Source organism: Streptomyces sp. NPDC026589 (assembly GCF_040638385.1).
GTDB lineage: Bacteria > Actinomycetota > Actinomycetes > Streptomycetales > Streptomycetaceae > Streptomyces.
The window spans coordinates 1-54,519 of sequence record NZ_JBEZYG010000011.1; the positions used below are offsets into that span (position 1 = coordinate 1).

The 54,519-nt window shown below is 71.9% G+C and carries 58 protein-coding genes and 1 pseudogene; 35 read left to right on the top strand and 24 right to left on the bottom strand.

Annotation, left to right across the window (positions count from 1 at the left end; all coding sequences use genetic code 11):
- The first annotated feature begins 401 nt into the window (after positions 1 to 401).
- The 9 genes from AB0F29_RS19795 (at position 402) to AB0F29_RS19835 (ending at position 10,194) form a co-directional block, all read left to right on the top strand.
- Positions 402 to 1,901, top strand: a complete 1,500-nt coding sequence (locus AB0F29_RS19795; RefSeq protein ID WP_361873706.1) for a DHA2 family efflux MFS transporter permease subunit — start codon at positions 402 to 404, stop codon at positions 1,899 to 1,901.
- 87 nt (positions 1,902 to 1,988) lie between these two features.
- Positions 1,989 to 2,402, top strand: coding sequence for a DUF3151 domain-containing protein (locus tag AB0F29_RS19800; RefSeq protein ID WP_361873708.1), 414 nt, complete (start codon positions 1,989 to 1,991; stop codon positions 2,400 to 2,402).
- Positions 2,403 to 2,555: 153 nt separating this feature from the next.
- Complete coding sequence (locus AB0F29_RS19805; RefSeq protein ID WP_018961808.1) at positions 2,556 to 3,404, top strand: tryptophan 2,3-dioxygenase family protein; 849 nt, start codon at positions 2,556 to 2,558, stop codon at positions 3,402 to 3,404.
- A complete protein-coding gene (gene kynU / locus AB0F29_RS19810) occupies positions 3,397 to 4,683 on the top strand; it encodes a kynureninase (protein WP_361873711.1) in 1,287 nt (428 codons plus the stop codon). Before AB0F29_RS19805 ends, kynU begins: the two co-directional genes overlap by 8 nt.
- 122 nt (positions 4,684 to 4,805) lie before the next feature.
- Positions 4,806 to 5,711 (top strand): alpha/beta hydrolase, encoded by a 906-nt coding sequence (locus tag AB0F29_RS19815; RefSeq protein ID WP_361873712.1) that lies wholly within the window; start codon positions 4,806 to 4,808, stop codon positions 5,709 to 5,711.
- Positions 5,712 to 5,817: 106 nt separating this feature from the next.
- Entirely contained in the window at positions 5,818 to 6,645 is an 828-nt protein-coding gene (locus AB0F29_RS19820) for an NAD(P)H-binding protein (RefSeq protein ID WP_361873713.1), read from the top strand.
- Positions 6,646 to 6,786: 141 nt separating this feature from the next.
- Positions 6,787 to 8,142, top strand: a complete 1,356-nt coding sequence (locus AB0F29_RS19825; protein ID WP_361873715.1) for a histidine kinase — start codon at positions 6,787 to 6,789, stop codon at positions 8,140 to 8,142.
- The gene (locus AB0F29_RS19830) at positions 8,139 to 8,807 is read left to right on the top strand and encodes a response regulator transcription factor (protein ID WP_018961803.1); all 669 of its coding nucleotides are present in this window, start codon (positions 8,139 to 8,141) and stop codon (positions 8,805 to 8,807) included. Before AB0F29_RS19825 ends, AB0F29_RS19830 begins: the two co-directional genes overlap by 4 nt.
- Positions 8,808 to 8,988: 181 nt before the next feature.
- The gene (locus AB0F29_RS19835) at positions 8,989 to 10,194 is read left to right on the top strand and encodes a cytochrome P450 (RefSeq protein ID WP_361873717.1); all 1,206 of its coding nucleotides are present in this window, start codon (positions 8,989 to 8,991) and stop codon (positions 10,192 to 10,194) included.
- 20 nt (positions 10,195 to 10,214) lie between these two features.
- On the opposite strand, the gene AB0F29_RS19840 is transcribed toward AB0F29_RS19835, so the two are convergent.
- The 3 genes from AB0F29_RS19840 to AB0F29_RS19850 form a co-directional block, all read right to left on the bottom strand.
- A complete protein-coding gene (locus tag AB0F29_RS19840; protein WP_361873719.1) occupies positions 10,215 to 10,556 on the bottom strand; it encodes a hypothetical protein in 342 nt (113 codons plus the stop codon).
- A 134-nt stretch (positions 10,557 to 10,690) separates the two neighbouring features.
- Entirely contained in the window at positions 10,691 to 10,963 is a 273-nt protein-coding gene (locus tag AB0F29_RS19845) for a DUF1876 domain-containing protein (protein WP_018961800.1), read from the bottom strand.
- A 33-nt stretch (positions 10,964 to 10,996) separates the two neighbouring features.
- Positions 10,997 to 11,878 carry a diacylglycerol kinase gene (locus tag AB0F29_RS19850; protein WP_361873721.1) on the bottom strand — a complete coding sequence of 294 codons (882 nt, stop codon included), beginning with the start codon at positions 11,876 to 11,878 and terminating at the stop codon, positions 10,997 to 10,999.
- Positions 11,879 to 12,064: 186 nt separating this feature from the next.
- On the opposite strand from AB0F29_RS19850, the gene AB0F29_RS19855 reads away from it, so the two are divergent.
- Complete coding sequence (locus AB0F29_RS19855; protein ID WP_026291188.1) at positions 12,065 to 13,348, top strand: adenylosuccinate synthase; 1,284 nt, start codon at positions 12,065 to 12,067, stop codon at positions 13,346 to 13,348.
- Between the two features lie 101 nt (positions 13,349 to 13,449).
- Here the strand turns inward: AB0F29_RS19855 and AB0F29_RS19860 are convergent, their stop codons facing one another.
- Complete coding sequence (locus tag AB0F29_RS19860) at positions 13,450 to 14,910, bottom strand: MFS transporter (RefSeq protein ID WP_361873722.1); 1,461 nt, start codon at positions 14,908 to 14,910, stop codon at positions 13,450 to 13,452.
- Between the two features lie 533 nt (positions 14,911 to 15,443).
- Between AB0F29_RS19860 and AB0F29_RS19865 the strand changes: the two genes are divergently transcribed.
- From AB0F29_RS19865 to AB0F29_RS19880, 4 genes are all read left to right on the top strand, one after another.
- Complete coding sequence (locus AB0F29_RS19865) at positions 15,444 to 16,097, top strand: helix-turn-helix domain-containing protein (protein ID WP_361873724.1); 654 nt, start codon at positions 15,444 to 15,446, stop codon at positions 16,095 to 16,097.
- A gap of 373 nt (positions 16,098 to 16,470) precedes the next feature.
- Positions 16,471 to 17,919 carry an MFS transporter gene (locus AB0F29_RS19870; RefSeq protein WP_361873726.1) on the top strand — a complete coding sequence of 483 codons (1,449 nt, stop codon included), beginning with the start codon at positions 16,471 to 16,473 and terminating at the stop codon, positions 17,917 to 17,919.
- Positions 17,920 to 18,068: 149 nt separating this feature from the next.
- A complete protein-coding gene (locus AB0F29_RS19875; protein WP_361874089.1) occupies positions 18,069 to 18,953 on the top strand; it encodes a glycoside hydrolase family 19 protein in 885 nt (294 codons plus the stop codon).
- Positions 18,954 to 19,367: 414 nt separating this feature from the next.
- A complete protein-coding gene (locus AB0F29_RS19880) occupies positions 19,368 to 20,249 on the top strand; it encodes a glycoside hydrolase family 19 protein (RefSeq protein ID WP_361873728.1) in 882 nt (293 codons plus the stop codon).
- Positions 20,250 to 20,365: 116 nt separating this feature from the next.
- Here AB0F29_RS19880 and AB0F29_RS19885 read toward each other — a convergent pair whose 3' ends face one another.
- Positions 20,366 to 21,103 (bottom strand): hypothetical protein, encoded by a 738-nt coding sequence (locus tag AB0F29_RS19885; RefSeq protein WP_361873729.1) that lies wholly within the window; start codon positions 21,101 to 21,103, stop codon positions 20,366 to 20,368.
- Between the two features lie 89 nt (positions 21,104 to 21,192).
- Positions 21,193 to 22,317, bottom strand: a complete 1,125-nt coding sequence (gene dnaN, locus AB0F29_RS19890) for a DNA polymerase III subunit beta (RefSeq protein WP_361873731.1) — start codon at positions 22,315 to 22,317, stop codon at positions 21,193 to 21,195.
- A gap of 397 nt (positions 22,318 to 22,714) precedes the next feature.
- Between dnaN and AB0F29_RS19895 the strand changes: the two genes are divergently transcribed.
- Positions 22,715 to 24,175: a helix-turn-helix domain-containing protein gene (locus tag AB0F29_RS19895; RefSeq protein ID WP_361874091.1), complete on the top strand. Its 1,461-nt coding sequence runs from the start codon at positions 22,715 to 22,717 to the stop codon at positions 24,173 to 24,175.
- A 30-nt stretch (positions 24,176 to 24,205) separates the two neighbouring features.
- Here the strand turns inward: AB0F29_RS19895 and AB0F29_RS19900 are convergent, their stop codons facing one another.
- Together AB0F29_RS19900 and AB0F29_RS19905 are read right to left on the bottom strand one after the other, a co-directional pair.
- Positions 24,206 to 24,724 carry a DUF1203 domain-containing protein gene (locus tag AB0F29_RS19900; protein WP_361873733.1) on the bottom strand — a complete coding sequence of 173 codons (519 nt, stop codon included), beginning with the start codon at positions 24,722 to 24,724 and terminating at the stop codon, positions 24,206 to 24,208.
- An 87-nt stretch (positions 24,725 to 24,811) separates the two neighbouring features.
- On the bottom strand, positions 24,812 to 25,810 hold the full coding sequence (locus AB0F29_RS19905; RefSeq protein ID WP_361873735.1) for a transcriptional regulator: 999 nt from the start codon (positions 25,808 to 25,810) through the stop codon (positions 24,812 to 24,814).
- A gap of 140 nt (positions 25,811 to 25,950) precedes the next feature.
- Between AB0F29_RS19905 and AB0F29_RS19910 the strand changes: the two genes are divergently transcribed.
- Positions 25,951 to 26,331, top strand: a complete 381-nt coding sequence (locus AB0F29_RS19910; protein WP_361873737.1) for a hypothetical protein — start codon at positions 25,951 to 25,953, stop codon at positions 26,329 to 26,331.
- Positions 26,332 to 26,421: 90 nt separating this feature from the next.
- Here AB0F29_RS19910 and AB0F29_RS19915 read toward each other — a convergent pair whose 3' ends face one another.
- Entirely contained in the window at positions 26,422 to 26,658 is a 237-nt protein-coding gene (locus AB0F29_RS19915; protein ID WP_361873739.1) for a DUF397 domain-containing protein, read from the bottom strand.
- Positions 26,655 to 27,491 (bottom strand): helix-turn-helix transcriptional regulator, encoded by an 837-nt coding sequence (locus AB0F29_RS19920; RefSeq protein WP_361873741.1) that lies wholly within the window; start codon positions 27,489 to 27,491, stop codon positions 26,655 to 26,657. The genes AB0F29_RS19915 and AB0F29_RS19920 overlap by 4 nt, the downstream gene beginning before the upstream one ends.
- Positions 27,492 to 27,647: 156 nt before the next feature.
- Here AB0F29_RS19920 and AB0F29_RS19925 point away from each other — a divergent pair, with 156 nt between their 5' ends.
- Entirely contained in the window at positions 27,648 to 28,055 is a 408-nt protein-coding gene (locus tag AB0F29_RS19925; protein ID WP_361873743.1) for a hypothetical protein, read from the top strand.
- Here the strand turns inward: AB0F29_RS19925 and AB0F29_RS19930 are convergent.
- Positions 28,044 to 28,661 (bottom strand): GNAT family N-acetyltransferase, encoded by a 618-nt coding sequence (locus tag AB0F29_RS19930; protein WP_361873745.1) that lies wholly within the window; start codon positions 28,659 to 28,661, stop codon positions 28,044 to 28,046. The two genes, AB0F29_RS19925 and AB0F29_RS19930, sit on opposite strands and share 12 nt — an antisense overlap.
- A gap of 274 nt (positions 28,662 to 28,935) precedes the next feature.
- On the opposite strand from AB0F29_RS19930, the gene AB0F29_RS19935 reads away from it, so the two are divergent.
- The 5 genes and pseudogenes from AB0F29_RS19935 to AB0F29_RS19955 all read left to right on the top strand — a co-directional run bounded on the left by AB0F29_RS19935 (position 28,936) and on the right by AB0F29_RS19955 (position 32,298).
- Positions 28,936 to 29,592 (top strand): DsbA family oxidoreductase, encoded by a 657-nt coding sequence (locus AB0F29_RS19935; RefSeq protein ID WP_361873747.1) that lies wholly within the window; start codon positions 28,936 to 28,938, stop codon positions 29,590 to 29,592.
- A gap of 1 nt (position 29,593) precedes the next feature.
- Positions 29,594 to 30,712 carry an NADH:flavin oxidoreductase gene (locus AB0F29_RS19940; protein ID WP_361873748.1) on the top strand — a complete coding sequence of 373 codons (1,119 nt, stop codon included), beginning with the start codon at positions 29,594 to 29,596 and terminating at the stop codon, positions 30,710 to 30,712.
- Between the two features lie 139 nt (positions 30,713 to 30,851).
- Positions 30,852 to 31,163 (top strand): annotated as a pseudogene (locus tag AB0F29_RS19945) (nucleoside deaminase); the annotation flags it as partial.
- Between the two features lie 269 nt (positions 31,164 to 31,432).
- Positions 31,433 to 31,753, top strand: coding sequence for a multidrug efflux SMR transporter (locus tag AB0F29_RS19950; RefSeq protein WP_018961779.1), 321 nt, complete (start codon positions 31,433 to 31,435; stop codon positions 31,751 to 31,753).
- Between the two features lie 131 nt (positions 31,754 to 31,884).
- Positions 31,885 to 32,298, top strand: coding sequence for a multidrug efflux SMR transporter (locus tag AB0F29_RS19955; RefSeq protein ID WP_361873750.1), 414 nt, complete (start codon positions 31,885 to 31,887; stop codon positions 32,296 to 32,298).
- Positions 32,299 to 32,601: 303 nt separating this feature from the next.
- On the opposite strand, the gene AB0F29_RS19960 is transcribed toward AB0F29_RS19955, so the two are convergent.
- On the bottom strand, positions 32,602 to 33,231 hold the full coding sequence (locus AB0F29_RS19960; RefSeq protein ID WP_361873752.1) for a ScbR family autoregulator-binding transcription factor: 630 nt from the start codon (positions 33,229 to 33,231) through the stop codon (positions 32,602 to 32,604).
- A gap of 111 nt (positions 33,232 to 33,342) precedes the next feature.
- On the opposite strand from AB0F29_RS19960, the gene AB0F29_RS19965 reads away from it, so the two are divergent.
- Entirely contained in the window at positions 33,343 to 33,651 is a 309-nt protein-coding gene (locus tag AB0F29_RS19965; protein ID WP_361874093.1) for an AfsA-related hotdog domain-containing protein, read from the top strand.
- Between the two features lie 117 nt (positions 33,652 to 33,768).
- Here AB0F29_RS19965 and AB0F29_RS19970 read toward each other — a convergent pair whose 3' ends face one another.
- The 5 genes from AB0F29_RS19970 to AB0F29_RS19990 form a co-directional block, all read right to left on the bottom strand.
- Positions 33,769 to 34,212, bottom strand: coding sequence for a MarR family transcriptional regulator (locus AB0F29_RS19970; protein ID WP_007452970.1), 444 nt, complete (start codon positions 34,210 to 34,212; stop codon positions 33,769 to 33,771).
- A gap of 123 nt (positions 34,213 to 34,335) precedes the next feature.
- Positions 34,336 to 35,454: a transposase gene (locus tag AB0F29_RS19975; RefSeq protein ID WP_361873753.1), complete on the bottom strand. Its 1,119-nt coding sequence runs from the start codon at positions 35,452 to 35,454 to the stop codon at positions 34,336 to 34,338.
- 326 nt (positions 35,455 to 35,780) lie between these two features.
- Positions 35,781 to 37,055, bottom strand: a complete 1,275-nt coding sequence (locus AB0F29_RS19980) for a serine hydrolase domain-containing protein (RefSeq protein WP_361873755.1) — start codon at positions 37,053 to 37,055, stop codon at positions 35,781 to 35,783.
- Positions 37,056 to 37,121: 66 nt separating this feature from the next.
- Positions 37,122 to 38,087, bottom strand: coding sequence for an aldo/keto reductase (locus AB0F29_RS19985; RefSeq protein WP_361873757.1), 966 nt, complete (start codon positions 38,085 to 38,087; stop codon positions 37,122 to 37,124).
- A 226-nt stretch (positions 38,088 to 38,313) separates the two neighbouring features.
- The gene (locus tag AB0F29_RS19990) at positions 38,314 to 38,892 is read right to left on the bottom strand and encodes a TetR family transcriptional regulator (protein WP_361873758.1); all 579 of its coding nucleotides are present in this window, start codon (positions 38,890 to 38,892) and stop codon (positions 38,314 to 38,316) included.
- 192 nt (positions 38,893 to 39,084) lie between these two features.
- Here AB0F29_RS19990 and AB0F29_RS19995 point away from each other — a divergent pair, with 192 nt between their 5' ends.
- Positions 39,085 to 40,359, top strand: coding sequence for an MFS transporter (locus AB0F29_RS19995; RefSeq protein WP_361873760.1), 1,275 nt, complete (start codon positions 39,085 to 39,087; stop codon positions 40,357 to 40,359).
- Here AB0F29_RS19995 and AB0F29_RS20000 read toward each other — a convergent pair.
- The 3 genes from AB0F29_RS20000 to AB0F29_RS20010 all read right to left on the bottom strand — a co-directional run bounded on the left by AB0F29_RS20000 (position 40,341) and on the right by AB0F29_RS20010 (position 43,454).
- Entirely contained in the window at positions 40,341 to 42,170 is a 1,830-nt protein-coding gene (locus AB0F29_RS20000; protein ID WP_361873762.1) for a protein kinase, read from the bottom strand. The two genes, AB0F29_RS19995 and AB0F29_RS20000, sit on opposite strands and share 19 nt — an antisense overlap.
- Positions 42,171 to 42,361: 191 nt before the next feature.
- Positions 42,362 to 42,856 (bottom strand): helix-turn-helix domain-containing protein, encoded by a 495-nt coding sequence (locus AB0F29_RS20005; protein WP_361873764.1) that lies wholly within the window; start codon positions 42,854 to 42,856, stop codon positions 42,362 to 42,364.
- Entirely contained in the window at positions 42,849 to 43,454 is a 606-nt protein-coding gene (locus AB0F29_RS20010; RefSeq protein ID WP_361873766.1) for a type 1 glutamine amidotransferase family protein, read from the bottom strand. Before AB0F29_RS20010 ends, AB0F29_RS20005 begins: the two co-directional genes overlap by 8 nt.
- Positions 43,455 to 43,640: 186 nt before the next feature.
- On the opposite strand from AB0F29_RS20010, the gene AB0F29_RS20015 reads away from it, so the two are divergent.
- From AB0F29_RS20015 to AB0F29_RS20025, 3 genes are all read left to right on the top strand, one after another.
- A complete protein-coding gene (locus tag AB0F29_RS20015; RefSeq protein ID WP_361873768.1) occupies positions 43,641 to 45,023 on the top strand; it encodes an aspartate aminotransferase family protein in 1,383 nt (460 codons plus the stop codon).
- Between the two features lie 234 nt (positions 45,024 to 45,257).
- Entirely contained in the window at positions 45,258 to 46,085 is an 828-nt protein-coding gene (locus AB0F29_RS20020) for a GntR family transcriptional regulator (RefSeq protein ID WP_361873769.1), read from the top strand.
- Positions 46,086 to 46,145: 60 nt separating this feature from the next.
- Positions 46,146 to 46,799, top strand: a complete 654-nt coding sequence (locus tag AB0F29_RS20025) for a hypothetical protein (protein ID WP_361873771.1) — start codon at positions 46,146 to 46,148, stop codon at positions 46,797 to 46,799.
- 117 nt (positions 46,800 to 46,916) lie between these two features.
- Here AB0F29_RS20025 and AB0F29_RS20030 read toward each other — a convergent pair whose 3' ends face one another.
- Positions 46,917 to 47,714 (bottom strand): SLATT domain-containing protein, encoded by a 798-nt coding sequence (locus AB0F29_RS20030; protein WP_361873773.1) that lies wholly within the window; start codon positions 47,712 to 47,714, stop codon positions 46,917 to 46,919.
- 369 nt (positions 47,715 to 48,083) lie between these two features.
- Between AB0F29_RS20030 and AB0F29_RS20035 the strand changes: the two genes are divergently transcribed.
- The 3 genes from AB0F29_RS20035 (at position 48,084) to AB0F29_RS20045 (ending at position 49,962) form a co-directional block, all read left to right on the top strand.
- Positions 48,084 to 48,428: a YbaB/EbfC family nucleoid-associated protein gene (locus tag AB0F29_RS20035; protein ID WP_003967515.1), complete on the top strand. Its 345-nt coding sequence runs from the start codon at positions 48,084 to 48,086 to the stop codon at positions 48,426 to 48,428.
- A 131-nt stretch (positions 48,429 to 48,559) separates the two neighbouring features.
- Positions 48,560 to 49,159 (top strand): recombination mediator RecR, encoded by a 600-nt coding sequence (gene recR, locus AB0F29_RS20040; protein ID WP_018961762.1) that lies wholly within the window; start codon positions 48,560 to 48,562, stop codon positions 49,157 to 49,159.
- Between the two features lie 143 nt (positions 49,160 to 49,302).
- On the top strand, positions 49,303 to 49,962 hold the full coding sequence (locus AB0F29_RS20045) for a DUF5063 domain-containing protein (RefSeq protein ID WP_361873775.1): 660 nt from the start codon (positions 49,303 to 49,305) through the stop codon (positions 49,960 to 49,962).
- 32 nt (positions 49,963 to 49,994) lie between these two features.
- Here the strand turns inward: AB0F29_RS20045 and AB0F29_RS20050 are convergent, their stop codons facing one another.
- Positions 49,995 to 50,840, bottom strand: coding sequence for an NAD(P)H-binding protein (locus AB0F29_RS20050; RefSeq protein ID WP_361873777.1), 846 nt, complete (start codon positions 50,838 to 50,840; stop codon positions 49,995 to 49,997).
- A gap of 180 nt (positions 50,841 to 51,020) precedes the next feature.
- Between AB0F29_RS20050 and AB0F29_RS20055 the strand changes: the two genes are divergently transcribed.
- Positions 51,021 to 51,542, top strand: coding sequence for an SgcJ/EcaC family oxidoreductase (locus tag AB0F29_RS20055; RefSeq protein ID WP_361873779.1), 522 nt, complete (start codon positions 51,021 to 51,023; stop codon positions 51,540 to 51,542).
- A 63-nt stretch (positions 51,543 to 51,605) separates the two neighbouring features.
- Here the strand turns inward: AB0F29_RS20055 and AB0F29_RS20060 are convergent, their stop codons facing one another.
- On the bottom strand, positions 51,606 to 51,815 hold the full coding sequence (locus AB0F29_RS20060) for a DUF397 domain-containing protein (protein ID WP_361873780.1): 210 nt from the start codon (positions 51,813 to 51,815) through the stop codon (positions 51,606 to 51,608).
- Entirely contained in the window at positions 51,812 to 52,642 is an 831-nt protein-coding gene (locus AB0F29_RS20065) for a helix-turn-helix transcriptional regulator (RefSeq protein ID WP_361873782.1), read from the bottom strand. The genes AB0F29_RS20060 and AB0F29_RS20065 overlap by 4 nt, the downstream gene beginning before the upstream one ends.
- Before the next feature lie 104 nt (positions 52,643 to 52,746).
- Here AB0F29_RS20065 and AB0F29_RS20070 point away from each other — a divergent pair, with 104 nt between their 5' ends.
- The 4 genes from AB0F29_RS20070 to AB0F29_RS20085 all read left to right on the top strand — a co-directional run bounded on the left by AB0F29_RS20070 (position 52,747) and on the right by AB0F29_RS20085 (position 54,408).
- Positions 52,747 to 53,007: a hypothetical protein gene (locus tag AB0F29_RS20070; protein ID WP_361873784.1), complete on the top strand. Its 261-nt coding sequence runs from the start codon at positions 52,747 to 52,749 to the stop codon at positions 53,005 to 53,007.
- Positions 53,004 to 53,435, top strand: coding sequence for a hypothetical protein (locus AB0F29_RS20075; protein WP_361873785.1), 432 nt, complete (start codon positions 53,004 to 53,006; stop codon positions 53,433 to 53,435). The genes AB0F29_RS20070 and AB0F29_RS20075 overlap by 4 nt, the downstream gene beginning before the upstream one ends.
- Positions 53,436 to 53,446: 11 nt before the next feature.
- Positions 53,447 to 53,884 (top strand): hypothetical protein, encoded by a 438-nt coding sequence (locus AB0F29_RS20080; protein ID WP_361873787.1) that lies wholly within the window; start codon positions 53,447 to 53,449, stop codon positions 53,882 to 53,884.
- An 86-nt stretch (positions 53,885 to 53,970) separates the two neighbouring features.
- Positions 53,971 to 54,408, top strand: coding sequence for a GNAT family N-acetyltransferase (locus AB0F29_RS20085; RefSeq protein ID WP_361873789.1), 438 nt, complete (start codon positions 53,971 to 53,973; stop codon positions 54,406 to 54,408).
- Positions 54,409 to 54,519 lie beyond the last annotated feature (111 nt).

The following is a 54,519-nucleotide window of genomic DNA, read 5'->3' on the forward strand; positions in this document are numbered from 1 at the left end:
GGGGGGGCCCGGGGGGGGGGGGGGGGGGGGGGGGGGGGGGGGGGGGGGGGGGGGGGGGGGGCGGGGGGGGGGGGGGGGGGGGGCCCCCCCCCCCCGGGCCCCCGTTGCGGGGGCTCTGCCCCCGTACCCCCGCTCCTCAATCGCCGGAGGGGCTGGAAATGCGGGCCTCGGTCCCGTACCCCCGCTCCTCAATCGCCGGAGGGGCTGAAATTGTGCCCCGGTCCGTGGTGAGCGGGCCGCAGTCCCGCGCCCCTGCTCCTCAATCGCCGGAGGGGCTGGAAATGCGGGCCTCGGTCCCGCGTCCCCGCTCCTCAATCGCCGGAGAGGCTGGATTTGTGCCCCGGGTCCGTGGGGTGCGGGTCCCGGTGGCAGGGGGCGGGGGCAGCCGGGATGCTGCTCCCATGGCTGCTGCCCCCGCGCCCGGAGAGATCCGGGTCGCCTCGTCCGTCGGGCGGTGGGTCGTTCTGACCACCGTGCTCGGCTCCAGCATGGCGATGCTGGACTCCACGGTCATCAACGTGGCCCTGCCCCGCATCGGCGAGGACCTCGGCACCGACATGGCCGCGCTCCAGTGGACCGTCAACGCGTACATGCTCACGCTCGCCGGGCTGATCCTCCTCGGCGGGGCGCTCGGGGACCGGTACGGGCGGCGGCGGGTGTTCGTGGTGGGGGTCGTGTGGTTCGCGGTGGCTTCGTTGCTCTGCGGGATCGCGCCGAACGCGGGGGTTCTCGTCGCCGCCAGGGCCCTGCAAGGGGTCGGCGGCGCGCTGCTCACTCCGGGGTCCCTCGCGCTCATCCAGGCGAGCTTCCATCCGGACGACCGGGCCCGGGCCGTGGGGCTCTGGTCCGGGTTCGGCGGGGTCGGGGCGGCCGTGGGGCCCTTCGTGGGCGGGTGGCTCGTCGACGGGCCGGGGTGGCGGTGGGTCTTCCTGCTCAATCTGCCGCTCGCCGCCATCTGCGTGCCCGTCGCGCTCCGGCACGTACCGGAGTCGCGGGATCCGGCGGCGCACGGCCGGTTCGACGTGCTGGGGGCCGTCCTCGGCGCGCTGGCGCTCGCCGGGGTGACGTACGCCCTGATCGAGGCGCCGGGGCGGGGCGCGTCGCCGGTGGTGATCGGGTCGGCCCTCGGCGGGGTGGCCCTCGGAGCGGCGTTCGTCCTGGTCGAGCGGCGGCGGGCGGATCCCATGCTGCCGCCGTCGATCTTCCGCTCCCGGCTGTTCACCTCCGTGAACCTGGTGACCTTCTGCGTCTACGCGGCCCTCGGCGGCTTCTTCTTCCTCTCCGCGATCCAGCTCCAGGTGGTGGCCGGGTACTCGGCGCTGGGGGCCGGTACCGCGCTGCTGCCGACCACGGTCCTCATGCTGCTGTTCTCCGCCTGGTCGGGGGAGCTGGGGCGGCGGATCGGACCCCGCATCCCCCTCACGGCGGGGCCGCTGCTGGCCGCCGCCGGGATGCTCCTGATGCTGCGGGTGGGGCCGGGCACCCCGTCCGTCGGTTCGTACGTCAGTGAGGTGCTGCCCGCCGTCCTGGTGCTCGGCGCCGGGCTCGTCGTGGTCGTCGCGCCGCTCACCGCGACCGTCCTGGCCGTCGTGGACGCCGGGCGGGCGGGGCTGGCCAGCGGCATCAACAACGCCGCCGCGCGGGCCGCGGGGCTCATCGCGGTGGCGGCCCTGCCCCTGCTCGCCGGGATGGGACCCGAGGCGTACCGGGACGCGGGCGAGTTCGCCGCGACCTTCCGGCGGGCGATGCCGATGTGCGCCGGGCTGCTGGTGGCGGGCGCGGTCACCGCCTGGTGGACGGTGCGCACCCCGGCCGCCGCCGTCCGCGGTGAGCGGCCCGAATGCGCGGTGCACTGCGGGGTCGTCGCCCCGCCGCTGGAGCCGGAGCGCCGCGAGGGATGACGTACGCCCGCGGGACAGGCCCCGGAGCCCGGGCGGCCGGGTCGGGGCGCGGTGCCGCCGGACCCTCGCGGCAGGCACACTTGAGCCATGTCCATCCACGAGAACCTGCTCGGGGGCCCTGCCCCGACCCACCTCCCCGACGACCCGGAGCCGCGCGAGCTGCTCGCCGCCGGCACCCCGCCCACCGAGGTCGCCGCGAAGTACCCCACCTCATCGCTCGCCTGGGCGCAGCTCGCCGACGAGGCGTTCGAGGGCGGCCGGGTCGTCGAGTCGTACGCGTACGCCCGTACCGGCTACCACCGCGGCCTCGACTCCCTGCGCCGGGCCGGCTGGAAGGGCCACGGCCCCGTCCCGTTCGAGCACGAGCCGAACCGCGGCTTCCTGCGCGCCCTGCACGCCCTGGCGCGGGCCGCCGGGTCGATCGGGGAGACCGAGGAGCACGAGCGCTGCTCGACGTTCCTGCGGGACTCCTCGCCGACCGCCGCCGACATCCTGAGCTGAGCAGACCTCCCCTGAGCCGCTCCCCGCCCAAGCACCTCGGGCGGGGAGCGGCTCAGTAGGGGAGCGGCTTAGTATGCGAGCAGGGGACCGGAGCTCCATCACCTCACGGAAGGGGCGGACCGCTACCCGGAAGCTCGTGTCGAGGAGACAGAAATGTCGACGAATCACCCCGACCCCGAAGCCACCGGTGCGGACACCCCGCACCTGGACTTCGAGGGAACGACTCCGTACGAGGACTATGTCCAGGCGGATGTCCTGACCCACCTCCAGCACCTGTGCTCGGACGATCCCGGCGAGATGGTCTTCCTGGTCACCACCCAGGTCATGGAGCTGTGGTTCACGGTCATCGTCCATGAGTGGGAGACCGCGACCCGCGCCCTGCGCGAGGACCGCATACCCGTCGCGCGCGACGCCCTGAAGCGTTCGCTGCGCGAGCTGGAGGCGCTCAACGACTCCTGGCGGCCGCTGGCCGGACTCACCCCCGCCCAGTTCAACTCCTACCGGGGTTCCCTCGGCGAGGGCTCCGGGTTCCAGTCGGCGATGTACCGGCGGATGGAGTTCCTGCTCGGCGACAAGTCCGCCTCCATGCTGGTGCCGCACCGGGGCGCGCCCCGCGTGTACGCCGAGCTGGAGAAGGCGCTCGGGGAGCCCAGCCTGTACGACGAGACCCTCGCCCTGCTGGCCCGGCGCGGCTACGCGATCCCCGAGGCGGTCACGGGCCGGGACCTGACCAAGCGGTACGAGCCGTCGCCCGAGGTCGAGGCCGTGTGGGCGGAGATCTACGCCTCCGACGACCAGAACGACGAGCTGGTGCGCCTCGGCGAGCTGCTCACCGACGTCGGCGAGCTCGTCTGGCGCTGGCGCAACGACCACCTCGTCGCCACCCGGCGCGCGATGGGCTCCAAGACCGGCACCGGCGGTTCCGCCGGGGTGGCCTGGCTGGAGAAGCGCGCCACGAAGAACGTGTTCCCCGAGCTGTGGACGGCGCGCAGCCATGTCTGAGGCCTCCCGCACCACCCCGCGTACGGACCTCCGGGAGCGGGCGCTCGTCCTCGACGGCGCCGATCCGCTCGCCGCGCGGCGGAAGCTCTTCGCCCTCGACGACGGCGTCTACCTCGACGGCAACTCGCTGGGCGCTCTGCCCGTCCACGTCCCCGCCCGCGTCCAGGACGTCCTCACCCGCCAGTGGGGCGAGCTGCGCATCCGGTCCTGGGACGAGAGCGGCTGGTGGACGGCGCCCGAGCGGATCGGCGACCGGATCGCCCCGCTCGTCGGGGCCGCCGCCGGGCAGATCGTCGTCGGTGACTCGACCAGCGTGAACGTCTTCAAGGCCGTCGTCGCCGCGGGCCGGCTCGCGGGGGAGGGACGCGACGAGATCCTGGTTGACGCGACGACCTTTCCCACGGACGGGTACATCGCCTCGTCCGCGGCCCGGCTCACCGGCCACCGGATCGTGCCCGTCGCGCCCGCCGACGTCCCGGCCGCGCTCGGGCCGCGTACCGCCGCCGTGCTGCTCAACCACGTCGACTACCGCTCCGGCCGGCTGCACGACCTGCCCGGACTGACCGCCGCCGTCCACGCGGCGGGGGCGGTCGTGGTGTGGGACCTCTGCCACAGCGCCGGCGCGCTGCCCGTCGGACTGGACGAGCACGGGGTGGACCTCGCGGTCGGCTGCACCTACAAGTACCTGAACGGAGGCCCCGGTTCGCCCGCGTACCTGTACGTCGCCGAGCGCCACCAGGCCGCCTTCGACTCGCCGCTGCCGGGCTGGAACTCGCACGCCGACCCGTTCGGCATGACCCCCGACTACGCCCCCGCGGACGGTTCCGTACGGGGCCGGGTCGGCACGCCCGACATCGTCTCCATGCTGACGCTGGAGGCGGCGCTGGACGTGTGGGACGGGGTCTCCGTCGACGTGGTCCGGGCCAAGTCCCTCGCCCTGACGGACTTCTTCCTGGAGTGCGTCGAGGCGTACGTCCCGGCGGGCCGGGTCACCTCCGTCACCCCGGCCGTGCACGCCGAACGCGGCAGCCAGGTCGCCCTGCGCTGCGACGGGGCCGAGCCCGTGATGCGCCGGCTGATCGAACGGGGCGTCGTCGGCGATCTGCGGCGGCCGGACGTGCTGCGGTTCGGCTTCACCCCGCTGTACGTGGGGTTCGCCGACGCGGAACGCGCGGCGCGGATTCTCGGCGAGGTGCTCGCCGAGGTGGATGCCGATGTCGTCGCCGATGTCGTCGCCGATGTGGTCGCCGATGTGGTCGCCGACGACACCGTCGGCTGACGGGCCGTCACCGTCTGTTCGGCCGGGCGGGGACGGTGCCGAGTGCTGGTACCGTCCCCGCAGGTCAGCCCAGTTGGGCAAGAACACAGGCACTGGACACAGGCATAGGACGGTTGAGCAGCATGTCGGATTCTGCCGCGCGTGATCGGGACGTCGCCGAGACGGAGTCGGCGCTCGCGCATCCGGAGGTCGCGCCCGACCGGACCGCCGCCTACGGGGACCACCCCGACCAGGTCGTCGACTTCTACGTCCCGCGCGACGGCCGCACCGGCGCCCCGCTCGTCGTCCTCCTGCACGGCGGCGCCTGGCGGACCCCGTACGACCGGGCCCATGTCTCCCCGTTCGCGGACTTCCTGGCCCGCCGGGGCTTCGCCGTGGCGAGCGTGGAGTACCGGCGCGGCGGCGACGACATCCCGCAGCAGCGCGGCGGCGGGGAGAACACCCGGCCGAGCGGCGCCGAGCCGGTCGCGGGGCGCTGGCCGGAGACCTTCGACGACGTGGCCGCCGCGATGGACGCGATGCCCGTGCTGGCCGCCCGCGAGCTGCCCGGGGCCGATGTGCGGCGGATCGTGGTCACCGGGCATTCGGCGGGCGGGCACCTCGCCCTATGGGCGGCGGCGCGGCACGTCCTGCCCGAAGGGTCGCCGTGGCGGCTGCCCGCCCCGCCGCCGCTGCGCGGGGTCGTCGCCCTGGCCCCGATCGCGGACTTCACGGTGGCGGCCGAACTGGGGGTGTGCGGCGGTGCGGTCGCCCAACTCCTGGGCGGGGACGCCGACTTCGAGGGGCGGATGGCGCAGTCCGACCCCGGGGTGCTGCTGCCGACCGGGATCGCCACCGCGATCGTGCAGGGCGTCGAGGACATCGTCGTGCCGCAGGCCGTCTCCGAGGCCTACGTCGACGCGGCGGCCAGGTCCGGCGAGATGGTGGGGCTGACGCTGCTCGGCGGCGTCGGGCACTTCCCGCTGATCGATCCCGCCGCCGACGCCTGCGCCGTCGTGGCCGAGGAGATCACCCAGCTCGCCTGGTGAGCCGGTAGGCCGGGGAGCCGAGTTGCGGACGGAAGGTGTCCGCAAGGGTCTCTACGTTGGTCCTGTTGCCGCTCAGAGGGAGCCGGTACCGACGAAGGGGAACCTCATGACGATCCTGGTGACCGGAGCCACGGGAACGGTCGGCCGCCGCGTGGTCGAGCAGCTGCTGGAGCGCGGCGAGCACGTCCGGGCCCTGACCCGCGACCCGGCGCGGGCGGAGTTCCCGGACGGGGTCGACGTCGTCGCCGGCGACCTCACGGACCCGGGGTCGCTGGGCGCCGCGCTGGACGGGGTGAGCGGGCTGCACCTCATCACCTTCGGCGGCGAGCTCTTCGCCCCGCTGGAGACCGGTGAGGAGATCCTCGCCCTGGCCCGGAAGGCCGGCGTGCGCCGGGTGACCGTGCTGCACGGCGGCGGGGAGACCCCGATGGAGGCGGCGGTGCGGGCGAGCGATTTCGCCTGGGCCGTCGTGATGCCGGTGGAGTTCATGGCGAACGCCCTGGAGTGGGCGCCCGGCATCAGGAGCGAGGGCGTGGTGCGCGAGCCCTTCGTGAGCCGGCTGAGCGCGATGGTCCACGAGGCGGACATCGGGGCGGTGGCGGCGGCGGCCCTCACCGAGGACGGCCACGGCGGCCAGGAGTACCTGATCACCGGTCCGCAGGCGCTGACCGTCGCCGACAAGACGGCGGCCATCGCGGCGGCGCGGGGCGCGGACGTGGAGCTGGTCGAGCTGACCGAGGAGCAGGCGCTGGAGGCCTGGCGGGGCCAGGGCATGCCGGAGGACGTGATCGCGTTCCTGATCGACGTCTACCGGGACACCCCGCCGGAGGGCCGGACCGTGTGCGACACGGTGGAGAAGGTCACCGGGCGGCCGGCCCGGACCTTCGCGCAGTGGGCGCAGGAGCACGCGGACCACTTCCGCGCGGGGGCCTGAGAAGGCTTCCACCAGGAGTTTTCCGACTCCTGGCGCGGTGCGGCGGCGACGGGTGGTCACCCGGGTAGTCCTTGAGAGGGACGCTCCGGAATCCGTAGCGATGGTGACGACCCGCCGTCCGCCGCCGCCTACCGTGGAAGCGTGACCGAGACCCAGACAAAGACCAGCAGCCCGGAGTTCCGGGCAGCCGCAGGGGCGATAGACGGCCTGCGGGAGGACCTCCTGCGCCGAGTGTTCGACTACCGCCCCCTGCCGCCCCTGAACCCCGACGGACGGCTGATCCGGCGGCTGCCCGAGGGGATGCGCAGGCTCGTCGTCTGGACCCCGCACGCCTTGGTGCTGTTCGCCGCCTTCGTCGTGCTGCTGGCCGGGTTCGCGGAGTGGGACTACCGCTTCCTGATGGGCGTGGTGCCCGCGATCCCCGTCGCGATGACCCTGATCCGGCCGGTCGCCGCGTTCTGGGGATCGATGCTGGCGACCGTCTTCTGCGGGGTCCTGGGCGGCGATCTGTGGAATCCGAGCTCCTTCATGGCCCAGGTGGTGGTCATGGTGGTCGTGGCCGCCCGGACCCGGCCCCGTACGGCCGCGTGGATGTGGCTCCTGACCCTGCTGTTCGGGGTGCTGGTGGAGGCCGGAGACCCGTCGATCACCGCGCCCCTGGCGACGCTCTCCGCCTTCGCGCTGCTCGTCGTCGCCGTGGTCCAGATCCGGCGCGACGCCGAGCGCGAGGTCACCGTGCAGCGCACCGTGACCGCCGTCGAGCGGGACCGGCGCACCCTGCTGGAGGAGCGCACCACCATCGCCCGGGAGCTGCATGACGTGGTGGCCCACCACATGTCGGTGGTCGCGATCCAGGCCGAGGCCGCCCCCTACCGGGTCGAGAACCCGCCGCCGGAGCTGGAGCAGGCCTTCGTCACCATCCGGGAGAACGCGGTGGCCGCCCTCACCGAGCTGCGCCGCGTCCTCGGGGTCGTCCGGGCGGAGGACTACGAGGCCCCCGACGCCCCGCAGCCCACCCTCGCCGCGCTCGACGGGCTCCTGGACAACGTCCGCGAGACGGGCCTGGAGACGGAGAAGGTGATCACCGGGGCCGTCCGCGAACTGCCGCAGGGCGTCGAGCTGTCGGCGTACCGGATCGTCCAGGAGGCCCTGAGCAACAGCCTGCGGCACGCGCCGGGCGCCTCCGCCCGGGTCGAGCTCGGCTATGTCCTCGGCGGGCTCGGGCTGCGCGTGGTCAACGGGCCCCCGCGCGGCCTGGTCAAGCCCTCGCCGGGGGCCGGGCACGGAATCACCGGGATGCGGGAGCGGGTCGCGATGCTGAACGGCGAGATGACGGCCGGGGCGACGGAGGACGGCGGATACGAGATCGCCGTGTTCCTCCCCGTACCGCTGTCGGACGGGCCGGAGCCACGGGAGACGGCCAGCGGCACGGCGGACACGGCGGGCGCGACGGGCGACGCGGACACGGTCGTCGTCGAACGGGGTGGCGGCGCATGAGCGACACCGACATCCGGGTCCTGATCGTCGACGACCAGATGATGGTCCGCGAGGGTTTCTCGGTCCTGCTCAACGCGATGCCGGGGATCACCGTCGTCGGCGAGGCGGTCGACGGGCGTCAGGCCCTCGCCCAGGTCGCCGCGCTGCGCCCGGACGTGGTCCTGATGGACATCCGCATGCCGGAGATGAACGGCATCGAGGCGACCCGCGAGATCGTCGCGCGGGACGCCGACGCGAAGGTGCTGGTGCTGACGACCTTCGACCTCGACGAGTACGTCTACCAGGCGCTGCGGGCCGGGGCCTCGGGCTTCCTCCTCAAGGACGCGTCCGCCCGGCAGCTCGCCGACGGGGTACGGGTGGTGGCCTCGGGCGAGGCGCTGCTCGCCCCGACGGTGACCCGGCGGCTGATCACCGAGTTCTCCAAGCTCGCGGAGACCCCGCGCCCGCCCGCCCTGGCCCGGATCGGCGATCTCACCGAACGCGAGACGGAGGTGCTCGTCCTGATCGCCCAGGGGCTCTCCAACGCGGAGATCGCCTCGCATCTGATCGTCGCCGAGTCCACGATCAAGACGCACGTCAGCCGCATCCTGGTGAAGCTGGGGCTGCGCGACCGGACCCAGGCGGCGGTGTTCGCTTACGAGGCGCGGCTGGTGACGCCCGGGTAGCACGTCTTGCGACTGCTTGGGCGGCCTCGGGGCCGCCCGGGCAGGCGCACCTCTTGCGGTGGCGGCGGGCGGTCCCGGAAGGCCCGGGGGGATCACCTCCGGTGGTGGCGGCGGGCGGTCCCTGGACCGCCTTGCCAGGATCACCCCTTGCGGTGGCGGCGGGCGCGGGTAGCGTCGGGTCATGCACGTGTCCTTCGATCCCTGGTCGCCCGCGTTCGTCGCCGATCCCTACCCCGCCTACACCGCGCTGCGCGCCGCCGGCCGGGCGCACTGGTTCGAGCCGACGGGACAGTGGCTGATCCCGCACCACTCCGACGTGTCGGCCCTGCTGCGCGACCGCCGCCTCGGCCGGACGTATCTGCACCGCTTCAGCCACGAGGAGTTCGGCCGGACCCCGCCGCCCGCCGCGCACGAGCCGTTCACCACGCTCAACGGGCAGGGCATCCTCGATCTGGAGGCCCCGGACCACCCCCGGATCCGGCGGTTGATCTCCAAGGCGTTCACCCCGCGTACGGTCGAGAACCTCGCCCCGACCGTACGGCGGCTGGCGGCCGAGCTGGTCGACGCCTTCGTGGCCAAGGGCGGCGGGGACCTTCTCGCGGAGGTCGCGGAGCCGCTGCCGGTCGCCGTGATCGCGGAGATGCTGGGCGTCCCGGAGGCGGACCGGGGGCTGCTGCGGCCCTGGTCGGCGGCGATCTGCGGGATGTTCGAGCCGCATCCGTCCGAGGAGACGGCCGAGGCCGCCGTCCGGGCCTCCGTCGACTTCTCCGCGTATCTGCGCGGGCTCATCGCCGAGCGGCGCGCCGACCCCGGCGAGGACCTGATCTCGGCGCTCATCGCCGCCCACGACGAGGGCGAGCGGCTGACCGAGCAGGAGATGATCTCGACCTGTGTGCTCCTGCTGAACGCGGGCCACGAGGCGACGGTGAACACCACCGTCAACGGCTGGCGCACGCTCTTCCACCACCCGGAGCAGCTGGCCGCCCTGCGCGCCGACCCCGCGCTGCTGCCCACCGCGATCGAGGAACTGCTGCGCTACGACACCCCGTTGCAGATGTTCGAGCGCTGGGTGCTCGACGACATCGAGATCGACGGCCAGGTGATCGGGCGGGGCGCGGAGGTGGCGCTGCTGTTCGGCTCGGCCAACCGGGACCCGGAGCGGTTCGCGCGCCCGGACACGCTGGACCTGTCCCGGGAGGACAACCCGCACATCACCTTCGGCGCGGGCATCCACTTCTGCCTGGGCGCCCCGCTGGCCCGGCTGGAGCTGGCCGCCTCCTTCGGGGAGCTGCTCCGCAAGGCGCCGGCCCTGCGGATGAACGCCGAGCCCGCGTGGCAGCCGGGGTATGTGATCCGGGGGCTGAAGGAGCTGCGGGCGGAGGTGTAGGCCCTCGGGCCGGCCGGCCCTCAGCAGGGGTCGTAGCACTCCGGCCTCGGCGCTCCGGCCAGCGCGTCCACGCCGACGCCGATCGCGAAGAGGGCGGCGATGGCCGCGACGAGGCCGATCGCCCGCTTCCAGTCACCCCGGACCAGGAAGAACACGGCCAGGGCCGCCGCGATCCCGCCGAGGATCATGAGGGGAAGGCCGACCCAGAGCACGTTCCAGTTGGAGGCGCCCTCGAAGCCGTCGAGGAGGCCGCCCTTGCCGTGCGGGGCCCAGAGCACGATGCCCACGAGCGCTCCGGCGAAGGCGGTCAGACAGCCGGCGGTTCCGACGACGGCTTCCCGCCGTGAGTTCTGGATCTCCATGCGGTGGAGGACGCGGCGGCGTGCGGGCGCGGTTCCGCTTACGGGGGCGCTGCCCCCTGACCCCCGCTCCTCAAACGCCGGCACACTCAGCCCCTCCGGCGATTGAGGAGCGGGGTCCGGGGCGGAGCCCCGTGCTACGTCAGCGGGTACGACCGTCGGCCCGACGCCTCGTCGATCTCGTCGTGCGCCTTGGTCAGCAGCTTCATCGCCAGCTCGTTGAGCGCTCTGGCCCCCGCGATCTCCTCGCCGACCCGCTGCTGGTCGGAGTCCGAGGGGTGGCGGCTGGCGTAGCCGTGGGCGCGTACCTCTGTTCCGTCGGAGAGGCGGACGAGCGCCGCCGCGCGGGTGCGGTGGGTGTCCTCCTCGAATTCGAGGTCGATGTGCCATCCGACAGCGATCCTGGTCATGACGGTCACCTCCGGGACGTCTCGGGCCGTCTTCTACCAGCGTGCGCCCACTGCCCCGTCCGCGCTCGCCGGGCCCGGCAGCATCAGCCCCCAGGCGCCCGCCCGGACCGTCCAGGTCCGGGTGCGCACCGGCCCTCCGGTCCGTATGTCCGCCCGGTAGCGGAAGTCCGCGCCGGAGACCGTGACCGCCTTGGCCTCCGCCGTGACGTCCTCGCCCGAGGCGGCGCGGACGACGACGTCGGCCAGGCCCCCGCCGCCCTGGGAGGTCACCTGGACGCCCCGCACCGGCGTGTCCAGGTCGCTCAGCAGCACCCCGTCCGCCTCGACGCGCAGCCGGTGCGTGCCCGGGTGCGTGCCGGCGGCTACCGGGGCCGGGCGGACCAGGGACGTCATCAGCGAGCGGCAGGTGCCCCAGACGGCTGTGACGCCCGTGTGCGGGCCCCCCGGGCCGGGCGGCGGGGCCGGGGCGGGGATGCGGAGGCGGCCGAGGACGACGCCGTCGCTGTCGTCGACCAGGAGGTCCAGGCGTCGCACCGCGCCGTCCAGCGCGGTCCGTGCGGCCGCCACGGCGCCCCGGGGGACGCCGAGGGCGTGGGCCACCTCCAGGGCGTGCGCCGCGCCGACGGGGATCAGGGAGAGGACGCCGTCGGCCAGCTCCCGTTCGCGGTGGAGCTGGGCCACCGCGCGCAGCAGCGCGTGATCGTCGCCGACCACCACGGGCCTGCGCGAACCCCGCCGGGACAGGGCCCGGGCGAACTCCTCGGGGGTGTCCGGAAGGCAGATCTTGGCGTGCGAGCCGGCGCTCAGCACGTCCTTGGCGATACGGACGGACTCGCCGTCGGTCCGGCGGGCGACCGGGTCGATGACCACCAGGAGCTGGTCGTCGCCGTCGTCGGGGGGCTCTGCAGCCGACACCTCGGTCCTTCCTCGGGTAGCATCTTGGTGCAAGAGCCCCTTGCGCTATTGCGCCAGGGGCTTCGTCTATTCCGGGGCACCCGGTTCGACGGCTCAGGTTTTGCCGTACATCGTCGTACGGCAGGTACGACCTTTACGTACGCCCCCTGACCTTGGACATGCCCCGCCCGGAAGGGGTGTACGCCTGTGCCCGCACTTGTGCTGCTCGGTGCTCAGTGGGGTGACGAGGGCAAGGGGAAGGCCACCGACCTCCTCGGTGGATCCGTGGACTATGTCGTGCGATACCAAGGCGGTAACAACGCCGGTCACACGGTCGTCGTGGGCGACCAGAAGTACGCACTGCATCTCCTCCCCTCCGGAATCCTGTCGCCGGGGTGTACCCCGGTCATCGGGAACGGTGTCGTGGTCGACCCGGCGGTCCTGCTCTCCGAGCTGAGCGGTCTGAACGAGCGAGGCGTCGACACGTCCAAGCTTCTGATCAGCGGCAACGCTCATTTGATCACCCCGTACAACGTCACGCTCGACAAGGTGACCGAGCGCTTCCTGGGGAAGCGCAAGATCGGCACGACGGGCCGGGGCATCGGTCCGACGTACGCCGACAAGATCAACCGGGTGGGGATCCGCGTCCAGGACCTCTACGACGAGTCGATCCTGGTGCAGAAGGTGGAGGCGGCCCTGGAGCAGAAGAACCAGCTCCTGGCCAAGGTCTTCAACCGCCGGGCCATCGAGGCCGGCAAGGTCGTCGAGGACATGCTCCAGTACGCGGAGCAGATCAAGCCGTTCGTCGCCGACACGACCCTGATCCTGAACGATGCCATCGACGAGGGCAAGGTCGTCCTCTTCGAGGGCGGCCAGGGCACCCTGCTCGACGTCGACCACGGCACGTACCCCTTCGTCACCTCGTCCAACCCGACCGCTGGCGGCGCCTGCACCGGTGCCGGCGTGGGCCCGACGAAGATCAGCCGGGTCATCGGCATCCTCAAGGCCTATACGACGCGGGTCGGGGCCGGTCCGTTCCCGACGGAGCTGCACGACGAGGACGGCGAGGCGCTGCGGCGCATCGGCGGCGAGCGCGGTGTCACCACCGGCCGTGACCGCCGCTGCGGTTGGTTCGACGCCCCGATCGCGCGGTACGCGACCCGGGTCAACGGCCTGACCGACTTCTTCCTCACCAAGCTGGACGTCCTCACCGGCTGGGAGCAGATCCCGGTCTGCGTGGCGTACGAGATCGACGGCAAGCGCGTCGAGGAACTCCCGTACAACCAGACCGACTTCCACCACGCGAAGCCGATCTACGAGAACCTGCCGGGCTGGTCCGAGGACATCACCAAGGCCAAGACCTTCGCCGACCTGCCGAAGAACGCGCAGGGTTACGTGAAGGCCCTGGAGGAGATGTCGGGCGCTCCGATCTCCGCGATCGGCGTCGGCCCCGGCCGGACCGAGACCATCGAGATCAACTCGTTCCTGTAGGGAACGGGCGGGTAACACCGCGGCGGCGGCGGACGACGGGGATGCCTCGTCGTCCGCCGCCGCGCGCGTTCACGCGCTCTCCCGTTCACGCGCTCTCCCGTTCACCGCCGCACCGGTTTCGGTGACGGCTCCCGCGCGGCGGATTCCGGTTGTGCCGCGCTGTCCTTGGCGAGGAGTACGGCGATGAGCGCGGCGCCGAGAACGAGCAGCCCGGCGGCGATGGTGAGCGTCAGGGAGAACCCTTCCGTCGCCGCGCGCAGCGGGCCGACGGAACCGGTCAGCTCCTCGCTGCGCCGGGTGGCCACGGAGACCAGGACGGCCAGTCCCACGGCGCCGCCGATCTGCTGCACCGAGCTGAGGACGGCCGAGCCGAGGCCGGCGTTCTCCTCGTCGGTGCCGGAGACCCCGGCGATGGCGAGGGCGGGGAAACCGAGGCCGGAGCCGAAGCTCACCACCAGCATGCCGGGCAGCACGCCGAGCGCGTAGCTGTCGTTCGGCGACACCCCGGAGAGCAGCAGGAGCCCGCCCGCGCTGATCAGGAACGCCAGTACCAGGGCCCACCGCAGCCCGAGCCTGACCGCCAGGCGGGAGGAGCACCAGACGCCGGTGAGGATGCCCGCGCCGTAGGGCAGAAAGCCGAAGCCGGCCTTGAGCGGCCCGTATCCCAGCACTGTCTGCAGATGCAGCATCAGCAGGAAGGACAGGGAGAAGAAGGCGGCGGCGAAGAGCAGGCCCGCGGCGTTGGACACCGCGCGGATCCTGACGGAGAGGAAGGACAGCGGGATGAGCGGATCCGCCGTGCGTGCCTCGACCAGGAGGAAGAGCGCCCCCAGGGCGATGCCGAGCAGCAGCGGCACCACGACCGACAGGTCGCTCCAGCCCGCATGCTCGGTCTGGAGGAGGGCGTAGACCAGGGAGACGACGGCGCCGGTGCCCAGCAGCGCGCCCGGGACGTCCAGCCGGGTGGGGCGGTCGGTGCGGCTCTCGCCGACCAGGCGGGGCAGAAGCACCAGGGCCAGGGCGGCGACCGGCAGATTGATCAGGAAGATCCAGCGCCAGGACGCCAGTCCGGTGAGCGCCCCGGAGATCACCACCCCGGTGGTGCCGCCCAGACCGGCGATGGCGCCCCAGATGCCGAGCGCCTTGGCGCGCTCCTTCCGGCCGGGGAAGAGCAGGGTGATCAGCGCCAGGGCCGCCGGGCTGGCCATGGCCGCGCCCGCTCCCTGGGCGAACCGTCCGGCCACGAGCTGCCAGGGTTCCTGGGCGAGGCCGCAGAGCAGGCTCGCGGCGCCGAACAGGGTCACGCCCCAGAGGAAGACCCGGCGGCGGCCGATCAGGTCGCCGAGGCGGCCGAAGAGCAGCAGCAGTCCGCCGAAGGCGAGGAAGTACGCGTTGGCGACCCAGGTCAGGTCCGTGGTGCTGAAGCCGAGGTCGCTCCTGATGCTGGGGAGGGCGACGTTCACGACGGTGTCGTCCAGCACCAGCATGAACTGGACGAAGCAGAGAACGACGAGTGCGGCCCGCCGGCCGCCGGGCCCGGCGGGGGCGGAGGCCGCTGTCATACGGAATCGCCCTGGCAGCCGGAGAGCCGGCGGCGGGGGATCTGGCGGGCGTGGTCCCGGCGGCTGCTCGGGGTGGCGGGTGTTCTCGTGCGGTCGGGGCGCCTGTGGCGGAGGTGAGTGGTCATCACTAACTGACGCTAGGGAGGGGGTGACATCGACCGCAATACGTTCCCCGGCCAAGATACCGGGGGCGGGTATCCGGCCTGGAGGGTTTCCGGTTGCGGAGGGGTTTCGTGGGGGTGCGACCCCGCAGGGTCCGACGCTGGCGGGGAGGGGGTGGAGTGGCCGGCGGGGCGGGCCGACCGGGCTGGGGGCGCTGTCCGCTGCCGGCAGTCGTTTTCGGCCAGTCGGGGCTCGGCGGGCGGGGCCTCTCCATCCTCGCGGCGGTGCGGCGAAGCCCGTGCGTGCGGTGGCCCCGCGCGGTGTTCCTACTATGGGTGCGGAGTCGACAGAAGGGACCTCCACCCATGGGTACGCGGGACACCGGGGCAAGCACCAGGAGCTCACGTCCGCGGCGCATGGGCCGGCCGCCCATGGCCGACCGGGAGGCGATCATCGCCGCGGCGCTCGGCATCGGGTTCGCCCGTCTCACGATGCCGGCTGTCGCCGAGCGGCTGGGGATCTCCCACTCGACGCTCTACCGGTACTTTCCCAGTCGCGACGCGCTCGCCGCGGCCGCCGCCGACCGTGCCGTGGACGCGATCGCGTGGCCCGAACCCGAGGACGACTGGCGAGCCTTCCTCACGGCGACCGCGTGGGCGCACTGGCGGTTGTTCGCCGCCCACCCCGGGCTGGCGCAGGAGGTCACCGCGCTCCGCCTCACCGGCCCCGGGCTGGTGGGGCGTGAGAACCGGACCGGGGTCGCGCTGCTCGGCTACGGGTTCTCCGCCGATGACTCGGTGCTCATCATGGACATGCTTGCGGAGCTGGTCACCCAGGCGTTCCTCGCCGTCCTTCCGCAGGGGGGTGACGGTGGCCCCGAGTCCGCTGACGGCTCCGACGGCGGGGCCGCCGCGGCGATCGAGGCGGTCCGCGAGCGCCGTCGTCAGCTGATCGGCCCGTGGATGCACACCTTCGACCCGCGACTGCGCGGTGTTCTGGCCGCCGCAGTCGCGGGCTCGCCCGCGGCCTGGTTCGAGCGCAAGCTCGATCTCTTCCTGGACGGGGTCGCCGTCCGCCGTCACTGAGCCGGCCGTACGACCGGGGCCGTCGGGCCCCGTCACCACCGCGCCTTTCAGCATGCTCCCAACTCCCTTGTGATCAGACCTCGGCAACTTTCCGACAGCGTGTTATAAAGTATGCGTCATAAGGTGCTCGGCCCGTACCCACAGGTGCGGACCGGCCACCGGCCACTGGCCTGCACAGGCCCCGGCCGCCGTGCCCCGCGGCCCGCCGGTACGGACCGTCACATCTCACCGGGAGCGTTGACCGCGCATCAGCGGCTCTCCGGCGAACCGCGCTCCGGGCCGACGCGCCTCCCGAGCCCCTGCCGGGAGTCTCACTTCGGCGTGCCCGGCGCCGGCCGGCGCCCCGTCACGCCGCCAACCCAAGCGAGGACCGATGTCAGACTCGGATGTCCGTGAATCCGGAGCAGAGCGAGGAGCAGAGCGACCGGCGGCCGACGGGGGCGACCCCCGGCGCTGGCGCGCTCTGTGGATCATCGTCGCGGCCCAACTGCTGGTCGTGCTCGACGCCTCGGTGGTCAACATCGCCCTGCCGTCGGCCCAGGCGGCACTGGAGATGTCGGACTCCAGCCGCCAATGGGTGGTCACCGCCTACTCCCTGACCTTCGGCGGGTTCCTCCTGCTCGGCGGGCGGGTGGGCGACCTCAAGGGGCGCAAGAAGCTCTTCATCGCGGGGCTGATCGGCTTCGCGGTGGCGTCCGCGGTCGGCGGCTTCGCCGTGAACGAGGCCATGCTGCTGCTCGCCCGCGCCGCCCAGGGCGTGTCCGCCGCCTTCCTGGCGCCGGCGGCGCTGGCCCTGCTGACCACGCTCTTCACCTCGGACGCGGAACGCGCCAGGGCCTTCGGCATCTTCGGCGCCGCGGTCGGCACCGGCGGCGTCGTGGGCATGATCTTCGGCGGAGTGCTCACCGAGTACCTGTCGTGGCGCTGGTGCCTCTGGTTCAACGTTCCGGTGGTGCTGCTGCTCATCGGTCCGGCGATGCGTGGGCTTACCGAGAGCAAGGGGGCCGCGTCCTCCAGGCTCGACGTGCCCGGGACGCTGACTGCGACGCTCGGCGTCGGGTCGCTGATCTACGGCATCTCCGAGGCGGTCGAGGTCGGCTGGCTCGGCACCGGCACTCTGGTGTTCGGCGGCGCCGGGCTGCTGATTCTGGCCCTCTTCGTCGTGATCGAGCACCGGTCGGCCGAGCCGATGATGCCGCTGCGGATCGTGCTGAACCGGGTGCGGGGCGGCGGCTACCTCGTGGTGGTCCTCATTGCGAGCGGCCTCTACGCCTACTACCTGTTCCTCACGTACTTCCTCCAACTGGTGAAGGAATACTCGGCGTTGATGACCGGCCTGGCCTTCGTGCCCATCGGCGTCGGCATCCTGTTCGGCTCCATCGCCACCGGCAGGGTGCTCGCCGGGGTGAACGCGCGCACCGTCATGATCGGCGGGCTGCTGCTCGGCGCGGCCGGGTGCGCACTGACCGGCACCATCCAGCCGGACACCGGCTTCTGGGCCGTCCTGTTCCCCGCGCAGCTCCTGATCGGCCTCGGCATCGGCGCGGCGCTGACGACGGTCATGAGGCTCACGCTGGACGGGGTGGCGCCGGAGGAGAGCGGGGTGGCCAGCGCCCTGACGAACGCGACCCGGGAGATCGGCGGCGCGATCGGCATCTCGGCGCTGAACGTGGTCGCGATCTCCGTCGCCGGCGGCGGCACCGGGAACGCGGCCATCACGGACGGCTATGCGGCGGCGTTCCTGGGCGGTGCCGGGCTGTTGCTGCTGGCGGTCCTGATCGTCGTGGTCATGGGCCGGTCGCGGACGACCGCCACCGGGTAGGCCCGATCGGGCCACCCGTCGGCCCGCCTGGTCTAGACCTTGACAGGTCCAGACCAGGCGGGCTTGGGTGGTGGCCCGTCATGTCGGCCTGCCGGGATGCTCGGTGTGCCGCGCCGAAGGAGTGAGCAGCCCTGAACCGCATCGATCGCATCGCTCGTGCCAAGAGGTTCCTGACCGTCCCGGCGGCCCTGGTCACCCTCGCCGCCGCTCTCGTGACGGCGGCCCCCGCAGCGTCGGCCGCCGCCCCCGCCGACAGGCCCTGCGCACCGCTCCACAGCGCCTCGGCCGACTACCGCGCCGGGGACACCGTCTCCCACCACGGGCGCAACTGGAGCGCCAAGTGGTGGACGCGGGGCGAGAATCCGGGGGCCGGGTCCGCCTGGTCGGACCGGGGCGCCTGCACGGGAGGGGTGTCCGACTTCGTCATCAGCGAGCAGCGGTTCGACGAGATCTTCCCGGACCGCGACCCCTTCTACACGTACCAGGGCCTGATCGACGCGCTGCACGCCTACCCGCGCTTCGCCAACGTCGGTACGCCGCAGACGCGGGCCCGGGAGGCGGCGGCGTTCCTGACGCACGCGGACTTCGAGTCGGTGGGGCTGAAGTACGTCAAGGAGATCAACGAGGCCAACTACTGGCGCAAGTGCGACGACACCCAGCCCTTCGGCTGCCCGGCGGGGCGTGAGGCGTACTACGGGCGCGGCCCGATCATGTTCAGCTGGAACTTCAACTACAAGGCCGCCGGGGACGCCCTCGGGCTCGACCTGCTGAACGATCCCTGGCTGGTCGAGCGGGATCCGTCCGTCGCCTGGGCCACCGCCCTCTGGTACTGGAACACCCAGAACGGCCCCGGCACCATGACGTCCCACGACGCGATGGTCGGCGGCGCCGGCTTCGGCGAGACGATCCGTTCGCTCAACGGGGCTCTGGAGTGCGACGGCGGCAACCCGGGGTCGGTGACCGCGCGGGTGGAGCGGTACGAGCGCATCACCGGCATCGTCGGGGTGGCCCCGGGAGCCGGACTCACCTGCTGAGCCCGTGGGGCCCGTGGGGTGCGAGAGACACATGGGTCACGTGGGGGAGCGCCGGGCGTGCGGGGCGTGCGGGGCGTGCGGGGAGTGCGGGGAGTGCGGGGAGTGCGGGGAGTGCCAACAGGGTCGCGCGTGCCGGTCGCCCGGAACCGTCCGCATGCTGGGCGGGCCGGAAGATTTTACCTTCGGTTCCGTTGGCGTTCGCGGGGGCTCCGGATGGACTCCCTCCGCAATAGCGGCTGTTGAGGGCCCTCTTGACGCGATCGCCCCGGGCGGCGGAGGCCACAACCGGTGGAACCGGCACCTTCTTCGAGGATGGTCTAGACCTTGACAGGTCCAGACCACCCTCGCTTGAGTATCGGCACCCCCACTGCGGCGCAGGCCGGACGTCGCGCCGCGTCCAAGGAGTGTGATCACGTGATCCGACGTGCCATGAGTCTGCTGGTCGCGCTAGCCGCGATCGTCGCGGCGCTCATCGTTCTTCCCGCCACCACCGCGCAGGCAGCCACCTGCGCCACGGCCTGGAGCTCCTCCTCCGTCTACACGAACGGCGGCGCGGTCTCGTACAACGGCCGCAACTACACCGCGAAGTGGTGGACCCAGAACGAGCGTCCGGGCACGTCGGACGTCTGGGCCGACAAGGGTGCCTGCGGCACCGGCGGCGAGAACCCGGGCGAGAACGGCTTCGTCGTCAGCGAGGCCCAGTTCAACCAGATGTTCCCGAACCGGAACGCCTTCTACACGTACAAGGGCCTCACCGACGCCCTGAGCGCCTTCCCGGCCTTCGCCAACTCCGGCAGTGACGAGGTGAAGAAGCGCGAGGCCGCGGCCTTCCTCGCCAACGTCAGCCACGAGACCGGCGGGCTGTTCTACATCAAGGAAGTCAACGAGGCGAACTACCCGCACTACTGCGACACCACGCAGTCGTACGGCTGCCCCGCCGGCCAGGCCGCCTACTACGGCCGCGGCCCGATCCAGCTGAGCTGGAACTTCAACTACAAGGCCGCCGGTGACGCCCTGGGCATCAACCTCCTGGCCAACCCGTACCTGGTGGAGCAGGACCCGGCCGTGGCGTGGAAGACCGGCCTCTGGTACTGGAACACCCAGAACGGCCCCGGCACCATGACCCCGCACAACGCCATCGTCAACAACGCCGGCTTCGGCGAGACGATCCGCTCGATCAACGGCGCCCTGGAGTGCAACGGCGGCAACCCGGCGCAGGTCCAGAGCCGCATCAACAAGTTCACGCAGTTCACCCAGATCCTCGGCACCACCACCGGTCCGAACCTGAGCTGCTGACGGCTCCCACGCACCTCACCGGCCCGTGAGGGCTGCTGAGGGGCCCTGAGGACCCCATCCGAAACGGGGGTGCGTCCGGCTCGCGCCGGGTGCACCCCCGTTTCGGCGTCCGGACATCAGGCGCGGTTCAGTGCCGCCCGGAGCGTGACCCCGTGGTGCAGCCGCAGTTGGCGCAGCTCGGCGTAGGACAGGGCGGTGACGGAGAGCGGCGGGCCGACGAGGAAGAGGACGCGGAGCAGCACCGGGATGCCGGACATCGGCGGATCGGCGAGCTGGATGACGAAGAGCGTCCACACCAGGAACGGCGAGACCAGCGGGGGCAGTGTCTCGTGGACGTCGGAGAGGCGGAAGACGGTCACGACCGCGAACGCCGTGCCGATGATCAGGAACAGGGCGGCCACGCCGTAGGACGGCAGGAGCACCAGCATGGTCAGCAGCATCGGCACGATGTCGAAGTCCTCGACGGCGGTGCGCCCGATGGCGGGGCTGACCACGAAGGCCAGGTAGTAGACGCCCGCCAGGGTGCCCACGGCCGTGAGCGGGCCCGCGATCCGGCTCAGGTAGAGGCCCCGGTGGGCGCCTTCGGCGGCCAGTATGAAGACGAACAGGATGACCGGCACGGCGAAGACCAGGATCGTCGCGGCCAGGATCAGTTCCTCGAACTTCGCCCGCAGCGGGTCGTCCGCCGATCCCCAGTAGGCGATGGTGACCCAGATGACGGCGACCGTCCCGACGAGGGAACGGGCGACCTGGAGTGCGGTGATCGTCTCGTCGACGATCCGGTCGGCGCGTTTCGGCTTGAACACCATCAACGCCGCCTGGAACAGCCGTGCGAACAGCTCCTGTCCGTTCATGTTCGCCCCCGTGACTCGACATGGCTTGCTGTGACTCCGCGTGACTCTCAACAGCGTCTGAGCATAGTGAGGTTGATGAGCACTCGCCCTCACGCCAACTGCGGCTTCACCGACATCAGCAGGTGCCGGTGGACGTCCGTGCCCGCCTCGTCCGTGATCATCGCGCGCTGAGCGGCCCCCAGCAGCAGGAGCCGCAGGGACGGCTCCGTGAAGGAGGCCAGGGCGTCCGCCAGATAGCCGGGGTTGAAGGCCACGGTCAGCTCCTCGGCCCCCTCCAGGGTGGCCGGCAGCCGCTGGGACGCCACGTCGTCCTCGTAACCCGCGCGGAGTGTTACGGAGGCGTCGGCACGGGAGAAGGTCATCTGCACCGGGCTGTCACCGTCGGCGACGACGGAGACCCGCTTGACGGCCTCCGTCAGCCGGACCCGGTCCACCACCGCGACGGCCGGGTCCGCCATCGCGAACAGCTTCTCGTGGCGCGGCAGCCGGCCTTCCAGCAGCCGCACCGTGGTCCGCATCCCGGAGTGCTCGAAGCCCGCCGAACCGGCGTCCAGAGCGACGCTCACGAGCCCGGACCGGCCCAGTGAGCGGGCGATCTCGGTGAGGCGGCGGGCGGAGACGATGACGTCGGCGGTCTCGCCGGGCGTGGTCGCCTTCCACGGGAGGGTCCGTACGGCGAAGCGGTACCGGTCGGTCGCGGCGAGCGTCATCGTGTCGCCGTCGAACCCCAGCCGGATCCCGGTGAGCGTGGGCAGCGTGTCGTCGCGCCCCGCGGCCACCGCCACATCGGCCACGGCCGCCGCGAACAGCCCCGCGTCCACCGCGCCCCGGAGCTGCGGGAGCGGGGGCAGAGCGGGGTAGTCGTCCAGCGGCAGCACGGAGAGGCCGAACCGGGCCCCGTCGCCCGACACCGTGAACCGCGAGCCCTCCACGGAGCACTCCACGGGCCCCTGGGGCAGCACCTTGCAGATGTCCAGCAGCCGCCGCCCCATGACGAGCACCTTCCCGGGCCGCACGACCTCGGCGTCCACGTCGATGCGCGCGGACGCCTCGTAGTCGAGCCCGGAGATCCGCAGGGGCCCGCCGCCCTCGCCGCCACCCTCCGTGTCCAGCAGCAGCCCGCCCAGGACGGGAACGGGCGAGCGCACGGGCAGGACACGGGCCGCCCAGGACACGGCGTCGGTCAGGGCACTGCGTTCGATCCGGAACTCCATGGGGACCTTTCCTGGCGCGTCGAAAGCCGGAGCCGGAGGCCGGCTCCCATGACAACGACGATAAAAGGCACCACTGACAACGGGCGCGGGGCGGGAGCCGACGACAGCGACCACCCCCGTGGGCCGCTGCCGCCGCGTTCTCCCGTACCCCACGCCCCGTGTCCCCGCGCCCCCGCGCCCCCTGTTCCGGAGCCGTCCCCCGACGGGCTGGAACACGTTCGGACCATAGAACGCAGGGTAGGGAGACGGGAGATTCAATGCGCCCAGTGGGGCGGCCGCCGGGGTATCGGTCCGCACAGTCAGTCCTGCGGGGCGGGCCACCGGCGCCACGGCCGTGTCCAGGGCGGGAACGGGGAAACAGGTGCGAGCACGGGAGCGTGCGGACGACCTTCTGCTGATGCACCGGCTGGCCCGCACCGGCGGAACCGCCGAGCTGCTGCGCTGGCTGGCCGGGCGGGCCGGCGGCTGGGCCGGGCTCGTCGGCCCGGACGGGACGGTGCTGCACGCGGAGGCCCGTACGGCACGGGCGGTGGTCCCCGACATCGCGGGGCTCGTCGCCGAGGGCGCGAGCGCCCTCACGGAGCGCGCGGCCCGGGCGTACTCCCTCGACACCGGCGCGCACACCGCCCTGCTGTTCCCCTTGAGCGCCGACGACCGCGCGGCCCCCGTGCTCGCCGTCGTCACCCCCCGGCCCGTGGCCGCCGGGCTCGCCACGCTGCTGGCGGACGTGGTCCTGCCGCTGTCCCTGTGCCGGCAGGCCGAGGCCCTGGAGCGCAAGCGCCGCCGGGTCGACCTCGCCGAGTCCCGGGGCCGGGAGGCGGTGCTGCACCTGCTGATGACGGGCCAGCTCTCCATCGCCCAGCAGGTCGCCGGTGCGCTGCGCCCCCGGCTGCCCGATCCGGTACGGGTGTGCGTCGTGGAGTGCTCGGGCGACGGCCGTGACGAGGTGGCCCGGGTCTGCGCGGACGCGGACGGCGCCCGGTCCTGGATCGTGCGGTGCCCCGTCTACGCCCGCCACCTCATCCTGGTGATGCCCACGGAGGAGCCGGAGGAGGGGGCCGCCCCGACCGACGAGGCCGTCGCCGCCCGGGTCGACGACTGCGTCGTGGGCGTCAGCGAACCCGTGCCGCTGGCCGACACCGCGACGGGTTACCGGCAGGCCTTCCACGCCCTCGCCGTCGCCCGCGAACTACCGTCCCGTCACGCCCGGTTCGGGACCTCGCCGGACCCCGCGCTCGTCGTCGGACCGGCCGGGCGGCAGTGGGCGCACGACCTGCTGACCCCGCTCCTGACCCATGTGCCGCGCCGCGCGCAGGACCCCGGGGCCCAGGAGCTGGCGGCCACGGCCGGGTCCTGGCTGGCGTTCTCGTCGCACGCGACCAACCACCTCAAGGTCCACCGCAACACCCTGGCCGCCCGGCTGCGGCTCATCGGCGAGCTGCTCGGCCTCGACCTGCACCGGCTCGCCGACCAGGCCGCCCTGGACCTGGCGCTGCGCGTCCGCGCCACCCCCGCCCCGGCGTGCGCCCCCGAGCCCGCCCCGTACACCCCCGCCGGGGCCGGTACGCGAGAGGCGGCGCGGGCGCTCGACGAGGTCCTGCGCCGCCCTGCCGTACGGCACTGGGCCGACCAGCAACTGGCCCCCGTCCTCGGGGCTGAGGAGACGCTGCGCACCTGGCTGCGCTGCGAGGGCCGCCTGGGCCCGGCCGCCGCCGAGCTGGGCATCAGCGTGCCCGGCGCCCGCAAACGCCTCACCCGGCTCGAAACGGTCCTTCAGCGCTCGCTGCTCCGGCCTCCGAGCGCCCGTTACGACCTGTGGCTGGCGCTGAGGGCCCGCGACTTGGGGGCGGCGACCTGAGGGCCGTCCCGTCTTACGCCCGCGGGCAGTTCACTGCTCCTTGGCGGCGGGCCGTCGCACCTCGAAGTGGAAGCATCCGTACTCCAGTGCCCTGACGTGTACGAGCACCACGTCCGGGTCGTTGAACGCGTCGTCGAAGGCCGCGTCGAAGCCGGCCGTGGCGTCGGCCGGGATCTCCAGGAGGCGGCCGCCCGCGATATGGCCCCGGGCGTCGTAGCGGCGCACGGTGCGCAGGGCTCCCGGCCGGGCGAAGGGGTAGCCCTCGCCGGGGGTGAACCCGCCGCAGTCGTCGGCATGGATGAAGACCGGACCCTGTTCGTCGTACGCGCCCGGGTCTGCGCCGCTCAGGTCGGCCCAGCGGCGCAGAGGGGCGTAAGAGACGAGGGCTATCCGCTCGCCGAGCGTGATGGGGCGCAGGCAGCAGCGCAGCGGAGAGCCCGCGTCGTCGCCGGTCGCGATGTACGGGGCGCAGGGGCGGCCCGCGTCGTCGAGAGCCCGCAGTTCCTTCAGGACGGCCGGGTCGACAGGGAGCACGGTGTAGGTGGTCATGCGCCCATGCTGAAGCGGCGCACGGGCGGTTGCTGGCAGAAAACGGACGTCGCGTTGGTGCGCGCCCGGGCAGAAGACCGGCAGTCGTCACTCACCGCACCACGAGCCGCGCCGCCGCCCCTGCGCCACCTCACGCCCGAGCGGGGTCAGGGCGTGCACCACCTCGCAGCCCCTGCGCGTACTGGTGATGAGCCTCGCCTTGCGCAGCACCGACGCGTGCTTGCTCGCGCTCGCGATCGACACACCGATCCGCACGGCCAGTTCGCCCGTCGAGCACGGTGAGGACAGGGCGCACAAGGCCATGGCCCTTGTCCGGCCCAGCAGTTCGGGCAGGCCGTCGAGGCCGTCGAGGCGGTCCGCGCAGTCGGAGCGACGGCTCGCGGGGTAGACCAGAACGGGAGGGAGGCCGGGGTCGATGAGCGTGATGGGACGTCCTGTGCAGAAGAAGGACGGGATCAGCGCGATACCGCGACCGCGCAGGTGGAGGTCGCCGTCGCGCGGATAGTCGGCGACCAGGGTGGGCGGCTCCCAGCGGATGCAGGGCGACAGCGTGCTCAGCAGCCGTTCTGCGCCCCCTTCCAGCAGATCCCGGCTGTGGTGCGCGCGGTGGTTGTACACCGCGCCGTCGATCAGGTGCCGTTGTGGGGCCAGGAGTTCGCTGAAGTAGACGGTAAGGGCCGTGTCGAGCTCCTGCCGGGCAGCGCGGTCACCTTCCGCGAGCCGCCGGAGCCGGTCGGCCGGCTTCCGCTGCGTGCAGCATGCTGCTAGCTCGGCGCGCACGCGTTCCGCCGGCGTGGCGAGAATCAGGTCACGGGCGACCTCCATTCCGCCTCTGTGGGGTGGGGTCAGAAAGTCGGGGAATTTCCCTCGGGCCGGCACCAGCGTGGTGAGCAGGCGGATCGGCTCTCTCAGATCGCTTCTGGCCAGTCGGCTGCGGACGTGCTCCAGCCACGGCGCGTGGTCGGGGGCGGGGCGTGGTGCCTGGAGTGCGTGCAGGCTGGTGACCAGTTCCCACATGGGGTCGGGGCGGGGAGCCACCGTGATGCGTGTCAGGTCGTCTGCTGTGAAATGGATACGGAGTTCCATGGATCCCCCGAATGAACACATCCGTTTGACGTGCGATGAAAACCCTTGGACCCGTCTTCACGGGCTTCTTCATCATCGTTGGAGAAGCTCCTAAAGGAGCGATGCAGAACCCAAGACCGACCAGATGGGGGAAAACGCGCATGCGTCAGTTTCAGAGAAGCATCAAGAGGACAGCGATGGCCGCCACGGCGCTCGCCACCGGTGCCGTACTCACGTTGGGCGGATCGGCCACCGCGGTGGAGGCGGCAGCCACGATCCACGGCTGCCCGTCCGGGGCGGTCTGTCTGTATCCCAACGCGAGCTGGAACGGCGACCGGCCGAGCCACGCGTTCTACTCGTACGGGACCCACAGGATCTACGACCAGATCGGCATGAAGCGCTGGTTCAACAACCAGACCGGCGGAGCCAAGGCGTACCGGTGCACGGGCTCCAACGGCACCGGCTGCGGGGGCAACCAGGCGGCCGGCACGTACTACGACTACGACTTCACGCCGATCAACTCCGTGAAGCTGGCCGCGTGACGGAGTCGCGCCTTCCGTGAGCGGTCTGCCTCCTGGCGTGGTGGTGATGCACGCCAGGAGGCGGGCCGTCGGGGCGGTGATGCCGGGCTGTCAGCCCGTCCAGCCGAGGAACGCGGACCAGGCGTCCGGCGCGACGGCGAAGGCAGGCCCTTCGGGCACCTTGGAGTCACGGACGTGGACGGCGTGGGGGCAGGTGGCGACCTCGACGCAGTTGCCGCCGCCTGCGTTGCTGTAGGAGGACTTGTGCCAGTCGAAGGCGACCTCGATGCAGTCGCCGCCGCTGCCGCTGCTGTAGCTCGACGTGAACCATCGGAGGGTGCTACTCATACCGCTACTCCTGCCAACCGCTTGATGAGGTCCAGCGATTCACGAGGACCCAGGGCCTGTGCCCGGATCATCGCATAGCGCCGGGCGTAGGTGCTGACCTTTGCCGGGTCGCTGATCAGCAGGCTCTCGTCCTGCGCCTCCAGATAGACGAGATGCTCGTGCGCCGGGGTCTCCACCAGGTTCATTTCGCCGTGACCGGCCGCGTACTCCCCGTGCTTCCCGGCGTCCAGCGGCAGCACCAGCAGCGTGACATTGCGGCGGCGGGCACATTCCATGAGGTGGAGCAGTTGCTCCCGCATGATCTCCTCGTTGCCGATGACCCGGCGCAGGACGGACTCGTCGATGACGATCTCGATCATGGGGAGCGGGTCCCGGTCGAAGAGAGCCTTGCGCTCCATCCGCAGCTGGACCAGCTCCTCCACGCGCTGCTCGGAGAGCGGCGGGTACGCGCCACCGATCAGCGCGCGTGCGTAGGCCTCCGTCTGGAAGAGTCCGTGGATGACGGTCATGGCGAACAACTGGAGGCTGACCGCCCCCTGCTCCAGCAGCGCGTAGTCCTGGAACTGGAGCGGATACCTCTCCATCCGCATGTACCGCCGCGCGCTCTCGAACATGGCGGTCCCGTTACTGAACACCCGTCCCAACTCGACCAGCATCGCGTCGCTCGCGGGCTGCGCGCACGTCTCCATGGCGCTCACGGCCGCTGCCGAGTAGCCCAGCTCCAGGCCGAGCTTTTCCTGTGTCCACCCCCGCTGGATACGCATCGTCCGGGCCACTTCCGCCACCATGAGGGCCATCGGGCTCGCGGTCTGCTTGTTCTCAGCACTCGCCATTACGCGATCTCTTTTCGACTCAACCGAACTCAACCGGTCATTACTCGAAGTCGTTGAATTCCACCCCACTTCACAGAAGTTCGAGCAGGTCAACGGCTGTGCGACGCACCTCGGCAGGTACAGAGAACGCTAGGTGATCGGGGTCACAATCGTCTCGTGAACGCACTTAATGGTGGGCTGAGGGCCGAGTGGATTCCGGACTCCGGATTTCACCTTCGCAAGGCGGGCGTGCAATTCGACGCCGTCCGCGTGGACGGCGACGACGGGCGGCGGCTGGCCGACCTGATGGAGGAGTTGGTCGGCGGCGAACCGGGACCCGTCGTCACCGAGTCGAACGGCCGGCGCGGGGTGTACTTCCTCGTGCCGGCGGGCTCGACGGCCGGGCGGCCGTGGCCGCGTGTGGTGACGACGTTCAACGGGGCCACGGGACGGATCAGTTACGTCCCGGTACCCGCTCTGGGGGGTGACACCTGGCCGCTGGCGTGGCGGTACCCGCCCACCCGCGCGGGGCGGTTCGTGCACACGCTGATCCTGTTCAACGCCGCCTACGCGTTACTGAACTGAGCGACCCAGAAACGTCACGGGCCCCGCGTCCGGAACCGCGATCTCGTGGAAGCCGACGCGATCGTAGAAGGCGCGGGCCCGGGTGTTGACGGTGAGCATGCCCAAGTGGACGGCCGTGACTCCCTGTTCGTGCAGGGCGCCCAGGAAGGCCTCCATGAGTCGTCGCCCGTGTCCGGACCGCTGGTGGGTCGGGAGCAGGTCGATGTGCAGGTGGGCCGGATAGTCGGCCAGCTCCGGCACGATCATCCGCTCGGGGTCGTGCATCAGGGCGGTCATCTCCTCGGCCCGTGAAGCGGGTTGGCGTACGGGGGCCGGGTAGCGCTCGGCGAGGCCGGGGAGCCATTCCGCGCGGTAGCGGTCGACGAAGGACGCGGTGTCCGCCGTACCGAGGATGTAGCCGACCGCGCGCCCGCCGTCCTCGACCACGAACGCCAGCTCCGGCTCCAGGGCGGCGTAGGGCGCGGCGAAGATGTTCGGCAGCAGGCCCGGGTCCGGGTAGAGGTGGCGGGCGTCCCCGCCCTCGTGCCCCGTGCGTACGCAGATGTCGAAGAGGGCCTCGCGGTCCTCGGGGCGGTACGGGCGCAGCACAGGCGACGGAGAATTCATGCGCGGGATCTTGCAGGTGCGGGAGCGCTCCCGCAAGGGGTTGCCGCTCCTTGTCGTCGATCTCGCTGCTTGCCGCCGTCGCTCCCGTCGCTCCCGTTGCTTGTGGCGCCGGCGGCCGGTTCCGGTCAGCTTTCCCGGGTTGCCGTCTCGACCGACGGCGGGGAGGCTTGACATAAAAGTGCATGATCGTGCAACCTTCTGGGCGTCCGTCAACTCCTGCCGCACCGTCGGGGGATGTTGTTGCTTGCGCGATCAATGACCTGGAGGTCGGCGCGTGGCTGAACCCGTGAAGATCAAGATCTGGTCCGACTACGTCTGCCCCTTCTGCATGCTGGCCGAAGGCCCGCTCGAAGAGGCGATCAAGAACTTCGGCGTCGAGGTGAACGTCGAGTGGATGCCCTTCGAGCTGCGTCCCCACCCCCAGCCCACCCTGCGGCCGGAGGACGAGTACCTGCCCAGCATCTGGGAACAGGCCGTCTATCCCATGGCCCGTCGTCTGGGCGTCGACATCACGCTTCCCGCCGTCTCTCCCCAGCCGTACACGGCTCTCGCCTTCGAGGGCTATCAGTACGCGGCCGAGCACGGCCTCGGGACCGCCTACAACCAGCGGATGTTCCGCGCCTTCTTCCAGGAGAGCCAGGACCTGGGGCAGATCGACGTCCTCGTCGCCCTGGCCGCTGAGATCGGTCTGGACGAGGCCGGGTTCCGGGCCGCGCTGGCGGACGGCACCTATCGGGCCCGGCACCAAGAGGCCCTGCGGGAGGCGGCGGCCCACCGCGTGCAGTCCGTTCCCACCATGCTCGTCGGCGACACCCGGATCGAGGGAGTTCCGCGTCCGGCCCAGTTGCGCAAGGCGATTCTGGACGCCCAGGCACAGCGGGCGGAGGGCGACGTGTACGGCGCCTCCTGCGGCATCGACGGGAGCTGCTGAGATGCCCGCCATGCATCCCGCCCGGCACCACGCCGCCCATCCCGCGCTCAACGCCTGCCGGTTCGCGGGGATGGAGCTGTGCAACAGATACGCCGTGGCCCCCATGACCCGGGTCTCCGCGACCGAGGACGGCCGGGCCACCCCGGACATGGCCGCGTACTACACGGCGTACGCCGAGGGCGGCTTCGGGCTCCTGATCACCGAAGGGACCTACACCGACCGGGCCTTCAGCCAGGGCTACCTGCACCAGCCCGGCGTCACGGACGAGGCGCAGGCCGCCGCCTGGCGGCCTGTCGTCGAGGGAGCGCATGCCGCCGGCGCGCGCGTCGTCCTTCAGCTGATGCACGCCGGGGCCGTCTCGCAGGGCAACAGGTTCCGCGACCGGGCCGCCGGCCCGTCGGCGGTACGGCCATTGGGTGAGCAACTGGCCAAGTACCGGGGCGACGGCCCCTGGCCCGTGCCGATGGAGATGGCCCGCCGCCAGATCACGGAGGCCGTCGACGGCTTCGCCGCCGCCGCGGTCCGCGCCCGCGACGTCGGCTTCGACGGGGTGGAGATCCACGCCGCCAACGGCTATCTGCTCGACCAGTTCCTGACCCCGTACACCAATCTGCGCACCGACGAGTACGGCGGGGGAGTCGAGGAACGCCTGCGGCTCGTACGGGAGGTGACGGGCGCGGTCAGAGACGCCGCCGGGCCCGGTTTCCCGGTCGGCGTGCGGCTCTCGCAAGGGAAGATCAACGATCCCGCCTGGCGGTGGCCGGGTGGGGTCGCCGAAGCGGAAGCGGTCTTCACGACGGCCGCCGCGGCCGGGGCCGACTATCTGCATCTCGCGGGGAGCGGACGGGACTGGTTCCCGGAGGGGCGGACACTGCCCGCGCTCGCCCGGTCGGTCACCGGACTCCCCGTGATCGCCAATGGCGGGCTGCACCAGGAAGCCGTGGCGCGGCGCGTGCTGGACGAGGGGCACGCCGACGTCCTGGCCGTCGGGACGGGCGCGCTGGCCAACCCCGACCTGCCGCGCAGGGTGGCCGCGGGGACGGTCCGGGCCGCGTTCGACCCCCAGTTGCTGGAGCCGCTGGCGACTCTGGACAACGCCCGTGCGCACGCACACGCTTGACAGTGATTACTTGCACATGCAAGATTAGTTCCCGCAGGGCAAGTTGCCGACGGGGGATTGCGGAGGCGTTTGCTTGCATGTGCAGGCAAATGGCTACGCGAAATGAACGACGCAGGGCAACTCGGGAGGTGAACTGCTGATGGGTACACACGAAAGCGAACTGCTGGGCTACGCCCGCGAGGCGGTCCGGATCAGCCGCGAGCACGTCGCGCAGGGCGGTATCCCCTTCTCCGGCGTGGTCGTGGGCGGTGGACGGATTCTGGGGACGGGCTTCAACCGGGTCCGCGAGGACAACGACCCGACCGCCCACGCCGAGGTCGTCGCCCTCAGGGAAGCCGCCACCACGTACGGGATCCACGCCGTGGCGGGCGCCACCCTGTTCGCCTCCGGCGAGCCCTGCGCCCTGTGCTACCTGGCGGCCCGGTTCGCCGGCATCGGTCACATCGTGCACGCCGCCGACCGCAGGACCGCCGCCCGGTACGGCTTCGACTACACGAGTTCGTACGCCGTCTTCGCCGAGGACCCGGAGAACTGGCCCATCGAGGTCACCGCGCTGCAACTCCCGGAGGCCGAGCAGCCGTTCCAGGACTTCCTCACCCTGAGTCGCCCCCGCGCTAGCCACCGGACCTCCGCGCTTCCCGCTCGCCCGCTTCCCGCTCGCCCCGCACTTCCCGTTCATCTCGTTCATCCCCGTTCATTCACCGCACGGAAGGACCTCCCATGCACTGGCTCTACCTCGCCATCGCCGTCGCCCTTGAGATCGTGGTCGCCATCGCCGCCGGAAAGGCCGAGGGCTTCAAGAACCGCAAGTGGACCGGCATCACCCTGGCCAGCGGCGCCGCCGCGACCTTCTTCCTCAGCAAGGCGCTGCTGACCTTCGACGTCGGCGTCGGCTATGCCCTGTGGACGTCCGTCGCGGGCGTCGGTATCACCGTCCTCGGAGCGCTGTTCTTCGGCCAGCGTCTGAACACGAACAAGGCGATCGGCATTCTCCTCGTCATCGGTGGCGTCGTCGGCCTCCAGCTGAGCGGCTCCGCCTGAGCCCTGAGCCCTGAGCCCTGAGCCCTGAGCCAGACTCCCGGTCCCGTACGCGCCGTAGGCCTCGCACACCTCGCACACCCCGCGCACCCCGCAACCACCTGACGCCTTCCCTGAGAGAGGACTCACCTCCCATGTCCAACGAAGCCAAGAGCTCCACGAACGCCTGGCTCTCGCTCCTGCTCGCCGGAGTCTTCGAGATCGGTTACGCGCTCGCCGTCGGCGGCAGCGAGGGCTTCACCGTTCTGACCTGGTCCCTGGTCGCGGTGGTGTTCTTCCTGCTGACGCTCTACGCGCTGAGCCTCGCCCTCCGCACGATCGACGTGAGCATCGGCTATGCCGTCTGGGCAGGGATCGGCGCGGTCGGCGCCGCGGTTCTCGGCCCGCTCTTCTTCGACGAGGCCCTCACCCTGGCCAAGGGCATCTGGCTGGCCGTCATCATCGTCGGGGTCATCTGGCTGAAGCTCGCCGACCGCACGAAGCCCGAGGCGGCCACCGCGCCCCGCTCCGAGCAGATCGCGGACCGGCCCACCGCGGTTCAGGTCTGACGTTCCTTTCACCGCAGGTATGCCGCAGGTGCCCGCCGCCCCTTCACGAGGGGGCCGCGGGCGCCTGCGGCATACCTGCGTCACTTCGTCACTTCGCTGTTCTGCCGCCGTCCACCGCGAGGGCGGATCCGGTGGTGAAGGACGGCGCAGGGAGATCATGCGGCTCCGTAGACGTTCGTCGTGGACGTTCGGTACGGGCAGAGCAGGCACCAAAGCCAGGGCGACAGGTCAGGTCAGGTCACGGCATGGCGGAACTGGGCAGGGGGGTGCTGGGCAGGGCGGGGTACGCGGGCGGTCCGGCTGTCAGGGCATCATCGCGGCGCCGCGGGCCGGGGCCGCTTCGGCGCGGGTGATCACGGCCGGGACCGCGATGCCCGGGAGCAGCAGGTGCCACATCTGCTGGGTGCGCACGGGAAGGTCCCTGCGGCCGCTGACGATGTTGGAGTACATCTGCATCCCCGTGCAGGCGGCGATCACGAATTCCGCGACCACGATCGGTTCGATCCCCGGCTGCAACTCGCCGCGCTCCCGCGCCTCGTCGAGACAGGCGCTCATGATCCCGCGGAACGTCTCGTACGGGTCGGAGTTCGCGGAGTCGCCGATGGAGGACTGCTCGTTCGTCAGCCTTACGCCGGCCCGGAGCAGTGGGTCGCGCTGCAACTGCCACGACCACACCAGGGTGAGGTCGATGAGCCGCTGCAGTCCGCTGGCGGCGATCAGCGGGACGAGGGTGTCCGGCTGGCTGTTCATCACCGCCTTGGCCAGGTCCTCCTTGGAGCCGAAGTGGAAGTAGAGCGCCCCCGCCGTCACCCCGGCGCGCTTGAGGATGCGCGTGATGCTGGCCCCCGCGTAGCCGTACTCGTCGAAGACCTCCGCCGCTGCGAGCAGGAGTGCTCGACGGGTCTGTTCTGCCCGCTCTTGCTTCAGTGCCATGCCTCTCACCTTCCCAAAAAGAATGCTCCTTATGTTATCCGGGTGGACAGGAATGGGGGCAAGTCCGTCTCGGCGAGACCGGTCCAGCGGCGGCAGGTGCACCAGTGGCAGGTGCACGAACTCCGGAGAGAGGAAGTCCTGCTCACGTCGTGGTCCGAGCCGGAACCGGGACGCTATGAAGTCACCGCGCGCCGGCCGCGGGGGCCATGCCTTCTACCGTCCGTCGGGGGTTCGTACGACCCGATGCTGATCGCCGAGAGTGTGCGCCAGACCGTCCCCCTGCTGTCCCACGCCGTGCACGACGTCCCGCGGGAGTACATGCAGGCGTGGGAAGCGCTCGCCGCCTGCCTCCCGGCGGGACCGCCCGTGGAGCCGCACCGGGTGGACCGCGGCTCCCCGGCCGACGTGGAGAGAACCTAAGAGGATCGAGTGATCCAGGTCGCAGCCCGCCCCGGGGCCCGGAGAAGAGCCCCGAACATGCAAATACGTCGGGGCGTCCGGTCGTCCGGACGCGTCCCGCCGTCTGTCGTGGTCTTGTCAGGCGGCGCTGCGCAGCGCCTGCACCGCGCGGGCGAGTTGGTCGTCGGCGCTCGCGGTGTTGAGGGCCGAGCTGAGGACGTCGGCGTAGGTGGCGCGGGCGTCCTGGTAGTGCTTGCGGCCCTCGTCGGTGATGACGGCGAAGACGCCGCGCTTGTCGTCGGCGCAGTTGTCCTTGTAGGCGTAGCCGGCGCTGTCCAACCGTCCCACCAGGCGGGTTACGGAGCTCTGACCCAGGCCGATGTGGTCCGCGAGCTCCTGCATGCGGCATTCGCCGTTCTCGGCCTGGGTGAGGGCCTCCAGGGCGCGGTACTCGGAGAGGCCGACGCCGTAGCGGCGCTGCAGGGTGTGTGCGAGCTGACGCTCCACGAAGGCGTGCAGGCCGAGGACGGCCTCCCACATGGTCTGGTCGGAAGCGGCGCGCGGCTGCTTGTGGATCGTCATGGAACGGCTCCCCTTCTCGACTGCGATGAACAACAAGATACATGCCCATGCAATCAAATGGGGAGTGGTAGTGCTCAGGAAAGGGACCCTGACCCCGGTGTAGTTGTTGGAGCAAGTAAAAGGTCAGTCGTTCATGCCCCCCAGGGTGCTGCATGCGTAAGCGGCCGAGACGAGGGTCATGTGCCGGTGCCAGCCGGGGTAGGAGCGGCCCTCGAAGTCGAGGAGTCCGAAGTCCTCGCCCATGCGGTCGATCGAACTCTGTGCCCCCTGGGGCGAACGGGCCAGCTCCAGCAGTTCGGCCGGATGGCGGTCGGTGATGTTCGTCAGCCAGATCCGGCCCGGCCGCCCGCTGCTCGCGTCCCACTCGGCCATCAGCCGCCCCGCCCCGCGGCTGTGCTCGCCGTCCGGACGCAGCCCGCGTACGGGCGTGTCGTACGAGATGACCTGCCGGCCCGCCCCCGCCGAGTGCCGTACGCCCCGGCGCAGCAGCAGGCCGCGCGCCGACTCCCTCTCCCCTGGCGGCACTTCGGGCCCGGCGAGAGCGGTCTGGCCCGGGATGGCGAGGACGAAGGCGTGCTCGCCGCCCTGGAGCCGCTGCGCCAGTGGCGCGACGTCGCACAGGGCGGTCAGGTCGGCCACCACCGGCGCCGTCCGCCCGTTCGACCATGACGTCATCTCCTGGACCAGGCGCAGGGCGTGGTCCCACAGCGGCTGGGCCCGCGTGGCCGCGGGGATCTTCGCCCGGTCGCGTACGGCCTCGTCGCGGGTGAACCGGGGAGGCAGGAAGAGGCGCCAGTCGACGGGGACGTGCGTCTGCCCGGCATCCAGGAACAGGCCGAGGCCGAGCTGGCAGTTGACGGTGCGTCCGGACTCCGGCAGGAAGCGCTGATGCACCCCGGCCGAGCAGTTGCCGCGCTTGGGCAGCACCGCCGGCGCCAGCGTCCAGGCCCGCACCGGCAGCGACCGGGCGGCCCAGCGGGCCAGCTCGCCGCGCGCCGGGGCCCATTCCCACGGGCTGGCGTTGACGAACTGGTGCAGCGAGGTCGACGCCGCCTCCGAACCGGTCACGACGGCCGCCATCCGGCGCACCGTCTTCTTTCCGTCCGTCCGCAGCAGCCCCTGGAGGTACACCCGCCCCCAACGCTGCTGGTCGGAGCGGTGTAAGTGGCCGAACAGGAGCCGGGACAGATCGCCCGGCGGCCGGCCCGTCGCCATGTCGGGCGTCTCGTGAGTCGTCGTCACTGCAGGTCCCTCCCGGATGAGCGTCGCTGAGCAGACTAACAAACATAGAGAATGTTCGTTATATTTCTTACGCGGGGCACGACTACTTGCCGAGGTCCAAGGAGAAGGCGCATGCGGGAACGGGCGGAGCGGACGGGCCTGACGGGACTGGCGGGCCGGACGGGCTTGCTGGACGTGCCGACGCCGCGGAGTTGACGGAGTACGGGCCGGAACCAGCCGTCAGGCCCGTACTCCGGCCCGTACTCCGGCCCGTACTCCGGCCCGTACTCCGGCCCGTACTCCGGCCCGTACTCCGGCCCGTACTCCGGCCCGTACTCCGGCCGGTCTCAGGCGGTCGTCCGCAGCGATCTCGCCACCGCGCCCGCCACCTCGTCCAGGACCTGCCCTCCGGCGCCCGCCGTCAGCCGGCTGCGGACCAGGGCGGCGCCGGCTCCGGCCTGCGGCCAGGCCTGGTAGACGATTCCGCCGGGGCCCTGGTGGCCGAAGGCGCCGGAGCGGACGTCCGGGTGGAGACCCTCGCCGAGGAGCTGGAGGCCGCCCTCGCCGTACGCGCTGATCCCGCCGAGCAGCGGGTCCAGGCCCTCGACCCAGAAGCTCCGCGCCCGGTCCAGCGTGCGGCGCGACAACAGCAGCGGTTCCTCGCCCGGGGCCCGTGCGGCGTCCGCCGCCAGGATGCCCTGGAGCCGGGCGAGGCCACGGGCCGACGCGTGCGCCCCCAACGAGGGGATGACCGCGTACCGCCGTCGGCTCTCGCTCCACACCCCGGCGTCCGCGGGGAACGGCGCCGGGTTGTTCCACACCCGCCCGGAGAGGTCCGCCCCGCTGTCGCCCGCCGCGCCGCGTCCCGTCCCTCCGCCCCTTCCGCCCCCGGGTGCCGGGAAGCGGGCGCGGAAGCCGGTGTCGTACGAGATCCTGGCGGCGTACGGCAGCTGGTCGGGTACGAGGCCGAAATGGATGTCGAGACCGAGCGGCCCCGCGATCTCCTCCAGGAAGAACAGGTCGAGCTCGCGGCCGTCGACCCGGCGGATCACCTCGGCGGCGATCCACCCGGCGGTCCACGGCCCGTGCAGCACACCGCCCGCCCGTGGGTCCTCCTCGGGGCTGCGCATTTCGAGCAGCGCGGCCATCATCTGCGGGTTCTCGACATCGCGTTGGTCGAGGTCCGCCGCCATGCCCGGGAGCCGGGCGGTGAACGTCAGCACGTCCCGCAGCGTCACCGCGTCCTTGCCGCGCATCGCGAACTCCGGCCAGTAGTCGGCGACGGGCCGGTCCAGTGCGAGTGCGCCCATGTCGGCGAGCAGCAGGACCGCCGTGGCCAGAATCCCGTGGGAACCCGTCAGCACGGGTACGAGGGTGTCGCCGGTCCACGGAGTCCCGGTGACCGGGTCGGCGGTCCCGTGCCACAGGTCGACGACCGTTTCACCGTCCCGTACGACCGCCAGCGCGGCCCCCTGGGAACCGGCCGGACCCGCGTCCCGGCAGGCCCGTTCGAAGGAATGGCGCACGGAGGCGAACCCGGGCGCCGTGGTTCCGAGGACGCCGGCCGTCGTCGGACGGGGTCTGGGGCGCGGGAGGACCTGCCGTACCAGAGAGGTCGTCATGTCAAGAACTCCAGGAGTGGTGGGGAGCCAGGGGAGGGGGTGGGCGGTGCGTGGGCCGGGCCGGGCTCACACCTCGGGGGCGCCAGACGGGTGGGGCTGGAACTCCAGGTCGGTCAGGTCCTGTTCGGTCAGGCGGATCCGGTCGCCGCCGAGGTTCTCCGCGAGGTGGTACGGCACCGTCGTGCCGGGCAGCGCCACCACGTGCTCGCCGAGCCGGAGCAGCCACGCCAGGGCGACCTGCGCGGAGGTGGCCTCATGCCGGGCGGCCACCTGGGCGACCGTCCGCGTGAGGGCGTAGTTGTGGCGGATGGCGTGCGGGGCGAAGCGGGGCTGGGTGTGCCGCCAGTCGTCCGGGGCCAGGTCGTCGGAGCGTGACAGCGCGCCGGTCAGCAGACCGCGGCCGAGCGGGGCGCCGGCCAGCAGCGCGATCCGGCGCTCCACCGCGTACGGCACGACGTCGTCGAGACCGCGGCGGGTGAAGAGCGACACCTCGGCGGCCATCGCCGCCGCCTCGTGCACGGCTTCGGCGGCGCGGGCCTCCTGGACGGTGACGACGGGCAGCCCCAGCATGCGGATCTTCCCCGCCCAGACCTGCTCGGCCAGCGCACCCCAGCTCTCCTCCAGCGGCACGCCCGGATCGACGCGGCGCAGCAGATAGAGGTCGATGTGGTCCACGTGCAGTCGGCGCAGGCTCTCGTCGACAGCGGCCCGCAGCGCCTGCGGACCGCCATCGGGTCGCAGCACACCCTCGTTGTCGCCGAGCAGGCCGCCGCCGGTACACAGCACCACCTCGTCCCGGCGCCCGCGGATGGCCTCACCGATGAGCCGCTCGTTGTCCCCGGCCGCGTAGGCGCCGGCCGTCTCGACGAGGTTGACCCCGAGGTCCACCGCCTCCTGGACCAGCGATACGGCCTTGCTCCTGTCCCTGAGGGACGGGGCACAGGACGGGGCACAGCGGTACGAGAGTCCCATCGCGCCCAGTCCCAGCCGTCCGACGACCGGCCCGTCCCTGCCCAGTGTTGTGGTTCGCATCCTGCGAGAACTCCCTTCTCCACAGAGGAAAGCGACCACCTCATGGCAACAGCCGGCGCTGTCGAAGCACAGCATCCCGTTGCTACTTGCGGACCTCTGGACTACTTCGGGATGTCCACCACGGAATGCTCACCCCGGACTGGGCGCGGGAAAGCGTGGCCGAAACGGGGCATCGGCTGTCCGGCAACCGGGAGCCGCACGTGGCCGCACGCGCCGCGTACGGCGCTCAGCCGCGTTTCCCGGGCCTCTGGTCTCCGGCGGGGCCCGAGGCCGTGATCCGCGCGATCGCCTCGACCGTCAGGGCGCGCTCGTGGGGCTCGGTCTCCAGGGCGCGGTGGATCGACAGGCCCTCGATGAGCGCGTCGAGCTGACGGGCGGTGGCCGGATCGAAGTGCCATTCCAGAGCTCGGCGGCTGCGGCCCATCCAGGTGCGCGTGAGCTCGCGGTAGGCGGGCCGGCGTGCGGCGAGGGTGTAGAGCTCGTGGGTGAGGATCAGCTCGCGCTGGTTGCCGCCGGAGAGGTGGTGGACGAGATCGGCGACGGCCCCACGCGCCTCGTCGGGGGTGCTCGCGGCGCCGAGGCGTTCCTCGAAGACGGCGACGATCGTGCCGGAGAAACGCGTGAACGCCTCGTGCAGCAGCTCGTCCATGCCGGAGAAGTGGTACGTCATCGAGCCCAGCGGAACGCCCGCGCGGGCGGCGACCTTACGGTGTGAGACACCCGCGACGCCCTCGTCGACGATGAGGTCCAGCACGGCGTCGATGATGCGGTCCCGCCGGTCGGGGTCGGTGCGCCCTGTCGCCACGCGGGGCCTCCTCGGTGGGCTCGGTCCTCCTCGCAGCATAGAACGCGGGGGAGAGGCGGCCGTGCGGCCGACGGGTCGCCGAGGGAAATGTACGATCGTACGCTTCCGACGTACGCTCGTACACCGGAAGTCCGGAAGTCCGGAAGTCCGGAAGTGAAGTGCTCCCCACCTGTCTGCCGAGGCCCCACTCCCATGAAGAACCCGCCGGTCATGGACCCCACCACCCGTCGATGGCGCGCGGCGCTCTTCCTCTTCATGCTCGCCACCGGAGTGAGCATGGCGTCCTGGGTCGCCCGCACCCCGGCGGTCCGGGACGCGCTGGACGTGACGACCGGATCGATGGGTCTCGTGCTGTTCGGGCTCTCCATCGGGTCGATGGCCGGGGTGCTGGTCTCCGGCGGGCTGGTGCGCAGACACGGCGGGCGGCTGGTGATCGCCCTCGGGGCGGGGCTGCTCGTGGCCGGGCTGCTGGTGATCGCCGGGGGCGCGGCGCTGGAGGTGTCGGCCGGGGTGTTCTGCGGGCTGGCGCTGTTCGGCGCCGGGATGGGCCTGGCGGAGGTGGCGTTCAACATCGAGGGCGCGGCCGTGGAACGGGCCCTGGGCCGCCCGGTCCTGCCGGTGCTGCACGGCTGCTTCAGCCTGGGGACCGTGGTCGGCGCGCTGGTCGGGATGGGGCTGACGGCGGCCCGGTTCCCGGTCGGCTGGCACCTGGCGGCGATAGCCGTCGCCGTCGCGGCGGCCGGGGTGTGGACCGTACGGGCGGTGCCTGCGGGCACGGGGCAGGAGGGGCCGGGGGCCGATGACGGGGAGGCCGGTGACGGGGGGCGGGCCGGAGGTGTGCGCGCCCAGGTGGCGGTCTGGCGGGACCGGCGGCTGGTGCTGATCGGCCTGATCGTGCTGGCCATGGCCTTCGCGGAGGGCTCCGCCAACGACTGGCTGCCGCTGCTGATGGTGGACGGTCACGGGACGAGTGCGGCGGCCGGTTCGCTGACGTTCATGCTGTTCGCCGTCGCGATGACGACGGGCCGGTTCACGGGCGGACCCCTACTGGTGCGCTACGGCCCGGCGGCCGTGGTCCGGGCCAGCGCCCTGGTGGCGGCGGTCGGCGTGGCGCTGGTGGTCTTCTCCGACAACGCGCTGCTCGCCGGAGCGGCCGTGGTGCTGTGGGGTCTCGGCGCGTCGCTGGGGTTCCCGGTCACGATCTCGGCGGCGGGCGAGGGCGTGCGGAACGCTTCGGCCCGGGTCGCGGCGGTCTCGACGGCGGGCTACGCGGCGTTCCTGGTCGGTCCGCCCTCGCTGGGCTTCCTGGCCGACCATGTGGGGCTGCGGAACGCGATGGTGGTGGTGCTCGTGCTGCTGGGCGGCGCGGCGCTGATCACCCGGGCGCTGCGGACTCCGTCCTCCGGGGCGGGCGTGAAGCCGCCCGGTGCCCCGGTTCCCGGGGTCTCTCAGTCCGACCTGGTGTAGATCAGGCTCTCGCCCGTTCCGGCCGTGGACCGGCGCAGGTCCCCGTCCGGGAGCAGGGTCAGTTCGGTGGGCTTCCCGGGAGTGCAGGAGGAGGCCGGGCGGCCGGAGGACACCGTGGAGGGTCCGATGCGGACCGGGCCGTCCTCGGCGGGCCGGTCGGCGAGGGGGGCGGTGAACTCGCAGCGGTACGTGGATCCGGAGGCGAGGGGCCCCTCGGCGGTGAGGACGAGGATCTGGTCGCCCACTTTCCCCTGCCGGATGGTCAACGTCCGTGAGGAAGTGCCCTGTTCGCCGGGTATGGAGCCGGCCCAGGTCCCCAGGAAGTCCTCTGGGACGGCGCCTCCCTGGCCTCCCCGCTGCCCGCCGCCGGTTTCGGCGGAACCCGAGGGGCCGGGGGACGCGGTCGTCCCGGGGGCGGTGCCGTTCATGAACGCGTACACCGATCCGCCCGCCCCGATCGCCACGACCACGGCGACGGCGACCAGCGCGGCGGTGGCCCCTGCGGAGCGGCGCTCCCGGGCGGGCGGGGGAGCGGTGGGCGCGAAGTAGGCCGGGGGGAAGGACTGTTCGGCGGTAAGGCCGGGGGCCGGCTGCGGGGCGGCGGGGGTGCCGTACGGGGCGTGGTGCGGAGCGTACGGGTGGGGCCCGGGTGGTATCGGGGCGACGGGCGGCCGTGCGGGGCTACCGGCCGTCGCCGGGCTCGCCGGGGCGGCGTTGGGGTACTGGGGGGTGTGGGGGCGCTGCGGATGCTGGGAGCCCTGGGAGCCCTGGGCGTCCAGGGTGCCTGGAGGGCCGTGCGGAGCTTGCCGGCCGCGTGGGTCATCCGGCTCATCCGGGTTCTCCGGGTCTTCTGGGTCCTCCGGGTCCTCCGCGTCGAGCAACCCCACGGCATGGCGGCCGAGCTGGGCGAGCAGGGTGGCGGGCAGCCAGGGTTCGTCCGTCTGCGCCTGCGCCTGCCCCTGCGCCTCGCCGAGGCGGGCCAGGATCTCGTCGGTGCCGGGGCGGGCCGCCGGGTCCTTCGCCAGGCAGTCCCGGACGACGCCGGCCAGGTCCTCCGGAACCCCGGTCAGGTCCGGGGCGTCCTGGGCTATCCGGAACATCAGGGCGTGGACCCCGCCGCTCTCCGTCGTACCGAACGGCAGCCGGCCCGAAGCGGCGTACGCGAGGACGGACCCGAGGCAGAACACGTCGCACGCGGTGGTCACGCGCTCGCCGCGCACCTGCTCGGGGGCCATGAAGCCGGGGGAGCCGACCAGAGCCCCGGTACGGGTCAGATCGCCGTCGGGCACGGCCTCCAGGGCGCGGGCGATCCCGAAGTCGATGACCCGGGGGCCGTCGATGGTCATCAGGACGTTGGAGGGCTTCAGGTCCCGGTGGATGAGCCCGGCCCCATGGATGTGCTGGAGCGCGTGGGCGAGCCCGGAGCCGAGGAACCGTACGGAACGCAACGGCAGCGGTCCGTACGCCCCCGAGGCCGTGACCGGGGCGCCGGGGCGGCCCGAGACGATGCGCTGGAGGGAGGGCCCGGCGACGTAACCGGTGGCGACCCAGGGGACGGGGGCCTCGGTGTCGGAGTCCAGCACCGGTGCCGTCCAGGCCCCGCCGACGCGGTGCGCGGCACGGACCTCCTGGCGGAAGCGGGCCCGGAATTCGGGCTGCTCGGCGAGCTCGCGGCGGACAAGCTTGAGGGCGACGGTGCGGCCGCGGTCGGAGCGGGCGAGGAAGACCTGGCCCATGCCGCCCTCGCCCAGGCGGCCGAGGAGGCGGTACGCACCGATGCGGTGCGGGTCGTCGAACCCGAGCTTGTCCATGGTGCGCTTCCTCCCCGTGCGGCCCGCACGAGGATAGCGCCGCCCCCCGACGCCGGCCCCGCACTCTCCAGCCCGTCCGGCGTTTGAGGACGGAACCCTTGATCGGACAGGGGCGACGCGCGCAACGACGCCGGTACTCCGGAGGAGCCAACCCGGCAGGCCCGAGGACCGACATCGGCACGGTTCCGTCCTCAAGCGCCGGACGGACTTCCCTCGGCCCGGTCCGCGGCGGTGAGGGTGTCCAGGGCCCCCGACAACCGCTCCAGCGCGCCCACGGCCGCCGCCAACTCCTCCACCCCCACCTCCCCCGCGAGCCTCGCGGCGAACTCCGCGTGCGGCGGGCCGATCCGGGTGACCGCCTCCCGCCCCGCCTCCGTCGCCCGCAACAGCTTCGCGCGGCGATGGGCCGGATTCTCCGCGTACTCCGCGAGCCGCCGCCCGACCAGCAGGTCCGCGATCCGCTGCACGCTCTGCCGGGTGATCCCCATCGTCCGGGCGATCCCCGCCACCGGCAACGACTCCCGCGTCACCGCCCCCAGCACCTGCCACCACGCCGCCGTGAGACCGCCCGGCCGCGCCAACTCGTCGGCCACCGAGAGGAACTGCCCGTTCAGCCGGAACACCGTCACCGCCGCCCGGCTCAGCAACTCCTGCTCGGACGGGACGTGCCCCGCGCCCTCACTCACCCTGCAACACCTCGTACGCGCTCGCGTCCGAGTCGTGGAAAAGCCGGTACCACGCGTCCAGCTTCTCCGGCCCGTACACCCCGAGCAGCGCGAAGACCTCCCGCGCGAACGCCACCGGCTCCGTCGGCCCGGCCGTGATCAGCCCGCCGTCCGTGACCGCGTCCGCCTCCACGTACCGTGAGCCGCCCGCGTACCCCGTCGCCGCCAGGTAGAAGGAGACCGCACTCGTGTGCGCGCGGCCGTCCAGCAGCCCCTCCCGGGCCAGCCCGGCCGTCGCCCCGCAGATCGCCGCGACCGGGACCCCCGAGTCCAGGAAGTCCCGGGCCGCCCGCGCGAACGGGGCGAGAGTGTCCCCCGCGTCCCACCCGGACGCACCGGTCAGGATCAGCAACGAGCTGTCCTGCGGGCGCAGTTCGTCCAACGCCAGGTCGGGCTGGATCCGCAGGCCGCCCATGGTCGTCACCGGCTCCCGGGTCAGCCCCACGGTCCGCACGGTGTAGCCGTTCTGCGCGAGATGGGCCGTGGTGTGGCCGGTCTCCCAGTCGGCGAAGGTGTCGTAGACGGCGAGATGTGCGGTTCTGTCGCTGCTGCTGGTCATGATGACCTCCTCGGCTCGATGACAGAAGACTGTCATGACGACAGCATGCTGTCAATGAAGGGGAGAGGGGCCCCACCGCCCCCGGACCCCCCACCGCCCCCGGACCCGACACCCTGCCGATCCATCCGCCCCAGGCCGTACAAGGTGGCCATGGAGGCGGCCCCCATCAGCGCCTACGCTCGCCGCATGACCCCTCATGCCCCTCATGCCCCGTCCGCCGACCCCGCGGCCGGTGCGGCCGTGAAGGCCGCGGACCGCGCGCACGTGTTCCACTCCTGGTCCGCCCAGGGCCTCATCGACCCGCTCGCCGTCGCCGGCGCCGAGGGGTCCTACTTCTGGGACTACGACGGCAACCGCTACCTGGACTTCACCAGCGGGCTCGTCTACACCAACATCGGCTACCAGCACCCCACCGTGATCGCCGCGATCCAGGAGCAGGCGGGCAAGCTCGCCACCTTCGCGCCCGCGTTCGCGATCGAGGCGCGCTCCGAGGCCGCACGCCTCATCGCCGAGCGCACCCCGGGCGACCTGGACAAGATCTTCTTCACCAACGGCGGGGCCGAGGCCGTCGAGAACGCCATCCGCATGGCCCGGCTGCACACCGGCCGCACGAAGGTGCTCTCCGCCTACCGCTCGTACCACGGGGGCACCTCCACCGCGATCAATCTCACCGGGGACCCGCGCCGCTGGCCCTCCGACAACGGCTCGGCGGGCGTCGTCCGCTTCTGGGCCCCGTTCCTCTACCGCTCCCCGTTCCACGCGGCGAACGAGGCCGAGGAGTGCGCCCGCGCCCTCCAGCACCTGGAGGACACCCTCGCCTTCGAGGGCCCGGCCACCATCGCCGCGATCATCCTGGAGACCATCCCGGGCACGGCGGGCATCATGACCCCGCCGCCGGGCTATCTGGCGGGCGTCCGCGAGATCTGCGACCGGTACGGGATCGTCTTCGTGCTCGACGAGGTGATGGCCGGATTCGGCCGCACCGGTGCCTGGTTCGCCGCCGACCACTTCGACGTCGTGCCGGACCTGCTGACCTTCGCCAAGGGCGTCAACTCCGGTTACGTACCGCTGGGCGGCGTCGCCATCAACGCCGAGATCGCCGCGACCTTCGAGACCCGCCCCTACCCCGGCGGCCTCACCTACTCCGGACACCCGCTGGCCTGCGCCGCCGCCGTCGCCACCATCGGCGTGATGGAGGACGAGAAGGTCGTCGAGCACGCGGCCCGGATCGGCGAGAAGGTCCTCGGCCCCGGCCTGCGCGAACTCGCCGAACGCCACCCCTCGGTGGGCGAGGTGCGCGGCCTCGGCGCGTTCTGGGCGCTGGACCTGGTCCGCGACCGGGAGACCCGCGAGCCGCTCGTCCCGTACAACGCCTCGGGCGAGGCCAACGCCCCCATGGCGGCCTTCGGCGCGGCGGCGAAGAAGCAGGGACTGTGGCCGTTCATCAACATGAACCGGACCCATGCCGTCCCCGCCTGCAACGTCTCCGAGGCCGAGGCCAAGGAAGGGCTGGCGGCCCTGGACGTCGCTCTCTCCGTCGCCGACACGTACACGGTGCAGGGCGCGTAACCGCCTCCCGGCCCGCACGCCGGGTAACCGGACTGTTCGGCTCCGTACGCGATCGACCCTGTGCGCACCCCCGCCGTGCCCGGAATCGGGCACGGCGGCGGCTCTGGCTTAAGGTGACCCGAACCAGAAATGACCCCCGCCGGAAACGGCCAAGGCCGGGAACGGCCGACGCCGGAACGGTCGGTGTACGGGGGCAGGGGACGGGCAGGGGCAGACGGACGGATGGGGGCCGGTATGAGTCCGAGCGGAGGCGTGACGCGCAACACCCTGCGCCAGCAGATCGCCGACGCGCTGCGTGACGAGGTGCTGGCAGGGCGTCTTCCGCCGGGCCGGGAGTTCACTGTCAAGCAGATCGCCGAGCAGTACGGGGTCTCCGCGACACCCGTCCGTGAGGCGCTCTTCGACCTCTCCGCACAGGGGCTCCTCGCCTCCGACCAGCACCGCGGCTTCCAGGTGCGCGAATTCACCGTCGCCGACTTCCGCGCGATGGCCGAGGCCCGCGCCCTCGTCGTCGAGGGCCTCTTCCGCAACCCCGCCGAGCGGGTCGCGGTCCGGCCCGAGGGGCTCGCCTCGATCCGCCGCCGGGCGGCGGAGGCGGTCCGCGCGGCGAAGGGCGGCGACCTCGACGTACTGATCGGGTACGACCTGCGGTTCTGGCGGGAGCTGGGGCAGTTCGTCCTCAACCCGTACGTCTCCGATTTCCTCACCCGGCTCCGCGTGCAGGCCTGGGTGTTCGCCGTGCACCGGCTGCGCCGCGACGGCATGGACGAGGACGTGCTGTGGTTCGGCCACGAGGACCTGGTCGAGGCCATCGCCCGGGGCGACCACGAGCAGGTCCACGCCGCCATGCACTCCTACTACGCGCACTCGCTCGCCTGGGCGGACCGGCTGGACGCGCAGGCGGTCGGGGGAGACGCCCCCGGACCGCCGGGCCCTCCGGAGTCCGAGACGCCCGAGACGCCCGGGGAGCCCGGGGAGCCCGGGGAGCCCGGGGAGCCCGGGGAGCCCGGGGAGCCCGAGGTCTCCGGGGAGTCTCCGAAGACCCCGGGGCACTGTGCGTGAGGATCGCCCCGCATTACGCTGTTCCGACGATCGCCCGAACACGTTGGAGAGCGAGACTTCGTGGCCTGTGACCTGTGGCTGGTCCCCCTCGTCGATGTGCTGTGCCACAGCGCCGACAATCCGTTCGCCGAAGAGATCGCCGTCTACGACAAGGCGCTGAACGACGCCGGGCTGCCGCCCGTCCCCGTCTACGCCTACATGCCGGGCCTCAACGGGGAAGTCGCCCCCGTGGCCGGCTTCGACTACGACGCCCTGCACTTCCTGCGCCGCGCCTACCTGCTCCAGTTGAGCGGCCTGGCCGTCACACCCGTCGCGGGTCTCGACGGCGACTACGAGCAGCTCCTCGAAATGTTCGAGCAGGCCGCGCAGCAGTCGCATCTGGTGTGGCACTACGACCACGCCGGGGCGTACGTCCCGGTGGACTTCCCGGCCCCCCTGTCCGACGACGCGCTCCTGGCGGGCGGCGGACCGCTGGGCTCCGCGCACGGGCTGCTGCGCGAGCTGGAGTTCGTCGCCCCGTCCATCGGCATCGACCCGGCCAACCCGCCGGCCGCCCCGCGACCGCCCTCCGGCCCCACGGCCCTGGAGGAACCGGCGGACCCGGTCCCCTACGACGACGACAGCCCGTTCGCCCGGGAACGCCACGTCTGGCTCGGCCTCCACGCGGCTGCGACCCGCAGCCTGGCCCAGGGCTCAATGATCATCTTCAGCTAGGCCACCGGACCGGGAGGCCAGAATCAAGCCCGTCCGGCGATGGAGGACCGGGGGCCCGGGGGCAGCGCCCCCCCAAGCCTCACCCCGCCCTCGGCCCCCGGCCCCGCCCCGGACTCCTCACCGCGGCGGCGACTCCGGCGGCCGCTGCCGCGGCATGTTCGGCCGCGCCGCCACCGACGGCATCGAGAACCGCCCCGGCGCCGCCGACTCGCCGCGCCCCCCGGCGCTCCCCGTCGCCAGGGCCTGCATGCCCATCGGCGCGGGCCCCGCCCGGAACTCCACCATCCAGTCCGCCGTCTCCGACCGCACCAGCTCGGTGACGTCCTCGGAGAACCTCCGCAGCACCCCCAGGCACCGATCGGCCGCCTCGCTGGCCGTGCCCTCGGTCGGCCCGAGCATCTCCCGTACGCACTCCGAGGCCCAGTCGAACTGGAGCACCTGGAGCCGCCGCTGCACGGCCTGGGCCGTGGCGAGGTCTCTTATCCACCCGGAGGTGAGACCGAAGTACCGGTCGCAGGCCATGCACGCGGCCCCCAGCAGCAGGGACAGATAGCCCCAGCCCGCCGAGCCGCTCAGGGTGCCGGTCAGGTCGAGCAGCGGCAGGGCGGCCCCGGCGACCACCCCGGCGGCGGCGCCCATCCGCAGGGCCCTGGCGGCCCGGCGCTTCCAGACCCGGTCGTTGAGATACCAGTCGGCCGTGTCCAGCGCCCCGGTCTCGACCCAGCGGTAGAGCTCGTCGAGCCGCTCGGCCGGCTCGCCCCAGTCGCCGAGGGGGAACGGGCGCCCGGTCAGATCGCCCCCGGCGGGGCGTCCCCTGCCCGGGCCGGAATCGGAATGCTCAACTCCGTTTTCACCGGATCCCGCATCGGACTCCTTGCGGGGCGGCCCCTCGGGCTGCATCTCCGGCTGACTCACCGGGGCACTCCTCTGCACTCTGACGGACGGGACGGACGCGTAGGGCTTCCCCGAACCGGACCCGACCGGCCCGGAGAGGGCGGGGCGGGCCGCGCGACCGACGACCCCCCTGCGGGGTAACTCTGCGTCATCGCACATGCACGCTCGTGTGTCGATGCGCATGCCCTTCCTACCGCCGAATGGTGGGCCGTGGGGTCGGAATCGCGGGATTCCGGCCTGCGTACGGCCGCTGGTCAGGTATAGGAGCACTCACGCCGCTTCCTGAATCTCACCCGAAAGAGTTGGTCCCTGGCGGGTGGAGCGCGGTGACCGGGGAGCACGTAGGCTCGGCTTACCGAAACATTTGTCGTCGAAATGCCAGGAGTGACCGTGATTCCCGGTGGTGGTCAGCCCAATATGCAGCAGTTGCTCCAGCAGGCCCAGAAGATGCAGCAGGATCTCGCGGCGGCCCAGGAGGAACTGGCCAGGACCGAGGTCGACGGACAGGCGGGCGGCGGTCTCGTGAAGGCCACCGTGACCGGCTCCGGCGAGCTCCGAGCCCTGGTGATCGACCCCAAGGCGGTGGACCCGGAGGACACCGAGACGCTCGCCGACCTCGTCGTCGCGGCCGTCCAGGCGGCCAACGAGAACGCGCAGGCGCTCCAGCAGGAGAAGCTCGGCCCGCTGGCCCAGGGCCTGGGCGGCGGGGGCGGCATCCCCGGCCTGCCGTTCTGACCGGACCGGGCCCACCGGGCCAACCGCTCTGACCGTTCTGACCGGACCGGACGGAGCCAGGCCCGCGAGGCCTACTGGTACCGACCCGTACCCACTACGGTACGGAGCAGAAAGCAAAGAAAGGCGTTCCGTTGTACGAAGGCGTTGTTCAGGACCTCATCGACGAACTGGGCAGGCTGCCCGGCGTCGGTCCCAAGAGCGCGCAGCGGATCGCCTTCCACATCCTTCAGGCCGAGCCCACGGACGTACGACGGCTCGCGCACTCCCTCCTGGAGGTCAAGGACAAGGTCCGGTTCTGCGAGGTGTGCGGCAATGTCGCGCAGCAGGAGCAGTGCGGGATCTGCCGGGACGCGCGCCGCGACCGGAGCGTCATCTGTGTGGTCGAGGAGCCCAAGGACGTCGTGGCGATCGAGCGGACGCGTGAGTTCCGGGGCCGCTACCACGTCCTGGGCGGGGCGATCAGCCCCATCGAGGGCGTGGGCCCGGACGACCTGCGCATCCGCGAGCTGCTGGCGCGGCTCGCGGACGGCTCCATCACGGAGCTGATCCTCGCGACCGACCCCAATCTGGAGGGCGAGGCCACCGCGACGTACCTGGCGCGGATGGTCAAGCCGATGGGCCTCAGAGTGACCCGGCTGGCCAGCGGCCTGCCGGTCGGCGGCGACCTGGAGTACGCCGACGAGGTCACCCTGGGCCGTGCCTTCGAGGGGAGGCGGCTGCTGGATGTCTGACACCACCGCCGTACGCCCCCGTCACGTACCGCAGTCAACTCCGCTGCCCGCTTCGTTTTCGTCATCCCTTTCGTCATCCCCTTCGTTGTCCCCTTCGTCGTCCGCTTCACCGTCTGTGACCGCGCCCACGGGAGGTCCCCTCGATGTCTGACGCCACGCTGAACTCCGTCACGCAGGACCCGGGCGACTTCGCCGTCCAGATCGCGGACCAGATCAAGACGTTCATCGTCGCGGTCACCGAGGTGTCCAAGGTCGACGAGCCGGAAGAGGCCGTCCCGGTCCTGCTCCTCCAGGTCTCGCAGCTCCTGCTCGCGGGCGGCCGCCTCGGCGCGTACGAGGACGTCCTGCCCGACGAGAGGTACGAACCGGACCTCGGCCCCGAGCCGGACGCGGACGGCCTGCGCGAGCGGTTCGCGGTGCTGCTGGAGCCGATCGACGTCTACTCCGAGGTCTTCGACCCCTACGAGCCCCGCAAGGCCCCGGTCCCGCACCGGATCTCCGACGACCTGGCCGACCTGGTCACCGACCTCGGCCACGGCCTCGCGCACTACGACGCCGAGCGCACCGCCGAGGCGCTGTGGTGGTGGCAGTTCTCGTACTTCTCCAACTGGGGCTCCACCGCCTCCGCCACCCTCCGCGCCCTCCAGTCCCTGGTGGCCCACATCCGCCTCGGCCAGCCCCTGGAGGAGCTGGACGGCCTGGACATCGACCAGGACCCGGGCGAGGAGGACCTCGCCGAGGAGGCGGGCCGCGTGATGCTGGAGGAGATCGCGGGACCGCTGGGCCTGCGCCCGGTGAAGTAGCCACCAGCTGTCCCACCGGAACGTGCGGGCGGTCACCGGAACGCGTCGGCGTTTTCCTCGGCCCAGCGGCGGTAGGGGCGGGCGGGCGAGCCGGTGACCCGGTCCACGGTGTCGTGGACGGCCAGCAGCGCGTCGTTGACGTCGCCGCCCATCAGGTCGAGGACGCTGTCCGCGACCTCGGCCCCCATCATCGCGGCCATCGGCGCGTACGCCTCGTCCCGGGTGATTCCGACGCAGGCCACCTCCCGGCCCAGCACCCGCCCCAGCTCGTCGGCCTGCTGCCGCGGGCTGATCAGCTCCGGCCCGGTGAGCGGGTAGGTCCGCCCCCGGTGACCATCAGGCACGGTCAGCGCCGCACGGGCCACCGAGGCGATGTCGGCGGGGTGGACGGTCGGCAGCCCGACGTCCGCGTACGGCACGCGCACCACGGACTCGTCGCGCACGGACCGCGCCCACCAGAGGGTGTTGGAGGCGAACTGCGTCGGCCTCAGGACGGTCCACTCCATCCCGCTCTCCCGCAGCCGGTGTTCGACGGCGAGATTCGCCCGCGCCGGGCCGAGGTGCGGATGGGTCATGACGGTGATGGAGGAGACCAGCACCACGTGCTCGACCCCCGCGTCCCGGGCGGCGTCGAGCACTCGGGCGTCGTCGCCGACGCCCGAGACCAGGAACAGCGAACGCACCCCGCCCAGTGCGGACGTCAGCGACTCGGCCCTTCCCAGATCGCCTTCCGCCACCTCGACCTCGTCGGGCAACGCGGCCCCGGCCCGTGCCGCGTCCCGGGTCAGCGCCCGGACGCCGGCCCCACGCCCGTCCACGGACAACTGCCGTACCAGTTCGCTGCCGACATTCCCGGTCGCACCGGTCACCAAAATCATCGCTGAGCGCTCCTCTGTCCGGTCATGGCTTGCTCGATGACGGGAACGCTAGAACCTCAACCAGCCTTGAGATCAAGCCGGTTGGCCGGGACCTCCGCCACTTGACCTCAACCGCGCTTGAGGGCCGAGGCTCCTGGTGAACGGCCGACGCAACGGCCGCGCCCCGCAAGGAGATTCCTCATGAGCGCCACGCCCACCGCCACCACGCCCACCGTCATCGGAGTGCCCGCCCCGCAGGAGGACGTGGACGCCATCGTCGCGTTCGTCGCCGGCGTGCAGCACGCCCAGCAGAACGCGCTGCCCGACGCCTTCCTCGACGGCTTCCGCGCGGACGCCATCTGGACCACGGCCCACGGCAAGCGGCTGACCGGCCTGCCGGAGATCAGCGCCTTCACCCGCAAGGTGCTGCCCCCGCAGGCGGACTCCCCGGTGACCGCCACGTACACGGTCGACCTGGTCCTCTTCATCCGCCCCGACATCGCCGCCGTCAAGATCCGCCAGCGCCCGGCCACCCGGGACGGAGGCCGATTCCTGGACGAGATATTCCACGGCCAGGAGGACCCCTCCGAGCTGATGGCCGCCCACCCGGAGGCGGTCCCCGGCACCCCGACGTACGTACTCGCCAAGGACGACGGGCTCTGGCGTATCGCCGCCGCGCAGAACACCCAGGTCTTCGACGTGGAGACGCTGACGGCGGGCTGAACGGGCCCCGTGCATGGCGAAGCCCCACCGTGCGGGCACAGTGGGGCTGTCTGCTCGGGTGGCTCAGGCGGTGCCGAAGTCCCCGGCTCGGACGCCCGTGACGAACGCGGTGAACGCGGTGGCGGGGATGGTCAGGGCCGGGCCGCTGACGTTCTTGGAGTCGCGGACGGGGACGATGCCGTGCGGGGTGGCGAGGTTGGTGGCGACCTCGACGCACTGGCCGCCGTTACCGCTGTACGAGGACGTGAACCAACGGGGGGTTTCGGTCGTCACTGGATGCCCTTTCGTAACTTTCTGATCATGGCTACGGAAGCCGCTTGCGACAGCGCCTCTGCCTGTAGTTGATGGTAGGCCGTCAACAGGGGGAGGACGAGTGTGTTGTTGCGTTCCAGATACCCGTGCTGGGCGGACTCGGCGTACGACATCAGCGAGCGGTCGGGCATGGTCAGGAGGGTGATCGGCAGACTGAACGGTCGACGCTCCCCCATCTGGAACGGGGCGATCTGAAGCACGGTGTTCGGCTGCTCGGCGAAGGCCAGCAGCCGGTCGAATTGAGCTGCCATGACCGCCGGACCACCCATCGGCCGGAGAAGGCACCCCTCGTCCAGGACCGCGAACAACAAGGGGGTCGGGGAGCGCACGAGTGCGGCCTGCCGCTGTGCCACCAACGCGACACGCTCATCGGCCTGTTCCTGAGTGATCGCTTCCCTGCGTACGGCGTCGGCCTCCAGCGTGGCCGCGTACTCCGGTGTCTGGAGCAACCCCGGGATGACTCCGACCTCGTACAGCCGGATCTCCGCCGCGCGCTCCTCGTGCTTCACGTACGCCGGGAATCCCTCCAACAGTGCCGTGTACCTGACGGCCCGGCTCTGACGCTGTAGGCGGTCACCTGTGCCCAGCGCCCTGTCAGCCTTTGCCGCAAAGGCGTCAGTTGGAGACCGTCTGCCAGTTTCCACGGCGGAAATATGCGCCCCCGAGCACCTCATGAGGGCGCCGAGCTCGTCCTGTGTCAAGCCGCGCTCGTCCCGCAAGCTGCGGAGAAGTGCTCCGAACGCGGCGTTCGCCGACCGCTCGGGATCCAGTTCCTTCCGGTTCACCATGCGACACCTAACTTGCCTGTCAGTTTGCGTAAGTTGAAGACATGTCGACCGTAGGTCACGCTGAATCGCCCCGGTAGTCAATTGGCTACAGAGAGGAGCGATAGGTGTATGGCGAGAACGCTTGTCCGAATGCGCAGGAGCCTTCTGACCCTCCGGCCCTTGGAACGTTCGTGGTGGACGCCGGTCGTGGTGACCGGGTGGGGGAGTTCCGTGGGGTGGCCGGCCCTTACTGGTCGTTGCGGCCGGTGGGTGGTGGGGCGGAGTGGGAGGCGGAGCCTCACCGTGTCCGGCCGGCGCTCCTGATAGAGCAGCTTCGGGCCAGGACGGCGCGGCTGAATGCCCGCAGTCGGGGTGAGGTGCTGTGAACGCGGTCCAGGTGCGGGGGTGTTGGTATGTCGCCGAGAGTCACGGTGGTGACGCGGTGAGGACTGTCCGGCTGGGCGGGGTTCTCGCGCCGACGCGGCGGCTGGCGCTGTGTTGGCTGCGGCGGCAGGCCCGGCGTTTCGCGGACGCGCTCGATCCGGACCCGTACGTGCCCTGGGTACCGGCCCGTGCGCTGTACCTGGCTCCCGTGGGGGGCCGGCGTGACGCGCCGGCCGAACTCCGGTCCTGGGCGGGCAGTGTCCGTGAGCACGACTACGCGCTGGGGCGGCTCGCGGAGGGATTGCCGTACGAGTTCGTCGCCCGGGACACCGCGTCCTGGTACGGGCTGGTCATGCGCCCCCTGGCCCCCGCCCCCGCCCCCGCGCGTGCCTCTGTCTCTGTATCTGTCCCTCTCTCTTCTCTCCGGTAAGGATGAGCGTCGTGTTGCAGTGCACCGCCTTCAGTGAACTCCCCGAGATGGGTGCGCGGGTCGCGCTCATGGGCCTGGCGGAGGGGCCGGGGCAGGCGTCGGAAGCGCCCGATCTGGATGAGTTCCTGCTCTGTGAGCTCGGCGAGCACGAGGAGGGGGCCGAGCACGCGGCCCAGCTCTGGTCGGCCTCGGCTCCGTCCGGGCGGGATCTGTGGATGTTCTGGACCGACGGCGACGGGCGGCGGAAGTTCCGCTTCGCGGAACTGCTGCCGTGCCCGGCCGTCATCCACCGGCTGTCCGTCAAGGACGGAGACGCCTGCGTGCTGTACGACCGGCACCCCGCCGCGCACTCCTGGGACGTGAGGGATCCGCTCGCCGACCTGATGGCGGAGCGCATCCGGGAGGACGTACGCCGCGACCGCGACGGAGACGGCGGGCCGGCGTCCTGAGATCCCTGTCGACGCCCTCCGCGAGGACGCCATGTCCGGTCACTTGTCCCCGGATAGCGCCGGAGGTTATCGATAGGCTCTCGCCCATGAGTGTCGGAGTGGAAGTCGTTCAGCAGCCCAGCCAGGAAGTTGTGGATGCGTTCGGCCGCCTGTTGCCGCAACTGTCGACGACTGCGAAGCCTCTGGACTATGAAGCTGTTGGACGGTTGGTGCGGTGCGACTCCAACATCGTGTTGGTGGCGCGTGTAGCGGGCGAAATCGTCGGGACGCTGACGCTGCTGCTGTTCCCCCTTCCATCTGGGCTTCGGGCTCGGGTGGAGGATGTGGTTGTCGACCGTTCGGCACGCGGCCAGGGAGTGGCAGGGGCACTGACTCGGCATGCTTTGGGGTTGGCTCGTGATGCGGGAGCACGGACAGTGGACCTCACGTCTCGTCCGGACCGTGAGGCGGCGAACCGGATGTACGAGCGGCTGGGTTTCACGGCCAGGGAGTCGACGGTCTTCCGGTTCCCCATGGGGCACTGACGGACCATCCTTGTGGCTGGGAACGCCAGCCGACTTGCGGGGACTCTGCCAGGCAGTCGTCCTGCTGGCCGGCACCATCTACGTCCTGCGCAAGGGTGTGGCCTGGCGATC

Excerpts from the sequence above, each read along its gene's own strand:
- AB0F29_RS19795 (WP_361873706.1), top strand. The coding sequence starts at position 402 with ATGGCTGCTGCCCCCGCGCCCGGAGAGATCCGGGTCGCCTCGTCCGTC.
- AB0F29_RS19800 (WP_361873708.1), top strand. The coding sequence starts at position 1,989 with ATGTCCATCCACGAGAACCTGCTCGGGGGCCCTGCCCCGACCCACCTC.
- AB0F29_RS19805 (WP_018961808.1), top strand. The coding sequence starts at position 2,556 with ATGTCGACGAATCACCCCGACCCCGAAGCCACCGGTGCGGACACCCCG.
- kynU (WP_361873711.1), top strand. The coding sequence starts at position 3,397 with ATGTCTGAGGCCTCCCGCACCACCCCGCGTACGGACCTCCGGGAGCGG.
- AB0F29_RS19815 (WP_361873712.1), top strand. The coding sequence starts at position 4,806 with ATGTCGGATTCTGCCGCGCGTGATCGGGACGTCGCCGAGACGGAGTCG.
- AB0F29_RS19820 (WP_361873713.1), top strand. The coding sequence starts at position 5,818 with ATGACGATCCTGGTGACCGGAGCCACGGGAACGGTCGGCCGCCGCGTG.
- AB0F29_RS19830 (WP_018961803.1), top strand. The coding sequence starts at position 8,139 with ATGAGCGACACCGACATCCGGGTCCTGATCGTCGACGACCAGATGATG.
- AB0F29_RS19835 (WP_361873717.1), top strand. The coding sequence starts at position 8,989 with ATGCACGTGTCCTTCGATCCCTGGTCGCCCGCGTTCGTCGCCGATCCC.
- AB0F29_RS19840 (WP_361873719.1), bottom strand. The coding sequence starts at position 10,556 with ATGGAGATCCAGAACTCACGGCGGGAAGCCGTCGTCGGAACCGCCGGC.
- AB0F29_RS19845 (WP_018961800.1), bottom strand. The coding sequence starts at position 10,963 with ATGACCAGGATCGCTGTCGGATGGCACATCGACCTCGAATTCGAGGAG.
- AB0F29_RS19860 (WP_361873722.1), bottom strand. The coding sequence starts at position 14,910 with ATGACAGCGGCCTCCGCCCCCGCCGGGCCCGGCGGCCGGCGGGCCGCA.
- AB0F29_RS19865 (WP_361873724.1), top strand. The coding sequence starts at position 15,444 with ATGGCCGACCGGGAGGCGATCATCGCCGCGGCGCTCGGCATCGGGTTC.
- AB0F29_RS19870 (WP_361873726.1), top strand. The coding sequence starts at position 16,471 with ATGTCAGACTCGGATGTCCGTGAATCCGGAGCAGAGCGAGGAGCAGAG.
- AB0F29_RS19885 (WP_361873729.1), bottom strand. The coding sequence starts at position 21,103 with ATGAACGGACAGGAGCTGTTCGCACGGCTGTTCCAGGCGGCGTTGATG.
- dnaN (WP_361873731.1), bottom strand. The coding sequence starts at position 22,317 with ATGGAGTTCCGGATCGAACGCAGTGCCCTGACCGACGCCGTGTCCTGG.
- AB0F29_RS19895 (WP_361874091.1), top strand. The coding sequence starts at position 22,715 with ATGCACCGGCTGGCCCGCACCGGCGGAACCGCCGAGCTGCTGCGCTGG.
- AB0F29_RS19900 (WP_361873733.1), bottom strand. The coding sequence starts at position 24,724 with ATGACCACCTACACCGTGCTCCCTGTCGACCCGGCCGTCCTGAAGGAA.
- AB0F29_RS19905 (WP_361873735.1), bottom strand. The coding sequence starts at position 25,810 with ATGGAACTCCGTATCCATTTCACAGCAGACGACCTGACACGCATCACG.
- AB0F29_RS19910 (WP_361873737.1), top strand. The coding sequence starts at position 25,951 with ATGCGTCAGTTTCAGAGAAGCATCAAGAGGACAGCGATGGCCGCCACG.
- AB0F29_RS19915 (WP_361873739.1), bottom strand. The coding sequence starts at position 26,658 with ATGAGTAGCACCCTCCGATGGTTCACGTCGAGCTACAGCAGCGGCAGC.
- AB0F29_RS19920 (WP_361873741.1), bottom strand. The coding sequence starts at position 27,491 with ATGGCGAGTGCTGAGAACAAGCAGACCGCGAGCCCGATGGCCCTCATG.
- AB0F29_RS19930 (WP_361873745.1), bottom strand. The coding sequence starts at position 28,661 with ATGAATTCTCCGTCGCCTGTGCTGCGCCCGTACCGCCCCGAGGACCGC.
- AB0F29_RS19940 (WP_361873748.1), top strand. The coding sequence starts at position 29,594 with ATGCCCGCCATGCATCCCGCCCGGCACCACGCCGCCCATCCCGCGCTC.
- AB0F29_RS19950 (WP_018961779.1), top strand. The coding sequence starts at position 31,433 with ATGCACTGGCTCTACCTCGCCATCGCCGTCGCCCTTGAGATCGTGGTC.
- AB0F29_RS19955 (WP_361873750.1), top strand. The coding sequence starts at position 31,885 with ATGTCCAACGAAGCCAAGAGCTCCACGAACGCCTGGCTCTCGCTCCTG.
- AB0F29_RS19960 (WP_361873752.1), bottom strand. The coding sequence starts at position 33,231 with ATGGCACTGAAGCAAGAGCGGGCAGAACAGACCCGTCGAGCACTCCTG.
- AB0F29_RS19970 (WP_007452970.1), bottom strand. The coding sequence starts at position 34,212 with ATGACGATCCACAAGCAGCCGCGCGCCGCTTCCGACCAGACCATGTGG.
- AB0F29_RS19980 (WP_361873755.1), bottom strand. The coding sequence starts at position 37,055 with ATGACGACCTCTCTGGTACGGCAGGTCCTCCCGCGCCCCAGACCCCGT.
- AB0F29_RS19985 (WP_361873757.1), bottom strand. The coding sequence starts at position 38,087 with ATGCGAACCACAACACTGGGCAGGGACGGGCCGGTCGTCGGACGGCTG.
- AB0F29_RS19995 (WP_361873760.1), top strand. The coding sequence starts at position 39,085 with ATGAAGAACCCGCCGGTCATGGACCCCACCACCCGTCGATGGCGCGCG.
- AB0F29_RS20000 (WP_361873762.1), bottom strand. The coding sequence starts at position 42,170 with ATGGACAAGCTCGGGTTCGACGACCCGCACCGCATCGGTGCGTACCGC.
- AB0F29_RS20010 (WP_361873766.1), bottom strand. The coding sequence starts at position 43,454 with ATGACCAGCAGCAGCGACAGAACCGCACATCTCGCCGTCTACGACACC.
- AB0F29_RS20015 (WP_361873768.1), top strand. The coding sequence starts at position 43,641 with ATGACCCCTCATGCCCCTCATGCCCCGTCCGCCGACCCCGCGGCCGGT.
- AB0F29_RS20020 (WP_361873769.1), top strand. The coding sequence starts at position 45,258 with ATGAGTCCGAGCGGAGGCGTGACGCGCAACACCCTGCGCCAGCAGATC.
- AB0F29_RS20045 (WP_361873775.1), top strand. The coding sequence starts at position 49,303 with ATGTCTGACGCCACGCTGAACTCCGTCACGCAGGACCCGGGCGACTTC.
- AB0F29_RS20050 (WP_361873777.1), bottom strand. The coding sequence starts at position 50,840 with ATGATTTTGGTGACCGGTGCGACCGGGAATGTCGGCAGCGAACTGGTA.
- AB0F29_RS20055 (WP_361873779.1), top strand. The coding sequence starts at position 51,021 with ATGAGCGCCACGCCCACCGCCACCACGCCCACCGTCATCGGAGTGCCC.
- AB0F29_RS20065 (WP_361873782.1), bottom strand. The coding sequence starts at position 52,642 with ATGGTGAACCGGAAGGAACTGGATCCCGAGCGGTCGGCGAACGCCGCG.
- AB0F29_RS20085 (WP_361873789.1), top strand. The coding sequence starts at position 53,971 with ATGAGTGTCGGAGTGGAAGTCGTTCAGCAGCCCAGCCAGGAAGTTGTG.